The organism is Actimicrobium sp. GrIS 1.19 (assembly GCF_035984655.1).
GTDB lineage: Bacteria > Pseudomonadota > Gammaproteobacteria > Burkholderiales > Burkholderiaceae_D > Actimicrobium.
Genome location: NZ_JAXCHT010000021.1, coordinates 1 through 57,671 on the forward strand (window position 1 = coordinate 1; position 57,671 = coordinate 57,671).

General features: G+C 61.3%; 48 protein-coding genes and 1 tRNA gene (1 of these 49 running past the window's edge). 33 read left to right on the top strand and 16 right to left on the bottom strand.

Translation table 11 applies throughout. The features are described 5' to 3' along the window. Positions 1 to 199: 199 nt before the first annotated feature. The 6 genes from RCH09_RS14465 (at position 200) to RCH09_RS14490 (ending at position 5,741) form a co-directional block, all read left to right on the top strand. The gene (locus RCH09_RS14465; protein ID WP_326941825.1) at positions 200 to 856 is read left to right on the top strand and encodes a hypothetical protein; all 657 of its coding nucleotides are present in this window, start codon (positions 200 to 202) and stop codon (positions 854 to 856) included. Positions 857 to 901: 45 nt separating this feature from the next. After that, positions 902 to 2,890, top strand: a complete 1,989-nt coding sequence (locus tag RCH09_RS14470) for an alkaline phosphatase (RefSeq protein ID WP_326941826.1) — start codon at positions 902 to 904, stop codon at positions 2,888 to 2,890. An 83-nt stretch (positions 2,891 to 2,973) separates the two neighbouring features. Beyond that, complete coding sequence (locus RCH09_RS14475) at positions 2,974 to 3,612, top strand: FxDxF family PEP-CTERM protein (RefSeq protein WP_326941827.1); 639 nt, start codon at positions 2,974 to 2,976, stop codon at positions 3,610 to 3,612. A gap of 69 nt (positions 3,613 to 3,681) precedes the next feature. Then, positions 3,682 to 3,990 carry a hypothetical protein gene (locus RCH09_RS14480; RefSeq protein WP_326941828.1) on the top strand — a complete coding sequence of 103 codons (309 nt, stop codon included), beginning with the start codon at positions 3,682 to 3,684 and terminating at the stop codon, positions 3,988 to 3,990. A gap of 325 nt (positions 3,991 to 4,315) precedes the next feature. Then, positions 4,316 to 4,546 (top strand): hypothetical protein, encoded by a 231-nt coding sequence (locus tag RCH09_RS14485; protein ID WP_326941829.1) that lies wholly within the window; start codon positions 4,316 to 4,318, stop codon positions 4,544 to 4,546. Between the two features lie 10 nt (positions 4,547 to 4,556). Next, positions 4,557 to 5,741 (top strand): acyltransferase family protein, encoded by a 1,185-nt coding sequence (locus tag RCH09_RS14490; RefSeq protein ID WP_326941830.1) that lies wholly within the window; start codon positions 4,557 to 4,559, stop codon positions 5,739 to 5,741. 60 nt (positions 5,742 to 5,801) lie between these two features. Here RCH09_RS14490 and ybeY read toward each other — a convergent pair whose 3' ends face one another. The 9 genes from ybeY to RCH09_RS14535 all read right to left on the bottom strand — a co-directional run bounded on the left by ybeY (position 5,802) and on the right by RCH09_RS14535 (position 13,081). Beyond that, the gene (gene ybeY, locus RCH09_RS14495; protein WP_326941831.1) at positions 5,802 to 6,260 is read right to left on the bottom strand and encodes an rRNA maturation RNase YbeY; all 459 of its coding nucleotides are present in this window, start codon (positions 6,258 to 6,260) and stop codon (positions 5,802 to 5,804) included. Next, positions 6,244 to 7,347, bottom strand: coding sequence for a PhoH family protein (locus RCH09_RS14500; protein ID WP_326941832.1), 1,104 nt, complete (start codon positions 7,345 to 7,347; stop codon positions 6,244 to 6,246). The genes ybeY and RCH09_RS14500 overlap by 17 nt, the downstream gene beginning before the upstream one ends. Then, entirely contained in the window at positions 7,344 to 8,699 is a 1,356-nt protein-coding gene (gene miaB, locus RCH09_RS14505; RefSeq protein WP_326941833.1) for a tRNA (N6-isopentenyl adenosine(37)-C2)-methylthiotransferase MiaB, read from the bottom strand. The genes RCH09_RS14500 and miaB overlap by 4 nt, the downstream gene beginning before the upstream one ends. Positions 8,700 to 8,729: 30 nt before the next feature. Further along, positions 8,730 to 9,047, bottom strand: coding sequence for a hypothetical protein (locus RCH09_RS14510; protein ID WP_326941834.1), 318 nt, complete (start codon positions 9,045 to 9,047; stop codon positions 8,730 to 8,732). A gap of 199 nt (positions 9,048 to 9,246) precedes the next feature. Further along, positions 9,247 to 10,497 (bottom strand): tetratricopeptide repeat protein, encoded by a 1,251-nt coding sequence (locus tag RCH09_RS14515; protein WP_326941835.1) that lies wholly within the window; start codon positions 10,495 to 10,497, stop codon positions 9,247 to 9,249. Positions 10,498 to 10,576: 79 nt separating this feature from the next. Next, entirely contained in the window at positions 10,577 to 11,002 is a 426-nt protein-coding gene (locus RCH09_RS14520; RefSeq protein ID WP_326941836.1) for an ExbD/TolR family protein, read from the bottom strand. 22 nt (positions 11,003 to 11,024) lie between these two features. Further along, positions 11,025 to 11,456: an ExbD/TolR family protein gene (locus tag RCH09_RS14525; protein ID WP_326941837.1), complete on the bottom strand. Its 432-nt coding sequence runs from the start codon at positions 11,454 to 11,456 to the stop codon at positions 11,025 to 11,027. A gap of 2 nt (positions 11,457 to 11,458) precedes the next feature. Next, positions 11,459 to 12,361, bottom strand: coding sequence for a MotA/TolQ/ExbB proton channel family protein (locus tag RCH09_RS14530; protein WP_326941838.1), 903 nt, complete (start codon positions 12,359 to 12,361; stop codon positions 11,459 to 11,461). A 60-nt stretch (positions 12,362 to 12,421) separates the two neighbouring features. After that, positions 12,422 to 13,081 carry an energy transducer TonB gene (locus tag RCH09_RS14535; RefSeq protein ID WP_326941839.1) on the bottom strand — a complete coding sequence of 220 codons (660 nt, stop codon included), beginning with the start codon at positions 13,079 to 13,081 and terminating at the stop codon, positions 12,422 to 12,424. A 255-nt stretch (positions 13,082 to 13,336) separates the two neighbouring features. Between RCH09_RS14535 and RCH09_RS14540 the strand changes: the two genes are divergently transcribed. Then, the gene (locus RCH09_RS14540) at positions 13,337 to 13,579 is read left to right on the top strand and encodes a hypothetical protein (RefSeq protein WP_326941840.1); all 243 of its coding nucleotides are present in this window, start codon (positions 13,337 to 13,339) and stop codon (positions 13,577 to 13,579) included. A 43-nt stretch (positions 13,580 to 13,622) separates the two neighbouring features. Here RCH09_RS14540 and RCH09_RS14545 read toward each other — a convergent pair whose 3' ends face one another. Next, positions 13,623 to 16,382 carry a TonB-dependent receptor gene (locus tag RCH09_RS14545; protein WP_326941841.1) on the bottom strand — a complete coding sequence of 920 codons (2,760 nt, stop codon included), beginning with the start codon at positions 16,380 to 16,382 and terminating at the stop codon, positions 13,623 to 13,625. 611 nt (positions 16,383 to 16,993) lie between these two features. On the opposite strand from RCH09_RS14545, the gene RCH09_RS14550 reads away from it, so the two are divergent. From RCH09_RS14550 to RCH09_RS14590, 9 genes are all read left to right on the top strand, one after another. Continuing rightward, on the top strand, positions 16,994 to 18,763 hold the full coding sequence (locus tag RCH09_RS14550; protein WP_326941842.1) for an ABC transporter substrate-binding protein: 1,770 nt from the start codon (positions 16,994 to 16,996) through the stop codon (positions 18,761 to 18,763). Positions 18,764 to 18,773: 10 nt separating this feature from the next. Beyond that, positions 18,774 to 20,552 (top strand): ABC transporter substrate-binding protein, encoded by a 1,779-nt coding sequence (locus RCH09_RS14555; RefSeq protein WP_326941843.1) that lies wholly within the window; start codon positions 18,774 to 18,776, stop codon positions 20,550 to 20,552. Positions 20,553 to 20,601: 49 nt separating this feature from the next. Further along, complete coding sequence (locus RCH09_RS14560) at positions 20,602 to 22,392, top strand: ABC transporter substrate-binding protein (protein WP_326941844.1); 1,791 nt, start codon at positions 20,602 to 20,604, stop codon at positions 22,390 to 22,392. Between the two features lie 15 nt (positions 22,393 to 22,407). After that, positions 22,408 to 23,346, top strand: a complete 939-nt coding sequence (locus RCH09_RS14565) for an ABC transporter permease (RefSeq protein ID WP_326941845.1) — start codon at positions 22,408 to 22,410, stop codon at positions 23,344 to 23,346. Positions 23,347 to 23,356: 10 nt separating this feature from the next. Next, a complete protein-coding gene (locus RCH09_RS14570; protein ID WP_326941846.1) occupies positions 23,357 to 24,475 on the top strand; it encodes an ABC transporter permease in 1,119 nt (372 codons plus the stop codon). 9 nt (positions 24,476 to 24,484) lie between these two features. After that, entirely contained in the window at positions 24,485 to 26,182 is a 1,698-nt protein-coding gene (locus tag RCH09_RS14575) for an ABC transporter ATP-binding protein (protein ID WP_326941847.1), read from the top strand. A 403-nt stretch (positions 26,183 to 26,585) separates the two neighbouring features. Continuing rightward, positions 26,586 to 27,035 (top strand): hypothetical protein, encoded by a 450-nt coding sequence (locus RCH09_RS14580; protein ID WP_326941848.1) that lies wholly within the window; start codon positions 26,586 to 26,588, stop codon positions 27,033 to 27,035. 128 nt (positions 27,036 to 27,163) lie between these two features. Continuing rightward, positions 27,164 to 28,606 carry a TldD/PmbA family protein gene (locus tag RCH09_RS14585; protein WP_326941849.1) on the top strand — a complete coding sequence of 481 codons (1,443 nt, stop codon included), beginning with the start codon at positions 27,164 to 27,166 and terminating at the stop codon, positions 28,604 to 28,606. Beyond that, complete coding sequence (locus tag RCH09_RS14590) at positions 28,606 to 29,928, top strand: TldD/PmbA family protein (protein WP_326941850.1); 1,323 nt, start codon at positions 28,606 to 28,608, stop codon at positions 29,926 to 29,928. Before RCH09_RS14585 ends, RCH09_RS14590 begins: the two co-directional genes overlap by 1 nt. Here the strand turns inward: RCH09_RS14590 and queG are convergent. Then, a complete protein-coding gene (queG, locus tag RCH09_RS14595; protein WP_326941851.1) occupies positions 29,912 to 31,003 on the bottom strand; it encodes a tRNA epoxyqueuosine(34) reductase QueG in 1,092 nt (363 codons plus the stop codon). The genes RCH09_RS14590 and queG overlap by 17 nt on opposite strands. Before the next feature lie 101 nt (positions 31,004 to 31,104). On the opposite strand from queG, the gene RCH09_RS14600 reads away from it, so the two are divergent. From RCH09_RS14600 to RCH09_RS14625, 6 genes are all read left to right on the top strand, one after another. After that, entirely contained in the window at positions 31,105 to 32,508 is a 1,404-nt protein-coding gene (locus RCH09_RS14600) for a sigma-54 interaction domain-containing protein (RefSeq protein WP_326941852.1), read from the top strand. A gap of 462 nt (positions 32,509 to 32,970) precedes the next feature. Further along, positions 32,971 to 35,058: a 3-hydroxybutyrate oligomer hydrolase family protein gene (locus RCH09_RS14605; RefSeq protein WP_442785041.1), complete on the top strand. Its 2,088-nt coding sequence runs from the start codon at positions 32,971 to 32,973 to the stop codon at positions 35,056 to 35,058. A gap of 116 nt (positions 35,059 to 35,174) precedes the next feature. Then, complete coding sequence (gene tsaE / locus RCH09_RS14610; protein WP_326941854.1) at positions 35,175 to 35,660, top strand: tRNA (adenosine(37)-N6)-threonylcarbamoyltransferase complex ATPase subunit type 1 TsaE; 486 nt, start codon at positions 35,175 to 35,177, stop codon at positions 35,658 to 35,660. Next, complete coding sequence (locus tag RCH09_RS14615) at positions 35,624 to 36,925, top strand: N-acetylmuramoyl-L-alanine amidase (protein WP_326941855.1); 1,302 nt, start codon at positions 35,624 to 35,626, stop codon at positions 36,923 to 36,925. The genes tsaE and RCH09_RS14615 overlap by 37 nt, the downstream gene beginning before the upstream one ends. 19 nt (positions 36,926 to 36,944) lie before the next feature. Continuing rightward, positions 36,945 to 37,712 carry a transporter gene (locus tag RCH09_RS14620; protein ID WP_326941856.1) on the top strand — a complete coding sequence of 256 codons (768 nt, stop codon included), beginning with the start codon at positions 36,945 to 36,947 and terminating at the stop codon, positions 37,710 to 37,712. 170 nt (positions 37,713 to 37,882) lie between these two features. Beyond that, on the top strand, positions 37,883 to 39,613 hold the full coding sequence (locus tag RCH09_RS14625) for a methyl-accepting chemotaxis protein (protein WP_326941857.1): 1,731 nt from the start codon (positions 37,883 to 37,885) through the stop codon (positions 39,611 to 39,613). 236 nt (positions 39,614 to 39,849) lie between these two features. Here the strand turns inward: RCH09_RS14625 and RCH09_RS14630 are convergent, their stop codons facing one another. Next, entirely contained in the window at positions 39,850 to 40,506 is a 657-nt protein-coding gene (locus tag RCH09_RS14630) for a VTT domain-containing protein (protein ID WP_326941858.1), read from the bottom strand. A 146-nt stretch (positions 40,507 to 40,652) separates the two neighbouring features. On the opposite strand from RCH09_RS14630, the gene mutL reads away from it, so the two are divergent. The 3 genes from mutL to RCH09_RS14645 all read left to right on the top strand — a co-directional run bounded on the left by mutL (position 40,653) and on the right by RCH09_RS14645 (position 43,515). Further along, on the top strand, positions 40,653 to 42,431 hold the full coding sequence (gene mutL, locus RCH09_RS14635) for a DNA mismatch repair endonuclease MutL (protein WP_326941859.1): 1,779 nt from the start codon (positions 40,653 to 40,655) through the stop codon (positions 42,429 to 42,431). Between the two features lie 19 nt (positions 42,432 to 42,450). Then, complete coding sequence (miaA, locus tag RCH09_RS14640) at positions 42,451 to 43,368, top strand: tRNA (adenosine(37)-N6)-dimethylallyltransferase MiaA (protein WP_326941898.1); 918 nt, start codon at positions 42,451 to 42,453, stop codon at positions 43,366 to 43,368. Positions 43,369 to 43,438: 70 nt separating this feature from the next. After that, positions 43,439 to 43,515, top strand: a tRNA-Met gene (locus RCH09_RS14645). A gap of 196 nt (positions 43,516 to 43,711) precedes the next feature. Here RCH09_RS14645 and RCH09_RS14650 read toward each other — a convergent pair. Together RCH09_RS14650 and RCH09_RS14655 are read right to left on the bottom strand one after the other, a co-directional pair. Further along, positions 43,712 to 46,081: an ABC transporter permease gene (locus RCH09_RS14650; RefSeq protein ID WP_326941860.1), complete on the bottom strand. Its 2,370-nt coding sequence runs from the start codon at positions 46,079 to 46,081 to the stop codon at positions 43,712 to 43,714. After that, complete coding sequence (locus RCH09_RS14655; RefSeq protein WP_326941861.1) at positions 46,074 to 46,832, bottom strand: ABC transporter ATP-binding protein; 759 nt, start codon at positions 46,830 to 46,832, stop codon at positions 46,074 to 46,076. Before RCH09_RS14655 ends, RCH09_RS14650 begins: the two co-directional genes overlap by 8 nt. Positions 46,833 to 46,989: 157 nt before the next feature. On the opposite strand from RCH09_RS14655, the gene RCH09_RS14660 reads away from it, so the two are divergent. Genes RCH09_RS14660 through RCH09_RS14670 form a run of 3 tightly spaced genes read left to right on the top strand, consistent with a single transcriptional unit; the run spans position 46,990 to position 49,365 of the window. Beyond that, a complete protein-coding gene (locus RCH09_RS14660; protein ID WP_326941862.1) occupies positions 46,990 to 47,559 on the top strand; it encodes a hypothetical protein in 570 nt (189 codons plus the stop codon). 5 nt (positions 47,560 to 47,564) lie between these two features. Beyond that, positions 47,565 to 48,623 (top strand): sensor histidine kinase, encoded by a 1,059-nt coding sequence (locus RCH09_RS14665; RefSeq protein ID WP_326941863.1) that lies wholly within the window; start codon positions 47,565 to 47,567, stop codon positions 48,621 to 48,623. Beyond that, positions 48,613 to 49,365 (top strand): LytR/AlgR family response regulator transcription factor, encoded by a 753-nt coding sequence (locus RCH09_RS14670; protein ID WP_326941864.1) that lies wholly within the window; start codon positions 48,613 to 48,615, stop codon positions 49,363 to 49,365. The genes RCH09_RS14665 and RCH09_RS14670 overlap by 11 nt, the downstream gene beginning before the upstream one ends. A 258-nt stretch (positions 49,366 to 49,623) precedes the next feature. Here RCH09_RS14670 and RCH09_RS14675 read toward each other — a convergent pair whose 3' ends face one another. Continuing rightward, positions 49,624 to 50,358, bottom strand: coding sequence for a DUF4399 domain-containing protein (locus tag RCH09_RS14675; RefSeq protein ID WP_326941865.1), 735 nt, complete (start codon positions 50,356 to 50,358; stop codon positions 49,624 to 49,626). A gap of 33 nt (positions 50,359 to 50,391) precedes the next feature. On the opposite strand from RCH09_RS14675, the gene RCH09_RS14680 reads away from it, so the two are divergent. From RCH09_RS14680 to RCH09_RS14700, 5 genes are all read left to right on the top strand, one after another. Continuing rightward, on the top strand, positions 50,392 to 50,610 hold the full coding sequence (locus tag RCH09_RS14680) for a hypothetical protein (protein WP_326941866.1): 219 nt from the start codon (positions 50,392 to 50,394) through the stop codon (positions 50,608 to 50,610). Between the two features lie 6 nt (positions 50,611 to 50,616). Further along, on the top strand, positions 50,617 to 51,048 hold the full coding sequence (locus RCH09_RS14685) for a CzcE family metal-binding protein (protein ID WP_326941867.1): 432 nt from the start codon (positions 50,617 to 50,619) through the stop codon (positions 51,046 to 51,048). A gap of 73 nt (positions 51,049 to 51,121) precedes the next feature. Then, a complete protein-coding gene (locus RCH09_RS14690) occupies positions 51,122 to 51,826 on the top strand; it encodes an SOS response-associated peptidase family protein (RefSeq protein WP_326941868.1) in 705 nt (234 codons plus the stop codon). 275 nt (positions 51,827 to 52,101) lie between these two features. Then, a complete protein-coding gene (locus RCH09_RS14695) occupies positions 52,102 to 54,963 on the top strand; it encodes a DUF6531 domain-containing protein (protein ID WP_326941869.1) in 2,862 nt (953 codons plus the stop codon). A 233-nt stretch (positions 54,964 to 55,196) separates the two neighbouring features. Further along, positions 55,197 to 55,607: a hypothetical protein gene (locus RCH09_RS14700; protein ID WP_326941870.1), complete on the top strand. Its 411-nt coding sequence runs from the start codon at positions 55,197 to 55,199 to the stop codon at positions 55,605 to 55,607. 283 nt (positions 55,608 to 55,890) lie between these two features. Here the strand turns inward: RCH09_RS14700 and RCH09_RS14705 are convergent, their stop codons facing one another. Further along, positions 55,891 to 57,671 carry the 3' portion of an efflux RND transporter permease subunit gene (locus tag RCH09_RS14705; RefSeq protein WP_326941871.1) on the bottom strand. The gene runs 1,336 nt beyond the window's last position, so only the last 1,781 of its 3,117 coding nucleotides appear in the window; its start codon lies beyond the right edge, outside the window; its stop codon occupies positions 55,891 to 55,893.

The following is a 57,671-nucleotide window of genomic DNA, read 5'->3' on the forward strand; positions in this document are numbered from 1 at the left end:
GACCACAGGAAAAATCGCAAACGTTCGACGTAACGCGAACAAAAATCCCGCGCTACGCCGTCAAACAAGCGGAATTCGATTTGTTCCGCGTTTCCTTAGCATAATTGAACTTAAATGATCCGCGACAGTCCGCCTTCGATCCCGCACGGGGTTGGCAGGAACGCGGGTCATTCAACTTTTTCAGGAGTGCGCTGTGGTCATGTCGTCAAATTTTCACCGTAAATCCTGCGCTGCCGTGTTGTTGGCGTGCGGGCTGTGCAGTTCAGCACTGGTGCTGGCCAAGGATGATACGGCGCTGGTCGCGCATCCGGTCGATGTGCGCCCGGCGCCAGCGGCCGTGGCCGTGCGTGGCGATCTGGCGGCATTGCCGACCGATGTGGCCGAGCTGAAATTCCGTGAATTCTTCAAGATGCCGATCGGGCCACGCGGCCTCGATGCCTCCGACAAGCTGATTGCGCTGGCCGACAAGCGCGTACGCATTGTTGGCTACATGGCCCGTGCCGAAACGCCGGTGGCCGGCATGTTCATCCTCACGCCACTGCCGGTGTCGCTGGGTGACGAAGATGAAAGCCTGTCCGACGATCTGCCTGCCAGTTCGGTCTTCGTCCATCTGAATCCGAATGCCGAGCAAGCGCCGCTGCCGTATTACCCCGGCCTGTTGCAACTGACCGGCACCTTGCGTCTGGGACCGTTCGAGGAGGCCGATGGCCATGTCTCGACGGTGCGCCTGGAGCTTGACCCGAATCTGGCTCGCGCCATGACACCACAGCAATTGGCTACCGCAGAAGCACAGCACGCAGCACCCAGGCAATCCCCGAAGCAGGCACCGAAGCAGGAACAGCACGCCAAAAAATAGCCGTATTTAATCAAATAACTATTTCAACTCATCTGGAAGCGTTTCATGAAAACACCATATTTTGCCCCGAACACCCTGCAGCTGTTGATCGCTGTCGCACTCGGCACGGTCGCCTGTGCCAGCGTTGCCGCGCCAACGATTTCGCGCCTGACGCCGCCGAGCAACCCGGCTGTCGTCGGCGCTACGACGCTGGCGCGCTTCCTGCCGGGTCAGCGTTTCGACCTGCAGGCTACCGTGCGTCCTGAAGCCGGCCTGACGATTACTTCCGTCAGCTTCGCCGTCGATGGCGTGATCGTCGCTGCACCAGCGGCCAACAGCAGCATCGTGCCAGCCACTGCCATCACCGCCACCGCACCAGGCGCTGTTGCCGCGTCGCTGCGCGCGTACTCGAATTCGACCATCGGCATGCACACGCTGACCGCGACCGCCACCCAGAGCGATGGCACCAGCACCACCGCCACCGGCAGTTTCGAAGTCATGCCAATCCTGACCAATCAGGGCCGCGTTGCCAAGAACGTCATCGTCCTGCTGGGCGACGGCATGGGCGCCGCCCACCGCACCGCCGCCCGCATCATGGTCAAGGGCTATGCCCAGGGCATGGCGCAAGGCAAGCTGGCCATGGATACCTTCCCGTTCACCGGCATGGTCATGACCTCGTCACTGAACTCGATCGTCACCGATTCCGCACCTGGCATGGCCAACTACGTCACCGGCAACAAGGCGCAGAACAACCAGGAAGGCGTGTTCCCGGATGACACCACCGACGCCTTCGACAATCCACGCGTCGAATACCTGTCGGAGTACCTGCACCGCACCAAAGGCAAAAGCCTCGGTATCGTGACCACGGCTGACGTGTTCGATGCCACACCAGCGGCCAACGCCGTGCACACCTCCAATCGCGGCAACGGCACCGGCATCGTCGACCAGTATCTTGACGACCGCAACCTGACCGGTCTGACCGTGTTGATGGGCGGCGGACGAAAGTGGTTCCTGGCCAAGAATTCGGCCGCTGCACCAGCCAATAGCATCAACACCGGCAACGGTTCAGTGCGCTCGACGTCGACCGACTACGTGCTGCCATCCGACCTGGTCGCCGGCTGGGGCGCTGCTCCCGGCGCCATCGACATCAATCGCGACCTGATCACCGACTTCCAGACCGCTGGCTTTGCCTACGCTGCCGACAAGACGTCGATGGATGCCGCCGGCGTGCCCGACAAGCTGCTCGGTCTGTTCAGCTACTCGAACATGAACGTGGCCTTCGACAAGATCGGCAAGCGTCGCGGTACCTCGACGATCGTCGACGACTATGGCTTCCCTGACCAGCCAATGCTCGACGAAATGGCCGACAAGGCCATCAAGGTGCTCAACAAGAACAACACCAACGGCTTCTATCTGATGATTGAAGGCGCCTCGATCGACAAGCAATCGCATCTGATGGATGCCGATCGCTTCATCGAAGAAACCATCGAGTTCGACCGTGCCGTCAAGGTTGCGCAAGACTTCGCTACCGCCAACCCTGACACGCTGGTCATCGTCACGGCTGACCATGAGTGCGCAGGCGTGGGCATCATCGGCGCCTATACCGGCAGCGGTTTCCCGAGCAAAGCCAACGTCGCCACCTACGACGCTGCTGCGTTCCCGAAATACACGATCCTGCCAGATGGTTATCCACAAACCACCGATGTGCCAGGCAAGATGCTGATCGGTTACGCCGGTAACGCAGACCGCTTCGAAACATGGAAAGCCAGCGCCCAGCCGGCGCAGGACTCGCAGCAATCGTTCATCGGTCAGGCGCCATTGAGCACCTACCCGGTCACCACGTTCGCTGCCAATGGTTCGGCGTTGGCCAACACCCGTAACGCCAGCACCGGTTATCTGGTTACCGGCCAGGTGCCGGGCGACCAGGGCGTGCATACCGCCACCGATATCCCGCTGTCGGCATTCGGTCGCGGTTCGATCCTGTTCTCGGGCGTGATGGATAACACCGACGTGTTCTTCAAGATCGGCCAGGCAGTGTTCGGCGGCTCAAAATAAATCAGCGCCGGCCCGCGCCCCGATTCGGGAGCGCGGGCCTTGCCGGGTTCGCCCGCACGCATTCATCCAAAAGGAATAGCACCATGTTCAAGCACTCAGTATTGAAGCGCACCATGCTGGCAGCGGTCATCGCCGTCAGCGGTTTTGCTGCCTCGGCTGCGCACGCCGATTACAGCTTTGATTTTTCGCAGGCCAACAGCCTGACCAAGTATGCCGACGTCAGCTTCGGCAGCGCCAATCTGGAAGATATCCTCGACGCCAACTTCGACAAGATCGGTCAGCACTGGGTGGTCGATCCAGCCTATCCTGCCTTTCTCAGCGATATGTCCCTCAATGGCTACAACGGGACCGCAGCTGCTGGCGTGACCGGTTTGAATGCGCTGGATGCGCCGATCCTGATGCACTTCAATGCGCCCGTGTCGATCTACTCGTTCCTGCTTAAGCAAGACAACAGTGCGTACGGTTTCCCAGGCCCGACGAACCTGACGTTCCTGAATGCGAATGGCGAGCAAATCGGTTCCAGCGTGGATTACATCCAGAACGCTGTCACGTCGATTTCGGCCGGTCCGCTCAGCCAGCAAATCAGTGGCGTGGTGCTTTCCAGCGGCAAGTTCTACACCAGCCGCAACGTCATCACTGCCGTTCCTGAGCCGGAAACCTACGCCATGCCGCTGGCCGGTCTGGCTTTGCTCGGTGTTGCCGCGCGTCGCCGCAAGTCGTAATTGGCAGTTTCAGAGCCGGCGGGCGGTGCCTGCCGGCTTTCCCGGTAATACATTGAATTCCTCGACACCATGCGTTTGTCCCGTTTAGTTCTTGCAACGGCTCTGTTGGCGGGCGGCCTGTCGTCCATGCCATGCGGCGCCGACGCCGAAATCCGCTCCTGGATCGACGCCAACGGCACCCCGGTATTCAGCAATCTGGCATCCGGTTCGAGCGCAACCGGACGCCCGCACCAGGCGTCGGCAGCGCCATTCGCCGAAACTGCCGGGCAGCCATCCGGTGCCCAGGCGCCGGTCGCGCAGGTGGGCATCGAGCCGGAATCCGGCAGCGCCGACAAGGAACTGCCGCCGGTCGAACACGACGCACTGCTGGACCACTGACGATTCCCCGCGGCCCGGCTCGCCATCCACCTGTCGTATTGTTACGCCACAGTTTGCGGGCGGCGCTGATTCAATCCTGCTACCCACTGCCATTTGCACTGCGCGTCGTTTGCGCGTGACCGTGGTCAACACGCATGGCGCTTGATGATGGATCTGGGGAAATGCGTATTTTTTCCGCAACTTGCTTGCGCCGTATCGTCGCTGATCGACTGTAAATCCTTCGTTTTACTGATAGCTTTTGTATTCAATGGACAGCTGAATTTTTGTTGTGTAAATTGACACACTTTTCGCGATCGGGATGATTGTTTGGCACAGGCGATCCCGCATGATTTTTATCAATATCTGCCGTGGGCCTGGCGTGACATCATCGCCATGCGCGACGGCAGGCATCGCGGCGGCGTATCTGGCCAACCCACGGATCTCGCGGCAATGCGCACAATCGATCCAGGTGCCGTACTTCCGCACCGGTATTACCTGGCTGTCGCAGCTGTCCGCCCGCCACCGAATGCAGAACGTGACCCGGCCTGGGTCCGACGAATCAGGCAAGAAGAAATGAAGGAATCGTAATGGCAAGTCTTGAGCAGACCCTGAACCGCTATCGTGGCATTGGCCCTGGGTTCGATTTTTTGCGCGTCTTTCTGGCCGTATGCATCGTCTTTGTGCATGCCATCCAGTTGACCGGGTACCGCGAAGCATTGATGGAAACGCCGGGCTGGTTCCTCACCTACGCACTGGTGCCGATGTTCTTTGCGCTCAGCGGCTTCCTGATTACCGCCAGTGCAATTCGCCTGTCGCTGAAGAATTTCCTGTTGAACCGCGGACTCAGGATTGTCCCGGCACTGGCAGTCGACGTGGTGATTTGCGCGCTGGTGATCGGACCGCTGCTGACGACCTACTCTCTGGGCGACTACTTTTCCGGCGCAAGCTTTCGGGTTTACTTTCTCAACGTGTTTGGCTGGATTCACTATTCCTTGCCCGGTGTATTTACCAATAACCATTCCGACCAGGTCAATGGTGCGCTCTGGACCGTGCCCTACGAAATCATGTGCTACGTCTTTGCGGCGATATTCATCGTCGCCAATTGGCTCCGCAGCAAATTCAAGGTGCTCGCGCTGACCACGGTTTTCCTGCTGGTTGGCGGATTCATCCACCCGTTCGGGCTGTTTGCCATGCTGCCCGAGACGTTGCAGGGCGCGGCCGACTTTCTGCTGGTCAGCAAGGAATCGCAAATCCTTGAGGCATTCCTGCTTGGCATCGTCGCGTATCAGTGGCGCGCCAGTATCCAATACAGCAAGACTGCATTCTGGGGCTGCGTTGCGCTGTGTATTCTGGCGGCATTGTTCCCGCGCGTCGCATCATGGAATATCTCCCGTCTCGTGCTGCTGCCGGCGCTGACCTACATGACGGTGTTCATTGGCCTGTCGGCCATTCCCATTCCATCGTATTTCAAAAAGGGCGATTATTCCTACGGCATTTATCTGTATCACGATCCGTTAATGCAAAGCGTGATCGCGCTGTTCCCGGCCATTGCGATGGGTAGTTATGCCGGGACCGCATTCACGTTCTTGTGCGGCTTGAGCATGGTGTTGCTGATGTCGAATTTGTCCTGGCATTTCGTCGAAAAACCGATCCTTGCCATGCGCAAGCGGTTTTCGTTCGTTGCGAAAGTCCGGGACCTGGGAGATGGTGCGACCAGGGCGGACACCGGCGCCAGTCTGCCGGAGGATGTGACGGCGGCGCCGGAACGTTGAGCTCAGCGGGCCTTGTGCGTTGCAGGGCAGGGTTGCATCGCGCAACGCTGCGTTTTCCTGCTATTGCTCCAGAAAGGGATTGGCAAACCCGAGGCGCGCCAGTACCTCGATCTCAAGCGCTTCCATTTCGTCGGCCTCGGCATCGGATTCGTGATCGTAGCCTTGTGCGTGCATCACGCCGTGGACCACCAGATGGGCGGCATGTTCGACCAGTGTCTTGTTTTGCGCCAGCGCTTCGGCCTGCAACACGTCGGTGCACAGGATCAGGTCGGCACGGGTGACTTCCTCGGCCTCATCTTCGCTGTACGCAAAGGTCAGCACATTGGTTGCGTAATCCTTGTCGCGGAATTCGCGATTGAGCTGGCGGCCTTCTTCAGCATCAACCAGCCTGATCGTCAACTCCGCCGGCGCGAACAGCGCCGCCTGGACCCAGCGTCGCAGCAGCGGCCGCGTAACCTGTTCGGCCAGTCGCGCATCGGCGAATTGCACGGTCAGCGAGAGCTTATTTTTTTGTGGCATTGCGACTCGCTGCGCTCTTGACCGGCTTGATCGCCGCCGGCGTGCCGACCGCCTCATAGGCATCGACAATCCGCGCTACCAGTGGATGACGCACCACGTCGACGCTGCTAAAGCGCGTGAAGGCAATGCCGCGCACGGCATCGAGCACGTCGATGGCATCGACCAGGCCACTCTTCTGGGTGCGCTGCAAGTCGATCTGCGTGACGTCGCCGGTGATCACGGCCTTGCTGCCGAAACCGATCCGGGTCAGAAACATTTTCATTTGTTCCGGCGTGGTGTTCTGCGCTTCGTCGAGGATGACGAAGGCGTGATTCAGCGTGCGGCCGCGCATGTATGCCAGCGGAGCAATTTCGATGGCCTGCTTTTCGAACATCTTCTGGGTGCGATCAAAACCGAGCAAGTCGTACAGGGCGTCGTATAACGGACGCAGATACGGGTCGACTTTCTGTGCCAGATCGCCGGGCAGGAAGCCGAGCCGTTCGCCGGCTTCGACCGCCGGGCGGGTCAGGACGATGCGCTTGACCGCATCGCGTTCCAGCGCATCGACTGCGCAGGCGACCGCCAGATAGGTCTTGCCAGTGCCGGCTGGGCCAATCCCAAAGGTGATGTCGTGGTCAAGAATCGCCTTGAGGTAGTCGAGCTGATGCGGGGTGCGGCCACGCAGATCGTGGCGACGCGTTTTCAGCACCGGACCTTCGATGTGCGACAGGTCGAATTCTTCCGGGACCGCAGCCGCCACCGTCGCCAGCGCCTTGCGGCGACCCGGCGCGCGCACTGGCTTGAGCGTGGCAGCCGGGGTCGCGGCCCAGGTCATCCCGGCGCGCTGTTCGACCAGTGCCAGCTGGACTTCCTCGATCGAGACGACGTTATCGGCCAGCGCATAGAACTTTTCCAGCAGCGCGGTGGCGCGTTCGGCATTGTTGCCGCCGACGATGAAGCGTTCGCCGCGCCGGAAAATGGTCACGTCCAGCGCCGACGAAATCTGTCGCAGGTTTTCATCCATCGGCCCGCACAGATGCGCCAGCCGGATGTTGTCCAGCGGATCGGGAATGAAGTACATCGGCTCGGCCGGGGTGCGGGTTTTCAAGCGAGTTGCCGATCAGTGATCAGCGCGAGATCGCCGCGCAGCGAGTAGGCGAAGCTTTCCGTGATGGTGACGTCGACCAGTTGGCCGACCAGGCGCGCACCATCGGCGCCACCGTCGAAATTGACGACGCGGTTGTTTTCGCTGCGGCCCTGCATTTCGCTGGGGTCCTTTTTGGACGGGCCTTCGACCAGCACCCGATACGTCTTGCCAACCATCTCGGCGCTGTAGCGCTTGGTGTTGGCATCAATGACGGCCTGCAGGCGCTGCAGGCGGGCCAGCTTGACCGCATGCGGCGTGTCGTCTTCCAGCGTTGCCGCCGGGGTGCCGGGACGCGGGCTGAAGATGAAGCTGAAGCTGTTGTCGTAGCCGATGTCGTCGATCAGTTTCATCATCGCTTCAAAGTCGGCCTCGGTCTCGCCCGGAAAGCCGACGATGAAGTCCGACGAGATCGCGATGTTCGGCCGCACCGCGCGCAGGCGGCGGATGATGGATTTGTACTCGAGCGCCGTGTAGCCGCGTTTCATCGCCATCAGGATGCGGTCCGAGCCGTGTTGCGCCGGCAGGTACAGGTGATCGACCAGCTTCGGCACCTTGGCGTAGGCGTCGATCAGGCGCTGGCTGAATTCCTTCGGATGACTGGTGACGAAGCGGATGCGTTCGATGCCGTCGATTTCGGCGATGTATTCGATCAGCAGCGCAAAGTCGGCGATCTCACCGTCGGCCATTTCACCGCGAAACGCATTGACGTTCTGGCCCAGCAAGGTGACTTCCTTGACGCCTTGGGTCGCCAGACCGGCTACTTCGGCCAGCACGTCGTCAAAGCGGCGCGAGACTTCCTCGCCGCGCGTGTAGGGCACCACGCAGTAACTGCAATATTTGCTGCAACCTTCCATGATCGAGACGAAGGCGGTCGCGCCGTCGACCCGGGCTGGCGGCAGGTGATCGAATTTTTCAATTTCCGGAAAGCTGATGTCGACCTGCGGCTTGCCGCTGCTGCGGCGCTGGTCAATCAATGCCGGCAGCCGGTGCAGCGTCTGCGGGCCGAACACTACATCGACATACGGCGCGCGCTTGATGATCGCAGCGCCTTCCTGCGACGCCACGCAGCCGCCGACGCCGATGACCAGATCCGGCTTGAGCAATTTCAGCTCGCGAATGCGGCCCAGATCGGAAAAGACTTTTTCCTGCGCCTTTTCGCGCACCGAGCAGGTGTTGAGCAGGATTACGTCGGCGTCTTCGGCGGTGTCGGTCTTGATCAGGCCGTGGGCGGCTTCGAGCACGTCGGCCATCTTGTCCGAGTCGTACTCGTTCATTTGGCAACCGAAGGTCTTGATGAATACTTTTTTCTGCATGAGGTCAGTCAGGGCGAATGGATTGGGTAATCAGGATGGCAATTTGACGGCGGCTTCTTCGGGAGTCAGCACCCACACCCGGTCAATCGCGCCTTCGATGTCTTCCGTGTAATTGACCACAAAGGTTGCATCACCCAACGCATTCGGCACCACCGTCAGGTTGTTGACGGTCCAGATCCGTGCGGCCGGCGACAACATGCGGTCCTTGCCGTTGATCTTGATGTTCGGATAGTTGGTGATGGTTAGTTTGGCACGCTTCACATTGGTCGGGAAATGTCGCTCGAAGGCCAGCGCGGGAAGCGTCACGAGAATCAGCAGCAGGCAACTCAGAAATCGAAACAGACGCATGGCGAACTCCGCGTAATGGACGGTCAGGGGTGACGCCCGGTGCCGACGATTGCGGCTACCAACAGAGGGGCCGGGGCAAGCCGCAGTGTACCACCAATGAACACGGCAATTTGGCGCCGGACGATGGCGCCGGCGGCTGCGGCGGGGCAAAAAAAAGCGCACTACCCAGTGCGCTTTTTTGACAACCTGCCAGCCGCTCTCAATTCATTGGCGTATTGGTCTGTACGATCCACAGGCGCGCCAGATCGGCCGGCGCCTCGTTTCCCTTGAGCGATTTGAAGGTCTTGAGCGCCTTGTCTTTCTTGCCCGTGGTCGCATAGGCAATCCCCAGATGCAGCGTGGCTTCGTCCGGACGCTTGAGGCTGCCCTTCTTGATACCCTGTTCCATCAGATCAATACCCTTGTCGGCCTGGCCCATCGCGACCATGGCATACCCCAGCTCGACCAGCGCATTGCCATCGCTACTGGCAGTGGCTTCGGCTTCAGCCGCAGGCAGCCCGGCCTTCTGTTCGGCAGCGCTTTTATTGGCCAGATCGAGCAGGCGCTTCTGGCGCGGTGCTTCGGCGCCAACGCCAAGAATGCCCGCCTTGAAGCCGAGGTCGGCAATGGTCTTGCCTTCAAACGGATAGCCGGCCTGCAGGGCCAACTGCGACATTTCCATGTAATCGTTGGACGTCTTCAACAGTCCGCTCGCCAGGCGCAGGCGATACACATCGAGCACCAGGCGATCCGGGAAACCCTTCTTGCCGGAGGTGCGGTTGACCAGATCAGCCCAGTACTGCTTCTTCGGGTAGTAGCTGACCAGCTTTTCCATGCCGGCCACGTAGCCGCTGTTGTCGTTCTGCTTGAGTGCGCAGTTGACCAGCAGTTGCAGCGATTCTTCGGACGGCTTGCGGCCGGCTTTTTCTTCGTTCTGGATCGATGCCAGCAATTCCTTCTGGGCGCGGGCGAAATCGCCATTGAGGAAGTAGGTCTGGGCCAGCAGTGCGCGCACTTGCGGATCGCTGCCGCCTTCCTTCATGTAGCGTTGAATCCAGTTTTGCGCCTTGCTGTAGTCCTGGGCGCGGTAGTACAGAATCGCCAGCGCCTGCATCAGCTTGACGTTGTCGCCAGCCGGCATGCGGCCCGAATTGATAGCGGCTTCGTACGAACGGGCGGCCGTTTCGTTGTCGCCGGCGCCTTGGGCGGCAGCGCCGCGCATGCGGTCGAGCATCAGCTGTTCTGTCTGATTTTTGGCGCCGATGCGATCGGCGTCACGTACCTTGGCCAGCGCTTCCTTGTAGCGTTGCGCGCGCATCATTTCCTGCGCTTGCTGCAACGGTTTGCCGAGTTCGCCGCGCACTGCTTCCTGCGCATGCGCAACCGACGCGATGCCCAGCAGGGCGGGTGCGGTGTTGAGGCCGACGGCGACCAGCAATGCGCGAAGGCAGACTGTACGAAATGAGGACATGATGAATTCTTTCAAACGGGACAACATGAAAAAACGGCAGAGGAAAGCCTCTGCCGATCGATCAAACGACTATCTTGCTTCAGTTGAGAAACTGCTCATTACCGACCATGCCAATCTTGGTCACGCCAAGGCGCTGCGCCGTTGCCATCACGGTCGCCACCGACTTGTACGGTACCAGCTTGTTCGGCCGTAGATGCATTTCCGGTTGCACCGGCTGCGCTGCAACAGACTGCATCTTGCTTTCCAGCGCCGCACGATCCGGCACGACCACGCCGTCCCACAACACGGTGCCGTCAAAGTCGACATCGACCGTGATGACCACCGGCGAAGTGGTCGGTGGCGGTGGATTGCCAGCCGGCATGTTCAGGTTGATCGCATGGTTCTGAATCGGGATGGTGATGATCAGCATGATGATCAACACCAGCATGACGTCGATCAACGGCGTCATGTTCATCTCGATCATCGGTTCGTCGTCACGGCTGCTTGAGCCAACATTCATACTCATAACATTCCTTTGTCTGGGAGGGTCAGCCGCCGCGTGGCGGTGGCTCGGTGATGAAACCCACCTTCACGATGCCGGCCCGCTGCGCCGTCAGGATCACCTTGCCGATGTATTCGTAGCGCGTGTTCTGATCGCCGCGAATATGCAGTTCGGGTTGTGGCGTCTGCACCGCGACGACTTTCAGGCGTGTCAGCAATGCGGCGGTATCGGCCACAGGCTGCTCGTTCCAGAACATGTCACCGTCCTTGTTGACGGCCAGATTGATGTTCTCTGGCTTGGTCTTGTAAGGCTCGATGACTTCGCTGGGCAGCTTGACCGGAATCGTATGGGTCACGACCGGAATGGTGATCAGGAAAATGATCAGCAGCACCAACATGACGTCGACCAGCGGCGTCGTGTTGATGGTGGAGATCACCTCGTCATCATCTCCGTCGGAAGATCCGAGAGACATTGCCATGGTTAGACCTTGTTGTTTGCCGTCGACATCACACCCGACAACAGCACCGAGTGCAGGTCGCTGCTGAAGGCGCGGACATCTTCCATCGCGCCCTTGTTGCGGCGGACGATGAAGTTGTAACCCAGCACGGCAGGAACGGCGACGCCCAGACCGATGGCGGTCATGATCAGCGCTTCACCAACCGGGCCGGCGACCTTGTCGATCGATGCCTGGCCAGCGATACCGATAGCGGTCAGCGCGTTGTAGATACCCCAGACGGTGCCGAACAGACCAACGAATGGTGCGGTTGAACCAACGGTTGCCAGCAGAGCCAGGCCATCTTGCAGACGACTCTGGACTTTTTCGACAGCGCGCTGGATCGACATCGTCACCCAGGTGTTCAGATCGATATGTTCCAGTAAGGCGCCGTCGTTATGCACGGTGGATTGAATGCCGGTTTCGGCGATGTAGCGGAACGGGCTGCCTTCTTTCAGGGTTGCCACACCGGCTTGCACCGAACCGGCTTTCCAGAATTTCTTGTTGGCGTCAGCGGCCTGGCCACCCAGCTTGATCTGATCGATCAGCTTGATGATGATGATGTACCAGCTGCTCATCGACATGATAACCAGAATCACCAGCGTACCGCGGGCAACGAAGTCGCCGCCTTTCCACAGGGCGTCGAGGCCGTATGGGTTATCGACTTTTTCCTTGGCTGGGGCGATCGAAGCGGTGGCGGTGCCAGCGGTCGAATCGACTGCGGCAGGTGCTGGTGCGGCGGCAGGAGCAGCGGCATCGGCGGCGGGCGCCGCGACTGCTGGCGCCGGATCAGCGGCCAGCGCCGTTTGCGGTGCCAGCAGCACGGCCGAGGTAGCTACGGAAAACAACAGCGCTGCAGCAAAAGCAGACAAACGGGTATTTAAAAACATGCTTCCTCCAATTAAATAACAAAACTACGTCAAGGGTGATACAGCGTCGATGCTGCGTTTCTAGTTTTCTAACTTCCAGACATATTCAGCCGAGAACGTAGACTGTACTGCTTTGCCATCCTGCGTTCCTGCCACGAATTTGCATTTGCTCAAGCCTGCAATCGTAGCGCGGTCCAGATTACGCGAACCACTGGACTTCTTGATTTTGGCATCGATCAATTGTCCAGTCGGACCAATGATGAATTCGACCCGCGTTGTACCAGTTTCCTCAGCAATTTGCGAAGCTCGCGGGTATTCCGGCTTGCAACTGTTGAGATCGGTAATTCCAGCGACAACAACCGGGGGGGCTGCTACTGCTGCCGGTGCCGCCACCACTGGCACGCTTGGTGCGGGCATGACCGGATTGTCAGGTTTGACGTTCGACACTGCGGAAATCGCGTTTACTGGTGGTGGCGTATTGACCATGACTTCAGGCGGCGGAATAAATGGCGGCGGCGGCGCCATCATTTTAGGCGGCGGTGGCGGCGCATCAGGCGGTGTAGGTGGGACCTTCACTTCTTCGATGATCTTGGTTTCGACCGGGATTTGGGCAATGACTTCAACTGCCTTCCGTGCAAGTCCCGAGACCAGCGCATACACGATGAACACATGCAGAAGTATGACTGCCGCGAGGCCACCAAATTTTTTCGCCGGGTTGCGTTCTTGCTGCGAGAAATCCATGCCTTAACTCCTCCATTACAGGGTCTTTTTTCGTAACGAAACCCATTCAAAAACTGGGTCTGTAGGCATCTTAAATTCGGGCCAAGGCAGGATTATACATAGCTTGCTTCTCGTCACAACATAAATTTAAGTTCAAAATAATCAAGGAGATACCTCAAATTTTGAGTGTTGCGTGGCGCACGGACGAGCCATTTTCATTCCCGTTTTTGCGGGTTTCTGAACATTATTTTGTTTTAGGGATGCATCGGCGGCACTATGGCCATGGATGTCATATGCGAGCAAATTTTTGGTATCAATCGTTGTTGGCAAAATCGTTTGCTGACGACGGATTTGCAGCCGCTTTTCCATCTTCATCAAAAAAAATATGCCCCACAAATTGACCAAAGTCGAATCGGAAAACAATTTAAATCAATTCTTGCCAAAAAATACAGGAAAAAAAAGCCGCTGGGGTTACCCGGCGGCCTGACATGCAAGTTACTGCTGATCGTGAAATTGTGACTGCTACCCGATCTTGAATTGGTGTCGCTATTTCTGCTTGCTGTTAGAATTTATAGTTTGCGGTCAGGTAACCCAACGCACTGTGGGCATCATAGTAAGAGGGATCGAAGCCGGTCTGAAAATAGTTTCCCAAGCCAATGATCTGAGGCGGCTTACGATTTAACAAATTTTTCACGCCAGCCCGCAGGGTTAGGTTTTTTACGCCTGTGTAAGAACCCTGCAAATCCCAAGTTGAAAATGCGCCAACTTTCTCGGCTTCTGTACCTGTTGCCGAGTCAGCCCTTGCTGCGTCGCGATAGCCCGACTGGTAATTCTGGGTTATGTCGACCGCAAAGTTGTTGAACTTCCAGTCGAAGTTCAACTGATGCTTCCAGCGGAAAATAATTCCACCTGCCGAAACTGCATTTAATGCATTGCCGTCCTTATCGATTGTTGCAGCGATGCTTGGCTGGATCGTGCCATCCGGTAGCTTTTCATCAAACTTGGTCAGGTACGTACCATTCAGATGCGTACTGAAGGTGCCGTAATCGGCAGTTTTAGCAATCAACCAGCGCAAATCGACGTCAATACCTTGCGTTTTCAGACTACCAGCATTCAGATTAGTGCTTTGGATGTTGGTAATGTTGCCGGCGCTATCACGCGTCACCAAGCCAGTGTAGGCGCTGTTTCCTGCGGCGGCTTGCGCAACGATAAACTGTGGCGCCAGCGTTGTAACAAGATCTTTTACACCGATCCGCCAGTAATCCATTTGGATCGACACGCCTTTGACTGGATCCAGGACGAAGCCAACCGACGATTGCTCTGACTTCTCCGGCTTCAGATTTGGGTTGCCACCGGTGGTGATGTTGAATTGATTGTTCACGCCGGTAACAGGGTCTACGAATTGCGCACTCGTCCCAAAGGTTTGTGGATTGTTCAGTTCTGGCAGTGATGGTTCACGGAATCCTTTGCCATACGAAGCGCGTAACAAAAGTTGCGAAACTGGCTGGAACCGGAAGCTGACTTTTGGATTGGTGCTCGTGACGGTAGGGAATCTGTCTGCACGAACCGCAAGATCGGCTTCAAGATTCTTCAAAATCGGAACATTCAATTCGCCGAACAGTGCCGATGAATTGCGGGATGCCGACAAAGGCAGTGCTTGACCGCCGTAGCCAGAAACGTCACCTGCTTGATAGGCGGCACTTGGATTCAGATTCAAATGCTCATCAACCAGCGCTGCACCAACTGCAAAACGCATGACGCCTGCAGGGATTGTGGCCAAGTCGCCCGAAATACGAGCATTCAGTGCATCGTTTGTGAGCACAGAATTAATGATTTGGCCGTTGTAGTTTGTTGCGTATATTTGTGCAGCAAGGGCAGGGGTTTGATTCTTGACGTATGGATTAAACGCGTCATTTCCGCTCAGTAATCTTACCAACTGTACTTGATTTTGAAATCCCTGCTTGGTTGACTCGGTAACATCACTGGAGTTGTGATTGTATGCGACATCAAAATCATAGCCCTTGAAAGTGCCGCGTGCACCTAACACCAGATGGGACTGATCCGCCACATCCTCACGGATACGCCCGCCACCATCGAAAGCACGATAACTGGTAGTGACAGGTTGTCCGGCGGCAGAGGGCTTTTGGGCCGCGATGAATGCCGCTGGATAAGCGGGGTTGGTCGGATTCAGAATGATTGCCGGGTATACGTTTTGGGTGGCAAATAAAGGATCTGGCGCCAGGAAAGAGACGCTGTATGGCGACGATTGCGCACTGACTTTTGTCAGTTGGTGCGAATGAAAGCCCTCTGCAAACAGTTCCGTGTCTTCGCTCAGCTTAAACCGGAAGTTCGCCGCAACGTTAGTGCGTGTCACTTCAGGAATCAAATCCGCATAGGGTGCAAAGTTAAACCGGCACGTGCCGATATTTGCATCGAATGAGCTTCCATTGAGTGCACAGTTGTTCGGCGACAGTGCATTCCCGATCCCCTTGCCTTGGGAATTCAGTGAATTTGGGACAATTCCGCCGGCGTTCGCAGCCGTGGTCGGATCGAATGTGCGAAGGGCGCCGCTTGGTGTGGCGCTTTGGTCGCGCATACCGTCATTCGTGAATGCATCCTGTGCATAGCTGCGCTGTGATCCCTTTACAGCCGTTTCTTTAGCAACATCGGCGGATAAAGTTAAGTTGTACCGGTCTGCATCATAGTCACCAATACCAAAGAGAATACTGGCTTTGTTGGTTGATCCCCCACCGTCTTTGGTCGCGCTGGTGTAGGCGCCAAGTTCAGTGCCTTGGAAGTTGCGGCGCAGGATAAAGTTGATAACGCCGCCAATTGCATCAGAGCCGTACACGCCCGACGCGCCATCCTTCAAGATCTCGACATGGTCCACTGCAGCGAGCGGGATCGAATTGACGTCAACCGAAGCGCCATCAGTCGCATAGCTTGCAAGACGACGTCCATTGACAAGAATGAGTGTTTTGCTTGAACCAAGTCCGCGCAAGCTCGCCGTCGATTCGCCGTATGTCGTCGTCCCCACACCTTGCGCGGAATTACTTGCGCCTACGGCTGAGATTGCCGTGACCGAGGTGAGCAACTGCTCGACGGAAGTAACTCCAAGTTTTTGGATGTCTTCCCGGGTGACAGTTTGAACCTGTAATGAACCCTCTGATTCAGAGCGCTTGATTGAAGATCCTGTAACCTCAACGCGTTGCATTGCAGCCGCTTCCTGTGCCTGAGCTGTGGTTGCGAGGCCCAAGCCCAACAGCATGCCACTCGCACACATCAAGCGGATAGAACGTGACAAAACGGTTTCCATCATCATTACAAAACTCCTTCGGGGATAAATGTTTTTTAGAGTCAATTTTCATTCGCCTGGTCTGCACCGGCTCGACAAACAATTTCTTTTGGAAATTGGTTTTGTGGAACACATGGAACCATCCAACCGCAGGGGGTGTCAACACGCGGGCATGGTAATTCGGGCAATAAAACAACAGTGAATTAATGGTTGGGATGGATGCGTTAAGGCTGGTGAAGATGTTGCCCGGCAGCGTCAAACGGTCCGGTTGTATGGTCAATTGGAATACCAGCTAAATTTTATAAATCGATCGCCGAATTCGCTTGATGATCGCTTTCCGTGGTCGCAACGAGAGTTACGGCGGGTTGCTGCCGAAACCCGGTTTGTGCTGCGCAGCAACATGAAAATAAATTTTCGGCTCGCGTCAAGCGACCGGACATGCGTTATGGTTACGCCCTTTTACGGGTTGATCAATCAAATTGATCCGTCATGACCCAGCCATTAGCCGGGTCGACCAGAGATGGCACCGACGTCGTTGACTCCGGCCCCCAGCGCAGGCCTGCTGGTACGGCGCGAAGCAACGACGTTTGCTTACCGATGTGGTGGGTGTGACGGCAGCGTATGAGGGATGTCGACGAATGTGGAATCTAATCAGGCAAGGCGGCTTCGCCCTGTTGCTGGCTGCGGGCCCGGTGCATGCCGTGAGTCCGGCCGATCCGGCCAAGGTGATCCGGACAGCATTTTCGGACGCCGATGATGGCTTCGACATGGTGCGCACGCAGAATTACTACTCCGGCTTCATCGCCGAGACGATCTTCGAGACGCTGCTGACCTACGATTACCTCGCCAGCCCGGCCAAGCTGGTGCCGCGGACGACGACCGCCATGCCGGAGATCAGCGACGGCGGCAAGACGTATACCTTCCACCTTATTCCAGGCATCCACTTCACCGATGATCCTGCCTTCAAGGGCAAGCCGCGCGAGCTGGTGGCGCAGGATTACGCGTACTCCTTCAAGCGCCTGCTCGATCCGGTCAACCGTTCGCCATCGGCTGGGTTTCTGGATGGCAAGATCGTTGGCATGAACGAAGCAGTGGCCGCCGCCAAAAAATCCGGCAAGTTTGACTACGACGCGCCGCTTGCGGGCTTGCAAACGCCGGATCGGTACACCTTGCAGGTGCATCTGACCGCGCCGGATTACAACTTCCTGTATGTGGTCGCGTATGGCGCACTGGCAGGCACCGCGCGTGAAGTGATCGAGTCGTATGGCCTGCAAAGCGGGCGGCATCCGGTCGGCACCGGCGCCTACATGCTGGACCAGTACGTGCCGCGCAGCAAGGTCACGCTGGTCGCCAATCCGGTCTATCGCGGCAGCACCTGGAATTTCCAGCCCTCGGCCGATCCGATGGATCAGCAACTGGTGCGCGACATGCAGGGCAAGAAGATGCCGCAGGTCGGCCGCATCGAAATCAGCGTGATCGAGGAAGAGCAGGCGCGCTGGCTGGCGTTTCAGGACAAGCAGATCGATATCGACTGGATTCCGCAGCTGGCCGCGCGCACCGCGCTCGATGGCGACAAGCTCAAGCCGGAATTCGCTGCACAGAATATCCGGCTGCAACGGTTTACGGAGCCGGCCATCAGCTTTACGTTCTTTAATATGCAGGACCCGGTGGTGGGCGGCTACGGCATCGAAAAGGTTGCCTTGCGGCGCGCCATCGCGATGATCTACAACTTCCACGATGACATCACCCTGTTGCGTCAGGGTCAGGCCAGCCGCGCCGAGATGCTGATTCCGCCGGGTGTGGTCGGCTACGACCCGGCCTATCGCAGCAGCATTGCGTATGACCCGGTGCTGGCCAACAAGCTGCTCGACCGCTTCGGTTACAAGCGCGGTGCCGATGGCTATCGGACCCTGCCGGATGGCCAGCCGATTGTCATCAGGATCAACCGGGAAGCGTCGGTGATCTACCAGGAGACGGCTGAGCTGTGGAAACGCGGCTTTGACCAGATCGGGTTGCGCGCCGAATTCCCGGTCAGCAATTTTGCCGACAACATGAAAGCCGCCACGGCCTGCAGCCTGATGATGTGGCAAAGCGCCTGGAATGTGGATTACCCGGATGGCGAGAATTTCCTGCAATTGCTGTACGGTCCGAACTCGCAGCAGGGCAATCTCGGTTGTTACCAGTCGCCGGCCTTCGACGCCCTGTACAAACAGGCCATCGCGCTGCCGCCCGGCCCGGAGCGACTGAAGCTGTATGCGCAAATGAACCGCCAAATGGAAGCCGACACGGCCTGGGTACTGCAGGTGCTGCGTATTCGCAACTGGGTCACGCGGCCGTGGGTGCTCGGCTTCAAGAAGCACCCGGTGCTGCACGCCGGCTGGGAATATATCGACGTGATCAAGCATTGAGCCGCGCCGCATGACTCTGCATCCCCATTTTCGCCATCTGTGCGCCGCTTTGCTGCTGGCGGCATCGTCCTCGTCGGCGCTGGCTGCGGCCGACCCGGCCAAGGTGCTGCATCTGGCGTTCGAAGCGCCGGACGACGGCTTCGACATGGTCAAGACCAACAACAGCCTGTATTCGACCTGGGTGGGCGAGGCAATCTTCGACACCATGCTGACCTATGACTACCTGGCGCGTCCGGCGAAACTCGCGCCGAACAGCCTCGACGGCATGCCGGAGGTCAGCGATGGCGGCAAGACCTACCTGTTCCATCTGAAAAAAGGCATCCGCTTCACCTCCGACCCGGCCTTCAAGGGCGTGCCGCGCGAGCTGGTCGCGGCCGACTATGCGTACACCATCAAGCGCATCCTCGATCCCAAAAACCGCTCGCCGCAAGCCAGTTCGTACGAGGGCAAGATCATCGGCCTGGATGCGCTGGTCGCCGCCGCCAAGAAAACCGGCAAGTTCGATTACGACGCGCCGATCGCCGGCGTCGAGACGCCCGACCGCTACACGCTGCGGGTACGCCTGAATGCGCCGGACCAAACCTTTCAGTACCTGATGGCGCATCCGACCGCCGGTGCGGTGGCGCGCGAAGTCATCGAGATGTATGCCGCCAATACCAACACCCATCCGGTCGGCACCGGTCCGTACCAGCTGGTGCAATACGTCCCGCGCAGCAAGATCATCCTGCAGGCCAATCCGGACTATCGCGGCTTCGTCTGGAATTTCAAATCGTCCGGCGAGCCCGGCGATGCCGAGCTGATTCGCCAGATGCAGGGCAAGACCATGCCGCAGGTGGGGCGTGTCGAGATCAGCATCATCGAAGAGGAGCAATCGCGCTGGCTGGCCTTCGCCGGCAACCAGCTCGACTTCGACCTGTTGACCGAAAACGTGGTGCCACGCGTGCTCGACATCGACAAGCTCAAGCCGGAATACGCCAACCAGGGCATCCGCCTGTATCGCTACATCGCGCCCGAAATCACCGAAACCCTGTTCAGTTTCAAGAGCCCGGTGGTCGGCGGCATGACCAATGACAAGATCGCGCTGCGCCGCGCGATTGCGATGAGCTACAGCTACGACGAGGAAATCGTCAAGGCGCGCTTCGGCCAGGCCGTCAAGGCGCAAGCGCCGGTGCCCCCGGGCGTAGCCGGTTTTGATCCGTCTTATCGCAGCAGTTTGTCGTATGATCCGGCGCTGGCGAACAAATTGCTGGATCACTTTGGCTATCGGCGCGGGCCGGACGGCTTTCGGACCTTCCCGGACGGCCAACCGCTGGTGCTGCAAGTGAATTCGTCGCCGTCATCGCGCGACAAGCTGCTGATGGAGCTCTGGAAGCGCGCGCTGGACGGCATCGGCCTGCATGCCGAGTTCCCGGTCAGCAGCTTTGCCGACAATCTGAAAGCCGCCAGCAATTGCGAGCTGATGATGTTCGGGCTGGGCGGTTCGGCCGGCATTCCGGATGGCAGCGATTTCCTGGAAAGCTATTACGGGCCGAATGGCGGACAGGGCAATCGCAGCTGCTATGCGTCGAAGGCGTTTGACACCGCCTTCGAGCAGGCCCGCCAGATGCCCGACGGGCCGCAGCGCAAACAGTTGTATACGGCCATGTTCCGCCAGCTGGAAGCCGATTCGGCCACCGTGCTCGGGCTCTGGCGCGTGCGCAACTGGCTGGTCCGGCCGTGGGTGCAGGGCTTCAAGAAGCATCCGATCATGCGCGAAAACTGGCAGTACCTGGATATTGAAAAACACTGATCGATTGGCTATCGATTTTGGCAATGGCATTTTGCAAGGAACCACCACCATGAAATCACTCTGGCTTCGCGGCCTGATCCTGGCTGCCGTCATCGGCATCTTGCCCGCTGCGCACGGCGCGACCAACCCGGCCGACCCGACCAAGGTGCTGCGTTATGTGTTCCCCGCTGCGGAAACCGGTTTCGACCCGGCGATCGGGCGCGACCTGTATTCGGCGCATGTGGTGCAAGCCGTGTTCGAGACGCTGTACACCTATGACTATCTGGCGCGTCCGGCCAAACTGCGGCCACTGACCGCCGACGGCATGCCGGAAGTCACCGATGAAGGCAAGACCTACACGATCCATTTGAAGAAGGGCATTTACTTCTTTCCGGATGCCGCCTTCAATGGCAAGAAGCGCGAACTGACGATGAACGATTACGTGTATTCGTATCGCCGTTTGTTTGATCCGAAACTGGCCTCGCCGCATACCTGGCTGTTCGAAGGCAAGGTGGTCGGCCTCGATGCGCTCGCCGCCGACGCCAAGAAGACCGGCAAGTTTGATTACGACAGCAAGATCGCCGGTTTCGAAGTGCTGGATCCGTACACGCTGCGCATTCATCTGACCCAGCCCGATTTCAACCTCGGCATGATCCTCGCGCATGAGCCGACCTCGGCGATGGCGCGCGAAGTGGTCGAGAAATACCAGGACACGGGCGGCCAGGTGATGGCCAATCCGGTCGGCACCGGCGCCTATCATCTGACCGAATGGGTGCGTGCCTCGCGCATGGTGCTCGAAGCCAATCCGGATTACCGGCCCTTCACCTGGGATTTTGAAGCCGGCACCGATCCGGAAGACAAGGCCATTGTCGCCAGGCTCAAGGGCAAGATGTTCCCGCAGATCGGCCGCATCGAGATCGCCGTGATGATCGAAGACCAGTCGCGTCTGCTGGCATTCCAGAACGATGAAGTCGACCTGTTCGAATTACAGGGCCCGCTGGCGCCGCAGCTCCTCAGCGGCGGCAAGCTCAAGCCCGAGTTCGCGAAAAAGGGCATCCAGCTCTCGCGCATCGTCGATCCGGAATCGAGCTACTACTATTGGAACATGCAGGACCCGGTGCTGGGCGGCTTTGAAAAGCACAAGATCGCGCTGCGCCGTGCCATCGCCATGGCGCACAACGTCGATGAAGAAATCCGGCTGGTCTGGAACGGCGAAGCCATCGCGCTGGAGTACCCGATCCCGCCCGGCATCGTCGGCCATGATCCGAAATACAAGAGTTCGATCCAGTTCGATCTGCCTGCGGCCAATGCACTGCTTGACAAGTTCGGCTACAAGCGCGGCAAGGATGGCTTCCGCAATCTGCCCGATGGCAAACCGTTCACGATCAAGTATTCGGCCCGCAACGACAACAACGGCCAGCAGCAATCCGAGATGTGGAAGAAGACCTACAACTCGATCGGTGTGCGCATGGATGGCGACATCCGTCCGTTCCCGGATCTGCTGAAAGCCGAAAAGAGCTGCCAGCTGCAAACCCGCACCTCGCCGTGGATCGCTGACTATCCCGATGGCGACAATTTCATGCAGCTGTACTACGGCCCCAACACCGGCCAGAACAACAATGGCTGCGCCAAGATTCCCGCCTACGACGAGCTCTACCGCGCTTCGCAAAAGCTGCCGGCCGGGCCGGAACGCGACCTGATTTATCACAAGATGACCCGCATCATGGAAATCTACTCGGCCCAGCGGATGGGGTATGCCCGCTATCGCAACATGGTCTCGCAGCCACGCGTGATCGGTTTCAAGAAGCATCCGATCCTGCACGCGGAATGGATGTATTTCGACATCGAAAAACGCAAATAACCCTGAAAGAAAATCATGACTTCCTACATATTGCGGCGTCTCTGGCAAATGCTGCCGACCATGCTCGGGGTGATCCTGCTGGTGTTCATCCTGTTCAACTGGGTCGGCGGTGACCCGGCTTATATCCTGGCTGGAAAAATGTCGAACAAGGAGCAGATCGCCAACATCCGCACCCAGCTCGGCATCGACCAGCCGATCTGGGTGCAGCTGTGGATTTTCATCAAGCAGATTGTCACGTTCGATTTCGGCAGCAGCTGGAGCACCGGTGAATCGGTCTCGCACGTGATCACCTCGCGCCTCGGGCCGTCGCTGACCGTGCTGATTCCGCTGACGATCCTGGAAACCCTGATCGCCGTCGGCCTCGCCCTGGCGATTGCCTTCGTACGCGGTTCGGTGCTGGACCGCTCGGTGATGGTGGCCTGCACCATCGGCATGTCGGTCAGCATTCTGGTCTACATCATCGTGTTCCAGTACTTCTTTGCCTACAAGCTGAGCCTGTTCCCGGTGCAGGGCTGGGGCGACAGTTTTTTCGAGAACCTGTTCAAGTATTCGCTGCTGCCGATCATCATCGGCCTGGCCGTCAGCGTCGCGCCGAGCCTGCGGCTGTTCCGCACCTTCGTGCTTGATGAAGTCAACCAGGATTACGTGCGCACCGCGCGCGCCAAGGGTGTCTCGGAGCGTCGCATCCTGTGGGTGCACGTGTTGCGCAACGCCGCCATCCCGATCATCACCAACGTCATGTCGAACCTGCCGGCGCTGCTGATCGGCGCGTTCCTGATCGAGCGTTTCTTCTCGATCCCGGGGATTGGCCGCGAAGTGATTCTGGCCGTCGAGCGCAGCGATTTCCCGGTGATCAAGGCGATCACCGTGTATGTCGCCGCCGCCACCATGATCTTCAATCTGTTGACCGACCTGATGTACCAGGCCGTCGATCCACGCGTTCAGCTGAAGTAGGAAGCACTCGATGACACATACTGAAAAACAGGTTTCGCCCGGACTCTGGGCACTGGCATGGCGCCGGCTGCGTGCCGACCATACCGCCATGTTCGCACTGGCCGTGGTGGTCGCCTATCTGGTCGCGCTGGTGCTGTCGGCCAGCGGCTTGCTGGCCTCCGACTGGGATGCTGAAGTCGGCGTCAACTACGCGCCGCCGACCTTTGTCGGCGCGCAAACGGCAGCCGAACGCGGTGGCTCGCCAGCCGCGGCGGAAAGCGAAGCGCTGCCGCCCGAAAACCCGCTCGATCCCCTGAAGGACATCATCCGTGAACTGCGCGCCAGTGCCGGCGCCCAGCAACCGGTGATCGTCAACGACTACGGCATTCCCGACCCGATCGGCAAGGAACTGGCCGAAGTGCGCGCCGAACTGGCCAAGGGCGGCGCCGCCAAGGCCGCGCTGGTGCGCCGCGAGACGCTGCCGTTCGGTGGCGACAAGTGGGGCCACGACATCATCAAGAAAACCATCAAGGGCGCCGAAACGTCGATCGTGGTCGGCATCGTTGCGGCCTTCCTGGCGACCTTTCTGGGCACCGTCTTCGGCGCTGTCTCCGGCTATTTCGGCGGCAAGGTCGATGATTTCTTCAACTGGTTCTACAGCATCTTCACCTCGGTGCCGTACCTGTTGCTGATCCTTGCCGTGGCCGCAGTGCTGCAGCAAAAAGGCGTGCTGACCATCGTGCTGATCCTCGGCCTGACCGGCTGGACCGGCACCTATCGCCTGATCCGCGCCGAATACCTCAAGCACAAGAACCGCGAATACGTCTGGGCCGCCGATGCGATTGGCGCCTCGCACATGCGCAAGATGTTCACGCATATTTTCCCCAACGTCAGTCACGTGGCGCTGGTGCAGATCTCGATCCTGGTGGTCGGTTTCATCAAGTCGGAAGTGATCCTGAGTTTCCTCGGGTTCGGCGTGCCGGTCGGCACCGTGTCATGGGGCAGCATGCTCAATGAAGCGCAAAACGAACTCATCCTTGGCAAGTGGTGGCAGCTGGTGGCAGCCAGTGTGGCGATGGCGGTGCTGGTGACGGCGTTCTCGCTGTTTACCGACGCGCTGCGCGACGCCCTTGATCCGAAGCTCAAATAGGAAACTGCGATGACACCGAATTCGACCCCCTTGCTGTCCGTCAGCAATCTGCGCGTCAGTTTTCTGACCGACAAAACCCACAGCGTCGAGGCTGTCAAAGGCATCTCGTTCGACATCCCGCGCAATGCCACCATCGCCCTGGTCGGTGAGTCCGGCAGCGGCAAATCGGTCAGCTCGCTGGCCGTGATGGGCTTGCTGTCGGCCGACAACTCCATCGTCGACCCGAACAGCAAGATCCTGTTCGAAGGCCGCGACCTGCTGGCGCTGTCGATTGCCGAACGGCGCCAGCTGTGCGGCAAGGAAATCTCGATGATTTTCCAGGAGCCGATGACCTCGCTCAATCCGGTCTTCACGGTCGGCTTCCAGATTGGCGAAGTGCTCAAGCTGCACATGAACATGGACAGCAAGCAGGCGCGCGCACGCACGCTGGCGCTGCTGGAAGAGGTCGGCATCCCGACCCCGGAAACCCGCATCGATGCGTATCCGAGCCAATTGTCCGGCGGCCAGCAGCAGCGCGTGATGATCGCCATGGCGATCGCCTGCGAACCGAAACTGCTGATCGCGGACGAACCGACCACCGCGCTCGATGTGACGATCCAGAAGCAGATCATCGACCTGATCGACGCGCTGCGTAAAAAGCGCCAGATGTCGGTGCTGTTCATCACCCATGACCTGGCGCTGGTGGGCGAGATCGCCGACGCCGTGATCGTCATGCGCAACGGCGAGATCCGCGAAAAAGGCGAGATTCACCAGATCTTCAACGCGCCGAAAGACCCGTACACCAAGGCGCTGCTGCGTTGCCGTCCATCGCTGGATGCGCGGCCGATGCGCCTGCCGGTGATCGCCGATTATCTGGAAGGCGATGGCGAGCCGGCCGGCCTGACCGAGCAACGCACCCGCGGCCTGACCGGCAGCGAAGAGATCGTGCTCGACGTGCGCCATCTCGGAAAAAGTTTTTACAGCCGCGAAGGCCTGTTCGGCAAGAAGGAATTCAAGGCCGTCAGTGACGTCTCGTTCAAACTCGCGCGCGGCAAGACGCTCGGCGTGGTGGGCGAATCCGGCTCCGGCAAGACCACCGTCGGCCTGACGCTGCTGCGCCTGCACCAAGCCACCTCGGGCCAGGCGCTGTTCGAAGGCAAGGACATCCTTGCCATGTCGAACAAGGAGTTCATGGCCTACAAGCGGCGCATCCAGATCATCTTCCAGAATCCGTACGCCTCGCTCAATCCGCGCTTCACGGTCGGCCAGATTCTGCTGGAGCCATTGCGCATCCACAACATCGGCACCGGCGACAAGGACCGCTCCGACATGGCCTATGCGCTGCTGAAAAAAGTCGGCTTGCCCGAAGCGGCGTTCCACCGCTACCCGCACGAATTCTCCGGCGGCCAGCGACAACGCATCGCCATCGCGCGCTGCCTGACCATGAAGCCGGAAGTGCTGGTGTGCGACGAATCGGTATCGGCGCTGGACGTCTCGGTACAGGCCCAGGTACTGAATCTGCTGCAGGACCTGCAGGAAGAATTCGGCATGAGCTACATCTTCATTTCGCACGATCTGGCCGTCGTCAAATACATCGCCGATCAGGTGATGGTGATGAACAAGGGCAGCGTGGTCGAACTGGCCAATTCCGATGAGCTGTATCGCAATCCGCAGCATGCCTATACGCGCACGTTGCTGAGTGCGATTCCGAAGGGGTTGCGGGACTGACGTGCCGGTTGCTGCCGGTGCGGTATGCGACCGCTTCAACGACTGCGCGGAGCTTTTGCAGTGGTTCAATTTAAGGCACGCCGAGTTATCGGGGTCGGAGTTTTTTTTCGCAGCGGGTCATCGCGAAAATTACTCTGACCCCGATAACGGACCATGGAATTCGTGCGGTTGATTGCCGAGCTCAGCACTCCGTAGCCCGCAACCGGGGTCAGAGTAATTTTCGCGAAAAAGCGTCGCGAAAAAAAACTCCGACCCCGGTTGCTGCCGGTGCGGTGTGCGACCGTTGCAACGACAGCGCGGAGTTTTTGCGGTTGTTCAAGTTAAGGCAAGCCGAGTTATCGGGGTCAGAGTTTTTTTTCGCAACGGGTCATCGCGAAAATTACTCTGACCCCGATAACGGACCATGGAATACGTGCGGTTGATTGCCGCGCGCTACACTTCCGTACATACCGGTTGGCGTCTTGCGAGAAAATGTTCGGTGTGGCTTCCGGCGCTTTGCCGACCTGATAACGTATCGGAGAAAACAGTGCGACTCTTTCCCGACAGGGTACGTCTTCTTGCGACGATGATTTGCCTTGCCGGCCCTGTTGCTGCGGGCGCGACCAATCCTGCGCCGGATGTCGACATCATGGATGCGCTCGGTAATAACTGCAAACCCCGCGACATGACGAAGATTGATCAGGTCCGAAAACAGGTGAAATCCAACGTCACCAGCTTTCTGGTCTTCTATCGATCGCCGCATTCAAGACGCCACCAGCAGTTTGAATACTTTCCGTCCGATCCAAAATATATTGCAGTCGTAAAAAAAGGGATCGCGTTGTGCGACCCCGGTGAAAAGGAAACGGCTGGCTGAGTTGTTGTCCGACACCTCAGTCGCTTACGACAGGTGTTGGTGTTGACGAAAATCGTCGCGAAAAATTGCCCTTGTCTCCTGCTGATGTACCCTGCAACCGTTCCCAAAAACCTCCCTCGAAAGTCACCATGTTCGACACCCTGCGCACCCAATTCCGCTCCCTCGCCCCGGCCGTTGATTTTTGCGCGCTGCGCATCGTCGACGAATCCAGCGAACAGATCATGGTGCGGCAAAACCTGCTGCAGCCGTTGACGACGTCCATCGATCGCGGCGCGATGGTCACGATCATGCATCGCGGCGGGTATGGCTATGCCGCCACCAGTGATCTGACGGTGGCCGGGCTGAAAGACGCGATTGCGCGCGCGCAGGCCTGGGCCGTCGCCAGCGCCGGACGGTCGGTGATTGATTATTCGACGATTGCCATGCCGCGTCCGACCGGGCGCTATGCCAGTCCGGTGCGCGCCAATGCGCCGGAGGCGTCGCGCAAGGACTTGATTGCGCTGCTGATGCGGGAATCGGCAGCCTGCCAGATTGATGCGCGCATCGTGGACTGGAGTGCCTCGATCGGCACCATGAGCACGCGCCAGTTGTACCTGACCGCCGACGGCGGCGATCTCGAACAACAGTTCAGTTTCGTGATTCCGAATCTGTCGGTGACCGCCAATCAGGGCGCCGATACGCAAACCCGCACGCTGGGCGGGCAGTACAACGGCTACTGTCGCCAGGGCGGGCTGGAGGTGCTCAACGATGCCGGATTCTACGGCTCGGGCGCACGCATCGCCGCGCAGGCGATCGAACTGCTCAATGCGCCCAACTGCCCGACCGGCAGCATGGATCTGTTGCTGATGCCGGGCCAGATGATGCTGCAGATTCACGAGTCGATCGGCCATCCGCTGGAGCTCGATCGCATCCTCGGCGATGAGCGCAATTTCGCCGGCACCAGCTTTGTCACGCTCGACATGTTTGGCCACTTCCAGTACGGCTCGCCGCTGCTCAATGTGACGCATGACCCGAGCCGCGGCGAGCAGTTTGCCAGCTACGGCTGGGACGATGACGGCCAGCCGGCCGAGAAGGCCTATGTGATCCGCGCCGGGGTGCTGGAGCGGCCGCTGGGCGGCGCGATCTCGCAGGCGCGGGCCGGTGTCGAGGGCGTCGCCAATGCGCGCGCCTGCAGCTGGAACCGCGCCCCGATCGACCGCATGGCGAACCTGAATATCGAACCCGGCAGCAGCTCGCTCGAAGCCATGATCGGTTCGGTGGAGCGCGGGGTGCTGATGGACACCAATGTGTCGTGGTCGATCGATGACTCGCGCAACAAATTCCAGTTCGGCTGCGAAAGCGGTCGCCTGATCGAAGATGGCCAGCTCAAGGGCGTGGTCAAGAATCCGAACTACCGCGGCATTTCGGAATCGTTCTGGCGGTCGCTGAAGGCGGTCGGCGATGCCTCGACCGTCGATGTCATGGGTACGCCGTTTTGCGGCAAGGGCGAACCGTCGCAGGTGATCCGGGTCGGCCATGCGTCGCCAGCCTGCCTGTTTGCCAATGTCGATGTATTTGGAGGGCAGGACTGATGCAACGCTACTTTGAACAACTCGCCGCCCATGTCGGCAGCCGCATCCAGTCGGATGAGCAATTCAAGTGCTGGTTCTCGGCCGAGGCGACCGACTTCGTGCGCTTCAATCGCAGCGCGCTGCGCCAGTCCGGTCACGTGCGGCAGGCGTTCCTGTCGCTGCATCTGATCGCGGGGCGCCGCCACTGCTCGGCCAGCACGGCGCTGACCGGCGATCTGGAAGCCGACCGGCCGACGCTGGATCGCCTCATCGCCAGCCTGCGCAGGCAGCTGCCGGATCTGCCGGACGACCCGCACCTGCTCATCGCCAGTGAAGTAAACGCGACCGAACAGGCCGTGCCGTCGCAATTGCCGCCCACCGCCGCGATCGTCGATCAGGTGCTGCGCGCCAGCGCCGGTGTCGATCTGGTCGGCATCCTCGCCAGCGGCCCGGTGTATCGCGGCTTTGCCAATTCGTTCGGGCAGCGCAACTGGTTCGAGGCGGCCACCTTCAATCTGGACTGGAGCCTGTACCAGAGCCGCGACAAGGCAGTCAAATCCTCCTACGCCGGCACGGCATGGGACGAGGCCGCCTTTGCCGAGCGCATGAACAGCGCGATCGCGCAGCTGGAAATCCTCAAGCGCACCCCGGTGACGGTCAAGCCGGGCGCGTACCGGGCCTATCTGACACCGACGGCGATGAGTGAACTGATCGGCATGTTCAACTGGGAGGGCCTGTCCGAAAAGTCGCTGCGCACCAAGCAGAGTTCGCTGCGGCGCATGCGCGACGAAGGCGTGCGCCTGCATCCGTCGATCAATCTGACCGAAGACAGCGCCGGCGGTTTTGCGCCGGGCTTCCAGGGCGATGGCTTCATCAAGCCACCGCGCCTGCACTTGCTGGAGCAGGGTGCACTGACCGGCAGCATGATCTCGCCACGCAGCGCGATGGAATACGGCCTGACCACCAACGGCGCCGGCGCGGCCGAAACCATGGCGGCCATCGAGCTGGCGGCGGGCAGCCTGCCGATGGCACAGGCGCTGGCCGAGCTCGACACCGGGATCTACATCAGCAACCTGTGGTACCTGAATTTCTCGGACCGGGCCAATTGCCGCATCACCGGCATGACGCGCTTTGCCACCTTCTGGGTCGAGCACGGCGAGATCGTCGCACCGCTGAATGTGATGCGCTTCGACGATTCGCTGTTCCGCCTGCTGGGCGACAACCTGCTGGCACTGACCGCCGAGCGCGAGCTGCTGTTGAGCAGCGATTCCTGGGGCGAGCGCGCCACCGGCAGCGCGTTGCTGCCAGGCGCACTGGTGCGGGATTTCAACTTCGTTCTGTAGCCTCGGCCAGCGCCCACAGCACATGCTCGCGCACCAGCGCGGACGGGTGATCGATGCGCGTTTGCAATGCCGCGACCAGCGCCTCCGACGGCGCTGCCCGCAGCGCGTTGCCAAGTCCGACCGCGACATTGCGCAGCCAGCGCTCGTGACCGATGCGGCGGATCGGACTGCCGGCCATGATCTGGTCGAACTGCGCTTCGGTCCAGCCGAACAGCGTCACCAGATCGGCGCTGCCGAGGCCGTGACGCGCGTCGAAGTCCGGCAACACGGCACGCTGGGCAAACTTGTTCCACGGACAAACCGTCTGGCAGTCGTCGCAGCCATAAATGCGGTTGCCGATCAGGGCGCGCAGCTCCAGCGGAATGCTGCCCTTGAGTTCGATGGTCAGATACGAAATGCAGCGCCGCGCATCCAGCCGGTATGGGCCGAGGATGGCCTGGGTCGGGCAGATGTCGATGCAGGCTGTGCATGCGCCGCAGTGGGTACTCACCGGGGCGTCGACCGGCAGCGGCAGATCGATGAACAGTTCGCCCAGGAAGAACATCGAACCGGCTTCGCGACTGAGCAGCAGCGTGTGTTTGCCGCGCCAGCCCAGCCCGGCGCGGTTGCCCAGTTCCACCTCCATTACCGGGGCTGAATCGGTAAACACGCGGTAACCGAACTCACCGATTTCGGCGGCGATGCGGTCGGCCAGCTGCTGCAGGCGTGCCCGCAGCACCTTGTGGTAATCGCGGCCGCGCGCATACACCGAGATCACCGCTGCGGCCGGATCGGCCAGGCGCGCCGTTTCGCGCGCGCGCCAGTCGGTGGCGGTGTCACGTGGCAAATAATCCATCCGCGCGGAAATGACGCGCAGGGTCCCCGGTACCAATTCGTTCGGCCGCGCGCGTTTCAGGCCATGTGCTGCCATATAATCCATTTGACCGTGATGGCCGGCGTCGAGCCATGCCTGCAAGCCGGATTCGGCATGCTGCAAATCGACATCGGTGATGCGCAGTTCGGCAAAGCCGAGCTCGCGGCCCCATGCCTTGATGGTGGTGCACAGCGCAAGCAGGTCGACGGTCGGAACACTCATTGGGCACGCAAGAAGAAAAACAGACGGCCATTCTACGAGATGCTGCGCCTGCAACGGCACGCCGCACCCAGTGGCCGAATAAAAATAACAAGGAGCCGGGCATGGGATTGACTGCAGAGCTGATGCGCGATTCGGACAGCCTCAAGGAATGGTCGATGCGTACTCTTTTCAAGCGCCTCGACGCGCTGTTCGAGGGCGCCATTGCGATCGACCGGCATGGCAATATCGTCTGGGTCAATGACAAATACCTGCGCATGCTGGGCAACCTGAACGCGCAGGAAGTGCTTGGCCAGGCCATCGAGACGATCATTCCGCACAGCCTGCTGCGCCAGGTGCTCACCAACGGCGAGCCGATCCTGCTCGACCTGATGGGCTTTGGCAATCAAACCTTTGTAGTCACGCGCATGCCGATTACCGACGCCGAGGGCGAGGTGATCGGCGCCGTCGGTTTCTGCCTGTACGACATGCACCACTGCCTGAAACCGCTGGTCAGCAAATTCGACAAGCTGCAACAGGAACTGGCCGAGACCCAGCGGCGCCTGGTCGATCACCGCACCACGCGCTACACCTTCGACAGTTATATCGGCAGCAGTCCGGCCTGCGCCGAGGTCAAGCAGCGTTCGCAGCGCGCCGCCCAGCTCGATACCACCGTGCTGTTGCTGGGCGAGACCGGCACTGGCAAGGAGTTGCTGGCGCAGGCGATTCACGCCAGCTCCGATCGTGCCGGCAAGCCCTTCATCGCGATCAACGCAGCGGCGATTCCGGAGAATCTGCTGGAGTCGGAATTTTTTGGCGCGGCGCCCGGCGCCTACACCGGCGCCGACAAGCGCGGCCGCGACGGCAAATTCAAGCTGGCCGATGGCGGCACCCTGTTTCTCGACGAGATCGGCGACATGCCGCTGCAGATCCAGGCGAAATTGCTGCGCGTGTTGCAGGAACAGGAAATCGAACCGCTCGGCGCGAACCGCGTCATCCGGGTCGATGTGCGCGTGATCGCCGCCACCAGCATCGACCTGAAGAGCCACGTCGCCAATGGACGCTTCCGCTCGGACCTGTATTACCGCCTCAATGTGCTGTCGATCACGCTGCCGCCGCTGCGCGAGCGGCTGGCCGATCTGGGCGCGCTGTGTGACAGCATGCTGTCGCAGATCGTCGAACGCACCGGCATGCCACGCCGCGAGATGGCGCCAGCGGCATTGCAGCGCTTGTGCCAGTACGATTGGCCGGGCAACGTGCGCGAGCTGCGCAACACGCTCGAAATGGCAGTGCTGTTCAGCGACAGCAAAACCCTTGGCGCGGACGACTTCGCGACCATTCTGCCGGCCGTCGCCGCGCCCGACGCGTTGGACGGCTGGCGCTCGCTGGCCGAGACGGTTGCCGCCGCAGAACGCGCGGCCATCGCCGCCGCCTTGCATGCGGCGGGCGGCAAGAAAACCCGCGCGGCGCAATTGCTGGGCATCTCGCGCGCAACCCTCTACGAAAAAATCGCGGCATTGCACCTCTGAGGCTGCCCGGTTTCCCGGAAAGTCGTCCGGATTTCCGGACGGACTGAGCGCTCCCGCAACGCCTCGGAATTACCCGATGCAATGCTCGCCAGTGTCTGGCTTTCCGGACGGGCAACCCGCTGCGCGGCGGCAACGACGCGGCGTCGATGGCCGCGACGCCCGGCAATCTGCGCGTCGGCAGGGGACGGCATGGAACGTGCTAACAGTCCCGCAGTTGCGCCGGCGTCACTGCACCCCGGCAGCAACTCCCGCTCCCGGATCACCGCGGCGCGCGGACAAAATAAAAACGAAAGAGACCATGCCCCAATCCGCTTCCAGCCCTGCTGCCCGGCGCGTGCCGATGCAGCGCAAACGTTCTGCCTGTAATTCGCCCTGCTGACCACCAGGTGCGCTGTAATGCGTCGAAGTCCGGCTGCTTGCACCCGGGCGGACGCACATAAAAAAACTGTATGGAGGATGACAATGACTACATCAATACGCATCACGCTGGCGGCGTTGCTCGCCACTGCCCTGGTTTCCTGCGGCGGCTCGCGCACCGAGGACAAGAACCTCAAGCCGGTCTACCTGGGCGCCATCACCAGCACCACCTATGACGGCAGCAGCGACGATCTGCTGACCGCCGGGCTGGGCAAGACCGGCCTCGGCGCCAGCGTCGCGCCAACCATCGCCGCGCCGTTGAGCCCCACCGCCGCCGAGTTGCGCAAGCTGGCGATCTATACCAATTACCGCGCCCTGATCGATCCGTCGGCAGCAGGTGGCTACGGCACCCTGTATGGTCCCAATGTCGATATCAACGGTGTGGCCGGAACCAGTGAAGGCACCATCGCCGGCACCGAATATCTGGCGTATGCCGACGATGGCACCGGCAGCCAGAACGTGACGATGATGGTGCAGGTGCCGACCTCGTTCAATCCGGCCAGCCCGTGCATCGTCACGGCTGCCTCCAGCGGCTCGCGCGGTGTCTACGGCGCGATCGCCACGGCCGGCGAGTGGGGCCTGAAGCACGGTTGTGCCGTGGCGTACACTGACAAGGGCAGCGGCAATGGCATCGACGACCTGCAAAACAATACGGTCAGTTTGCAGAACGGTGTGCGCAGCGACGCCGCCGCGGCGGGCAAGAATTCCCATTTCACGGCAGCGTTGAGCGACGCCGAACGCGCTACCTTCAATGCCGCCACACCGAACCGCTTTGCCGTCAAGCACGCGCATTCACAGCAGAATCCGGAAAAGGATTGGGGCAAATTCACCTTGCAGGCGGTCGAGTTCGCCTACTTTGTGCTGAACGAAAAGTATGGCGATCTGGCGGCGGATAACAGTACCCATCTGCGCAAGCTGAAACCATCGAACACCATCACCATCGCCTCCAGCGTGTCCAATGGCGCGGGCGCGGCGCTGGCGGCGGCGGAGCAGGATTCGACCGGCCTCATCTCCGGCGTGGCAGTGGCGGAACCGAACGTACAGCTGGCCGCCGATACCAAATTGAGCGTCAAGCGTGGCGCCACCACGCTGGTCGGCACCGGCAAACCGTTGTATGACTACTTCACGCTGGCCAATCTGCTGCAACCGTGCGCCGCGCTGGTCTCGCCCACCACCAACGCGTTCAATACCGTGAGCCCGGCCGTCGCCACCAACCGCTGTGCCGCGCTCGCCGCTGCCGGCCTGGTGACCGGCGCCAGCACCGCCGAGTATGCCGCCAGCGCCATGGCCAACCTGATCGCCGCCGGCTGGCAGCCCGAGAGCGCGTTCCTGCAGGCCTCGCACTATTCCTTCGCCACGCTGCCGGTGGCGCTGACCTACGCCAATTCCTATGGCCGCTTCAGTGTGCGTGACAACCTGTGCGGTTTCAGCTTCGGCGCAACCGCTGCCGGCACCGGCTTGCCGACGGCGGCATCGGCCAGCGCGGTGGCCAGCTCGTTTGGCACCGGCAATGGCGTCCCGCCAACGGTCGGCATCAACATCATCAACAACAACAGTGCCAACGGCCCGGTGCTCGATGCCCTGACGGTCAACAATGCAGCGGTGTTCGATTACAACGCCACCGGCGCGCTTTGCCTGCGTGAACTGGCCATCGGCAGCAGCGCCAATGCGCAGAAGGTCCAGCTCGGCATCAAGGAGGTTCTGCGCAACGGCAATCTGCATGGCAAGCCGACGGTGATCGTGCATGGCCGCTCGGACACGCTGATCCCGGTGGCTTTCAGCTCGCGGCCGTACTTCGGTGTCAACAAGATGATCGAAGGCGGCGTCAGCAAGCTCGCCTACATCGAAGTCACCAATGCGCAGCATTTCGACTCCTTCCTCGGCTTCCCTGGCTACAGCGACAAGCTGGTGCCGCTGCATCGCTATTTCATCCAGGCCATGGACCTCGTGTATGCGAATCTGAAAACCGGTGCGGCACTGCCCGAGAGCCAGGTGGTGCGCACCGTGCCGCGTGGCTTGAATGGCGCAGCGGTCAATCCGATCACGATTGCCAATGTGCCGCCGATCAAAGCCACGGCAGACGCAGCCGACCGGATCACGTTTGCCAATAATGTCGTCACCGTGGCTGACTGAGCAGCCCTGACAGCCCGGTGCGGGGAGCGTGGCCTATAATTCATCGGGCCGCGCTGTCCTGCGGCGCGCCCTTGCCGCAGCGTTGCCGCACACCAGACCGAAAGCCGTTCCAGCCCATGCAGCACATCGCCATCCAACTCAAAGACGAAGCCGGCACCATTGCACTGGGCGCGGCACTGGCGCGCGTGCTGACGCCGGGACTGACGCTGTACCTGCACGGCGATCTGGGCGCCGGCAAGACCGCACTGACGCGGGCGCTGCTGCATGCGGCCGGCTATGCCGGGCATGTCAAGAGTCCGACCTACACGCTGGTGGAGCCGTACACGATTGCACTGCATGACCACATGGTCGAGGTCATGCATTTCGACCTGTACCGGATGCTCAGCGCCGACGATTTCCTCGATGCCGGGTTTCGCGAGTATTTCAACAGCGACAACATCTGCATCGTCGAGTGGCCCGAGAAAGCCGACGGGGTGTTGCCGCCGGCCGACCTCGACGTCTTTCTGACACTTGCAGGCGACGGTCGTAAGGTAGAATTGGTCGCGCATTCCGACCAGGGTTTTCAATGTCTCGACCAGCTCCACTTCGCGCCAAACATGTAAGTCTTTCCCGCCGCCGCACGATCCTCAAGGCTGGCGGCACGCTGCTTCTGTCGGTGTTTTCCGCCATTCCGGCCCGCGCTGCCCAGATTCTGGCGGTGCGCGTCTGGCCGGCCGAGGATTACACCCGCGTCACGCTGGAAAACGATACCAATCTCAAGACCACCCATTTCGTCGTCAAGGACCCTGATCGGCTGGTGGTCGATGTCGAGGGCATCGAACTCAATCCGGCCCTCAAGGGCCTGGTGGCCAAGATCCAGTCGAACGATCCGTACATCAAGCAGGTGCGGGTCGGCCAGAACCGGCCGGGCGTGGTGCGGCTGGTGTTCGATCTCAAGGAAGAGGTCGCGCCGCAGGTGTTCACGCTCGCACCGGTGGGCGATTATCAGCATCGGCTGGTGTTCGATCTGTATCCGGTCAATGCACCGGACCCGATCGCCGCACTGATCGAAAAAGGCGAATGGTCGCGCGACCGCAAGTTTGATCCGGTGCCGCTTCCTCCGCAGGCCGAAACCCGAACCGATACCAGGCCGCGCGAAGAAAAGCTGCCGCCGCTGACGCGTCTGCTGACCATCGCACTCGATCCCGGCCACGGCGGCGAAGATCCGGGCGCGGTAGGTCGTGGCGGCAGCCGTGAAAAAGACGTGGTGCTGTCGATCGCCAAGCGGCTCAAGGCAAAGATCGAAGAGCAACCCAACATGCGCGTCATGCTCACGCGCGACGCCGACTATTTCGTGCCGCTGCATGTGCGCGTCCAGAAGGCACGCAAGGTGCAGGCCGACCTGTTCGTCTCGATTCATGCCGATGCCTTCATCGAAACCACGGCGCGCGGCTCCTCGGTGTTTGCGCTGTCGGAAAAAGGCGCGTCATCGACTGCCGCACGCTGGCTGGCGAGCAAGGAAAATTCGGCCGACCTGATCGGTGGCGTGAACATCAAGAACCAGGACCGGCAACTCGCCAGCGTCCTGCTCGACCTGTCCACCACCGCGCAAATCAACGACAGCATGAAGCTGGCCAAGGCGGTGCTGGGCGAGATCGGCGGCATCAACCGCCTGCACAAGGGCGCCGTCGAGCAGGCCGGTTTTGCCGTGCTCAAGGCGCCCGACATTCCCAGCATCCTGATCGAGACCGCCTTCATTTCCAATCCCGAAGAAGAAGCCAAGCTGACGGACGACGCCTATCAGGACCAGATGGCCGACGCGGTGCTCAAAGGCATCCGTAAATATTTCGCAAAGAATCCGCCGCTGGCCAAAAACCGGATGACGTAACAATCAGGGGAGCAACATCATGCACGTAATCCGCTCGGCTGCCTTGTGCAGCGCGCTGCTGTTGGCATCCTCCGCGGCATCCGCCGCCGGCGACGATGCACCGATTACCCCGTATCGCCCGACCGTCTCGAATTCCGCACAGCTGCCCAGTGCCGGCCAGCTGGAACTCGAACTGGGTCTGCTGGCCTCGCGCGACAGCAGTCGTCGCAACAGCCTGCCGTATCTGCTGAAACTGGCCTTCAACGAACAGTGGGGCGTGCTGGTCGGTGGCGAGGCGCTGGTCTCGCAGCGCAATGACAGCGGCGCCACCGAACGCGGCATCGGCAATACCTCGCTGATTCTCAAGCGCGCATTTCTGGTCAGCGAGGGCACTGCGTTCGGACTGGAGCTCGGTGCGAGCCTGCCCACCGCACGCGATGTCATCGGCGGCGGCAAGACCGACGCCACGCTCAACGGCATTCTCAGCCAGGATCTGGGCGCCGTGCACATGGATGCGAACCTGAACTTCACCCGCGTCGGTGCGATTGATCCCGGTGCCGGTCGGGTGCAGACCGGTCTGTCGGCGGCTTTTTCCACTGCACTGGCCGAGCGCTGGAACGTCTCGGCCGAGCTGTCGGGAACGCGCCGTCCCGACGTGGCGTCGACCACGCAGGCGCTGGTTGCACTGGCGTACAGCCCGTCGAAACGCATGACGATTGACGTCGGTGTCAGCAAGGGTTTGCGCTCCGGGGCCAACGACTGGGCTGCCTTTACCGGGCTGGTCGTGCCGATCGCGCAACTGTGGTAACTTCCGGTTTTTTTCATGCGCTTACTGCGTAAAAAAACAATTTTTTTCATGGCAGTTAAGGCATCGCTATTTGCTGACTGCGACGATAGACTCCACCAACGCAGCGTGTAGCGGATCAATGACGGTATTGCTCCCGCGCGCGCGATTTTTTAAACACTCGGGGAGCGTCAATGTCATTGGCCAACATGAAAGTCAGTACCAAACTCGCTTACGGTTTTGGATTGTTGCTGATGCTGATGGTGATCATCGCGGGCATCGGCCTGTCGCGCATGAGTCAAATCAACGGCCGCGTCAATGAAATCGTCAACGAAAACAATGCGCAGACTTCGCTGGTGCTGGCCATGCGTGTCACGGTGCTGGACCGGATGATCGCGGTGCGCAACCTGATCCTGTTGACCGACGCGACCGAGATGGCGCCCGAAACCGAGCGCATCAAGGTGCAGGCTGAAAAATACGCCCAGGCCGAAGACAAGCTCAACAAGATGCTTGCCGCATCCGCAGCGACAAGCGCGGAAGAGAAATCGCTGGTGGTGAAGATACGGGACCTGAACATGGCGGGCCTGCCGCTGATTGCCAAAGCGACAGCATTGGGGCTGGAGAACAAGAATGAGGAAGCCACTGCGGTACTGTTGAAGGAACTGCGTCCGGTGCAACGCCAATGGCTGGCAGCGCTGGGTGAGTTGATCGCACTGGAAGAAAAACAGAATCTCGATACCGCCGCCACCGCTGCGCAGGAATACGCTGGCGGCCGCACGCTGATGCTGTTGTTCGGTGTCGTTGCGGTGCTGGCCGGGATTGCCGCGTCAGTGCTGATTACCCGGTCATTGACAAAGCAACTTGGCGGCGAGCCGGGTTACGCGGTCGAAGTTGCCGGCAGGATTGCCGCCGGAGATCTTGCGTCCGACGTTGCGGTACGTACTGGCGACACCACCAGCATGCTGTATGCGATGGCGCGCATGCGCGATAACCTGGCCGACATTGTGCGGCAGGTGCGCAGCGGCACGGACACCATCGCCACCGCATCGAGCCAGATCGCCAGCGGCAATCTGGACCTGTCGTCGCGTACCGAAGAGCAGGCCAGTTCGCTCGAGGAAACCGCGTCGTCGATGGAAGAGCTGACCTCGACCGTCAAGCAAAATGCCGACAACGCGCGGCAAGGCAACGGGCTGGCGATTTCGGCCTCGGATGTGGCCGTCAAGGGCGGTGCGGTGGTGGCTGAAGTGGTCGAGATGATGGGCTCGATCAATGCCTCGTCACGCAAGATTGTCGACATCATCGGCGTCATCGACGGCATTGCCTTCCAGACCAATATTCTGGCGCTGAACGCGGCGGTCGAAGCGGCCCGCGCCGGCGAGCAGGGCCGTGGTTTTGCGGTGGTTGCCTCGGAAGTGCGCAACCTCGCGCAGCGTTCCGCCGCCGCCGCCAAGGAGATCAAGACCCTCATCGGCGACTCGGTCGAGAAGGTCGATGCCGGCTCCAGGCTGGTCGATCAGGCCGGCGCGACGATGTCCGAGATTGTCAACAGCGTCAAGCACGTGACCGACATCATGGGCGAAATCATGTCGGCCAGCCAGGAACAGACCGCCGGGATCGAACAGATCAACCAGGCCATCGCGCAAATGGATGAAGTCACGCAGCAGAACGCTGCACTGGTCGAGCAGGCTGCCGCTGCCGCGCAGAGCATGCAGGATCAGGCCGGCACGCTGTCAGGTGTGGTCAGCGTGTTTCAGGTGCCCGGCGGCGCGGTCAATGCGCCGGCGTCAAAGCCAGCCAGAACGGCGGCCCGCTCTGTCGCGGTCACACCGGCGCGCCGGCAGGCTGTGGCGCCGGCGCTGACCAGCAAGGCCCCGCGCAAGGTGGCCGCTGCCACCGGCAGCAACGATGATTGGGAAGAATTCTAAGGGCCGGCACGGAACGAGGAGTGCGTTCAGGCGGGCTGTCGGTGCTGGGCGCGTCGTGCATGCCGCGTGCGGTGGTCCGGGCCGCCGGGGTGTTGTCGACATACCCCTGGTTGAACTCAAGCACCGTGCGCCAAGACGCCCGTCGCAGCGTTGATCTGATCAAGCGCAACGGTACGGCCGTCATCTTGTAGCGTAACGATCAGGGCGGCAGGGGCGGTTCGACACCGCACCAGCGCTCAGGCGTTTTTTGCCCGACCGTTCACGCGCCGGTAAAACTTCCACGCGCCACCGAGCACCACCGGCACCACGGCGGCGGCCACGCCGATCATCACGATCGCGCTCAGGTGATCGCGAATGATCGGGATGTTCCCGAAAAAATAACCCGCCACGGTCAGGCCGACCACCCAGGCCAGCGCGCCAGTCACATTGAACAACTGAAAACGTGCAAACGACATCGCCGACACCCCCGCCACGAACGGCGCAAAAGTGCGCACGATCGGCACGAAGCGCGACAGCACGATGGTTTTTCCGCCATGCTTTTCGTAGAACGTGTGGGTGCGCTGCAGTGCGGCCTGGTCGAGCCAGCGGTAGTTATGGGTATAGACCTTCTGGCCGATCTTGCGGCCGATCAGGTAGTTGAGCGTGTTGCCGGTAATGGCAGCCGCGACCAGCAAGGCCATCAGCACCGGCAGGCTCATCTGTCCGTCAGCGCAGAAGGCGCCGGCGATGAACAGCAAGGTGTCGCCCGGCAGGAACGGCAACACGACCAGACCGGTTTCACAAAATACGATGGCAAACAGCACCGCATAGACCAGCGAACCATATTGTGTGATGAAAGTGCCAAGGTATTTATCGACGTGCATGATCAGGTCGATGAATTGCATGAAGTCCATAGGTTTCCTGGTGATTTTGCGGCGCAGAGGCAGTTGCGGCGTGATCATACACTACCGTGTTTTGCGCCCGAACTGGCCCTGCCCGGAAAAAATGCCGGGGCTGATGCGCAGCGCAGCGTGACGCAGCCGACCGGTATAATCGCGCCATGAATGCACCTCTCGCCGTACCCCGCGCCATCGCTGCGCTCAACGACCAGCTGATCTCGCAGATTGCCGCGGGCGAGGTGGTCGAACGCCCCTCGGCAGTGGTCAAGGAGCTGCTCGAAAACGCACTCGATGCCGGCGCCACGCAGATCACCATCCGGCTGGAGCAGGGCGGTATCAAGCGCATTGCCATCGTCGACAACGGCCATGGCATTCCGGTCGAGCAGATCAGCCTGGCACTGGCGCGGCACGCGACCTCCAAGATTGCCTCGCTCAACGATCTGGAGCATGTGGCGACGCTCGGCTTTCGCGGTGAAGCGCTGGCATCGATCGCGTCGGTGGCCCAACTGACACTGACCACCCGCACCGCGACGGCTGCGCATGCGTGGGAAATGAGCCACGTCCACAGCGCGCCGGTGCCGGCCTCCGGCGGCGTCGGCACCACCATCGATGTGCAGGATCTATATTTCAATACGCCGGCGCGCCGCAAGTTCCTCAAGTCCGATCAGACCGAATTCGGTCACTGCGCCGAAGTGGTCCGCCGCATCGCGCTGTCGCGCCCCGACGTGACGTTTTCCTTGACGCACAACGGCAAGACGGTCGACCACTGGACGCTGACCGACATCGCCAAACGCAGCGCGCAAATCCTCGGCAGCGATTTTGGCGCAGCGCGGTTGCCGCTCGACGAAGCCGCCGGACCGTTGCGTTTGCATGGATTCGCCGGCTTGCCGACGGCTTCGCGCGGGCGTGCCGACGCGCAGTATTTTTACGTCAACGGCCGCTTTGTGCGCGACAAACTGCTGACCCACGCAGTGCGCGCCGCCTATCAGGATGTGCTGCACGGCGACCGCTATCCATCGTACGTGCTGGCGCTCGATCTCGACCCGGCGCTGGTCGATGTGAACGTGCACCCGTCCAAGATCGAAGTGCGGTTTCGCGACGGCCGCGCCGTGCATCAATTCGTGTTCCATGCTGTCACCCGCGCGCTGGCGCAGACCTCCGCCACCGCCGATGGCATGACGCCGCCACCGCAGGCCGCCGGCGCCTTGCCGTGGCAACGGCCGCAACAGCAAGGCGCCTTCGGCAGCCAGTTCTCGGGTGTGGCGCAAAGCACCGCGCAATACGGTGCGCTGTTCGGCGACAGCAACGATGCGTTCGAACAGGTCGCCACCACGCCGACGGCGATGCACACGGCGGAGTTCCCGCTTGGCTTCGCGCTGGCGCAGCTGCAGGGCATTTACATCCTGGCCCAGAACCTGGCCGGACTGGTGCTGGTCGACATGCACGCCGCGCACGAACGCATCCTGTACGAGCAGTTCAAGACCGCGCTGGACGACGACACGCTGGCGGTGCAGCCGCTGCTGATCCCAGTGACGTTTCACGCCGACGCCGTTGAAGTCGGCACCGCCAGCGATCATCAGGCCACGCTGATTGCACTCGGGTTCGACATTGCCGCGCTGTCGCCGACCACGCTGGCGGTGCGCGCGGTGCCGGCCTTGCTCAAGAACGCCGATGCGCAATCGCTGGCACGCGACGTGTTGCGCGACGTGCGCGAATTCGGCGGCTCGCGGGTGCTGCTGGAACGCCGCAACGAACTGCTCGGCACGCTGGCCTGTCACACCGCCGTGCGCGCCAACCGCATCCTCAGCCTGCCTGAAATGAATGCCTTGCTGCGCCAGATGGAAACCACCGAACGCGCCGACCAGTGCAATCACGGCCGGCCGACCTGGGTGCAACTGGCGCTGGCCGATCTTGACCGGTTGTTCCTGCGTGGCCAATAAACCGCTGGCCATTGCCATCATGGGCCCGACCGCGTCGGGCAAGACCGCCGCCGCGCTGGCCATTGCCCGCGTCATTCCGTCAGAGATCATTTCGGTCGATTCGGCGCTGGTCTACCGCGGCATGGACATCGGCACCGCCAAGCCGACCGCGGCCGAACGCGCCGTCGCACCGCATCACCTGATCGACATCCTCGATCCGGCCGAGGCCTATTCGGCCATGCAGTTTCGCATCGCGACGCTGGCGCTGGTCGAACAGATCGTTGCGCGCGGCAAACTGCCGCTGCTGGTCGGCGGCACCATGCTGTATTTCAAGGCGCTGCGCGATGGTCTCGACGTGCTGCCCGAAGCCGACGCGACGGTGCGCGCCGAACTCGACGCCGAAGCCGCACGGATTGGTTCACCCGGCATGCATGCCAAACTGGCACTGGTCGATCCCGCCAGCGCGGCAAGGCTGGAGCCGAACGACAGCCAGCGCATCCAGCGCGCGCTGGAGATTTTCCGTCTGACCGGGGTGCCGATGTCCGACCTGCTGGCCCAAGCCGCGCCGGTATCGTTGCCATTTACGCTACTCCCGGTCGGTCTCGAACCGTCCGACCGCAGCGTGCTGCATCAGCGCATCGCCAGTCGCTTCGACGCCATGCTGGACCGCGCCGGCCCCAACCTGATCGACGAAGTGATCGGCCTGCGCGCCCGCAGCGACCTGCATCCGGGCCTGCCGTCGATGCGCTGCGTCGGCTACCGGCAAACCTGGGAATACCTCGACGGCCAGATCGACCTCCCCACGCTGCGCGACAAGGGCCTCGCCGCCACCCGCCAGCTTGCCAAGCGCCAACTGACCTGGCTGCGCGCCATCCCGGACCGCCACGTCATCGACTGCCTCGATCCCGCCGCGAGCCAGCTGGTGCTGGCGCACATCGAACGCGCACTGGGCGGGTGAGCGACGCGCAAATCGGCGCGAATTGCGGCTTGACAGAAAAACCCAAGTTACCCATACTCTCGGGCTGTTTGGTGATATAGCTCAGTTGGTTAGAGCACAGCACTCATAATGCTGGGGTCGGTGGTTCAAATCCACCTATCACCACCAAGAATTGGCATCGAGAAGTACCCAGAAATACAAAAACCCGCAGCTCTCGCTATGAGACCTGCGGGTTTTTTGTGCGCTGACACGTCAGGACGTCCGTTGACGCCGCGCGCTGCCTGCGCCTGGCGAACGACCGGTACCGCGGGTATCGTCCTTGATCGGCAGCCATTGCATCGTGAGCGGGCGTGCGAAGAACCCGTTACTCATACTGCAAGGCCCGCGCCACCGGCATCCGCATGGCTTGCCATGCCGGCCACATGCATGCGAGCACGGACACGCCGGTGACCAGTGCAAACCAGCGCAAGACGCCGCCGGGTTCTGGCGTGAGCGCCGTGGGAACCGCGAACATGACGCGCCCGAAAGCCTGGCCAAGCACCACGCTGACCGGCACTGAAAGCGGCAACGCCAACAGCCAGCCGAGCAGCGCCATGACCATGCCTTCCAGCTGGACCATCCCGAGGATAGTGCTGCTGCGTGCGCCGATGGCGCGCAGCACGCCGATCTCGCGCTGGCGCTCCAGCACTGCCACGCTCATCGTCGTGGCCAGGCCGATGCCACCGACCACGATCATCACCCAACCCATCACGCCAAGAAAACTCACGACCATCTGCAGGTGATCTTCGACACCCTGGCGGGCATCGCTCTGCAGGCGAGCCGCGCGGACCTCCGCGCCCCGGCTTGCGAGCGCGGTGCGCAAGCGCCGGATCAGCTCGCGCTGGCCATCAGTGCTGCGGTCGCGCGCCTGTACAAGGAGCAGCGACGCCAGTGTGTCGCCCTGCCAGTCGGCGCGCGCGGTTTGTGCGGTATAGGCAATCGCATCGGGCCCACTGTCGACGATGCCGATCAGCTGAAACGAGGCCGGGCGGCCCTCGACCTGCAGTTGCACAGGCTGGCCAAGCTGCAAGCCTGGATTGCTTTTCAATAGTGCGCTGCCGATCACGATGCCGTCGACTTCGCCGTCGCGCAACCAACGGCCGTCGCGCAGCATGGGGACCAGCACGCGGCTGCGGACTGGCACGGCCAGCACATCGAAGGCATTCCCCGCGGTGCCGTCGTCGTGTGCCAGTGCGGCGGTGGCGCGTCCCCAGGCTTCCGCAACGGCCACGCCCGGGACCGCGACGGCGGCAGCCACCAGATCGCGCGCCGGCATGGGCGTGGTCATTCGCAAATTCACGTCATAGCGTTGGGCGTCGAACAGCCGATCCACGGAATGCTTGACCGCCACGCTCAGGTTGCCGGCGCCAACGAAGGTCGCCCCCGCCGCGGCCAGCGCCAGCAAACTCAACCAGCAGCGCGAGCGTTGCCGAAACGCGTTATGCAACGACAGCAATTGCGGCCGGGCCAAGGGCAGACCTTGCAGCCAGCGACGCGTGCGATTGCCCGAGGTGCTGGCAGGCAGGCCGGTGTGACGCAAGATGTCGGCCACCGGCTGCCGACAGGCGGTTGCAACCGGCCACGCTGCGGCCAGCACTGGCAAGGCAATGCCGACGGCGACCTGCACCAGCAGCGCCCAGACCGGGATGGCACATTGGTCCAGCGGAAAATTCAACATCTCCGCCTGAAAGTCGCCATACAGGCGTCCCAGCCAGGCGGCCAACGGCAATGCCACGCTGACGGCCAGCACGCCAAGGCCCGCTGCGAACAACAGGAATTGCGCCGCCAGTTGCCCCTCGCTGGCACCCAGCGCCTTCATCACGCCCAGTTCCCGGCGTCGGCCGGCGAGCATGGCGGAAATCAGGTTGACCATCAGGCTGGCGCACACCATCAGGGTCAGTACACCAAAAGCGCCCTGGACAATGGTCAGCGACTCCATCTGTGCGGCATGGATGTGCTGGCCCGGCATGGGTACATCAATGCGACCGACGCGCCGGCCTTGCGCCTCTGCCAGCGTCTTGACACGCCACGCCAGCTGGCGCACCGTGGCCTGGCTGGGGGCCGGATCGGTGACGGTGAACTGCAATTCGTCGAACGTTGGCGGGGTGCCCAGGCTGCGCAAGGTCGCCAGGCTGACGTAGCCGTAGACGACGTGCTCCATCCAGCCGGGGGCGACCGACACGTCGCGCACCAGTCCGCCCACTTTTAGCGCTATCGGCGCCGTGCCGGGGACGGCAAGCAGCACATCCTGTCCCACCGCGGCGCCGGAATAGCCCAGCGAGGAGCGCTCGATGATCACCTCGCCCGGCGCCGGCGGCCATGCGCCCTCGACGTTCTGCAGGCGCCCGATATCGGGCCGCGTGACATCGTCGACTGCATGCAGCACGACGCTCTTGCGCTCGCCGACCGTCTGCAGTGTCGCGCTCAGCGTGCGCCGCAACCGTACGGCGCGGATGCCCGGCATCTGTTGCACACGGGCGACGAAGGCAGCATCCAACGGAACCACTTGTAGTGTCGCCGCTACCGGATGGCTCGCGCCATAGACGGTCTGCGTTGCCGTGCGTACCAGGGCCCAGGCGTCGAGCACCGCACCGGCGCCGATCAGGCCCAGCGCGACAGCCACCACGACCAGCAAGGTACGGGCGCGGTGACGCCGGGCGTCGCGCACGACCATGCGCCAGCGGGTATCAAACATGGCGTCCCTCGGCATCCGCCATGCGGCCGTCCACCAGCGTGATCGTGCGGTGGGCGCGGCGCAGCACGGCGGGGTCGTGCGTCACCATGACCAGGGTCTGGCCGTCGGCCACCAGCTCAAGCAGCAGATCCAGCAATGCCGCTGTGTTGCGCGTGTCGAGATTGCCGGTCGGTTCGTCGGCCAGCAGCAAGGTGGGGGCATTGGCCAGGGCGCGTGCCACGGCGACGCGCTGCTGCTGTCCGCCGGACATGAACGATGGCAGCTTGTCGGCCTGTGCCGCTATCCCGAGACGTGCCAGCAGGGCCATCGCGCGGCTGCGCCGCTCGCGCCCAGGCCAGCGCGCCGCGAGATCCATCGGGAGCATCACATTCTCGAGCGCGGACAGGGACGGCATCAGCTGGAAGAACTGGAACACGATGCCGACAGCTACGCCGCGCCAATGCGCCAGGTCGCGCTCCGGCAGCGCATGGACGGCCTGGCCATCGACCCAGATTTCGCCCGTGCTTGGCCGGTCCAGCCCGCCGAGGAGATTGAGCACGGTGGATTTTCCACTGCCGGACTGGCCGCAGATGGCGACGAACTCGCCACGCTGGACCTGCAGGTCGAAGCCTTCCAGCGCAGTGCAGATTGCGCCAGCGCCGGCGTAGGTCTTGCCTACCCCGCAAAGGCGTACCAGCGGGGCTGCCGCAGCGGAGTGCACCGGCAGGGCCGCAGCGCCAGGCGTGGCGACGTAGGGGGCGGACAAATTCATGAGCAGTTTCCCGGATCGATGGATGGTGCGGGAAAGCATAGACGGAGCAGCATCGGCAGCGCTGACCGTTCACCCCCCTGGTTGGGCGATTGGGCGAATATCGCCGTTTGCGTGCAGGGGCCATGCTAGGCTCTGGCCATCTTTTCCGGGAGCTGCCATGAACCTGTCCGTCCACCGTCTGCTTGTCCTTGCGTGCTGGGTTATCGCTCCAGTGGGCGCTTCTGCGGCCAGCGTCGCTGCTGCGCCAGAGGCGCGCCAATTCGACTTCATGGTCGGCCAATGGCAGGTCAGTGGCGAACTCAAGGTGAGCGGCGCGATGGCGCTGTTTCATGGAAATCCCAAGCTGGCTGGTGGCTGGAAGGCATGGCGCGCGGCCGATGGCCAGGGCATCGAGGATGAATTGACGCTGACCGATGCCTCAGGTACGGTTCTCTCGGCCGTGCATTTCACACGCAAATTTTCACCCGACGAGAATTGCTGGAAGGTGACGGGCCGCGATACCTATAAGGGCGCGTTGCCGACGCCCGCGACCGCCCGTTGGCAGGGAGACGAAATACTCATGACAAGCAGCGGCACCACACCAGAAGGAAAACATTATCGGAACCGTACCCATTATCTTGCCATCACGCCGGTCAGTTTCCGGATGGTGCAGGACCGATCCTATGACGAGGGTAAAAGCTGGGACACCGGCACCATGACCCTCGATGTTCGTCGTACCGGTAACTAGGGACCATGCTCGACCGGGCAATTCCTCCCCGCAGCGGGTTATGGCTGCAATTCTGGTTGCTGCTCGTCATCGGCTGGCTGCCGATGTGGATCCTGTTCACGCTCATGATCACGAGTGTGCACGCCATGCCCCTGGCGGCAAGCGCCTGGATGGCACTGCGCATGATCGGCAGCGCCGCCATACTCGGCATGGGCGTGCAGGCGATCGCCCGGCGCCATCCCTGGCCGGCCCCGTTCCGCCCGTCCTTCCTGATGTGGCACGTTCTGGCCGCGGCGCTCTATGCCGGATTCTGGGTCGCTGCCTACAGCCTGATTGAAAGCGTGCTGCGATGGCGCCTGGCCTACGTGACCGGTCCTGGCCTCGGCCGGTTTGCGCTCACCGGCGTCTGGTTGTACCTGACCATCGCGGCGGTTGCCTACGCGCAGCAGGCGGCACGGCGCGGCGCTCTCATTCAGGCCGCGGCGGCACGCGCGCAACTGGCTGCGCTGCATGCGCAATTGCACCCGCACTTCCTGTTCAATGCATTGCACACCGTCGTGCAATTGATACCGCTGGACCCGGTCAGGGCCGCGCTGGCTGCGGAGGCGCTTGCCGACCTGCTGCGGGCAGCGCTGGATGAACGGAGTGATCAGGTCTCGCTGGCCGCCGAATGGCGCTTTGTGCAACGCTATCTGGCGATCGAACAGCTGCGCTTCGGCGAACGCCTGCAGATTGCGGCGACCCTGCCGGAGTCGACGCTGGCGTTGCGTCTGCCGTCGTTCGCGCTGCAAACCCTGGTGGAAAATGCCGTGCGTCATGGCGCAGCGCCCAAGCTGGGCAACACGCAACTGCGCATCACGGCCAGTGCCAGTCACCAGAACCTGAAACTGGTGGTCAGCGACGATGGCGTCGGCGCCGAACCCGCCACCGTCCGGGCTAGTAGTGGCACGGGCTTGCGCCGCTTGCGTGAGCGGCTGGCCTGCCTGTACGGAAGCAGCGCCGGGCTTGACGTCGATGCGTCACCGCACGGCTTCACGGCAACGCTGTGTCTGCCGCTCGTCGCGGGGAGCAGCGATGACGACTGAACCTGCACTGGTACGTGTGCTGGTCGCCGACGACGAGCCTTTGGCGCGCGCCGGGCTACGCCATCTGCTGCAAGAGATCGACTGGATCGAGTGCGTCGGCGAGGCGGCCGACGGACCGGCAGTCATCGTCGCCGTCCGCGATCTGCAGCCGGACGTGGTGCTGCTCGACATTCAGATGCCCGGTTGTTCCGGCATCGACCTGCTGCATCAGCTCCCGCCCCCCGTCCCACGCATCGTGTTTTGCACCGCGCACGCAGAACACGCTGCGACCGCTTTCGAACTGGGCGCCCTCGACTATCTCCTGAAACCCTTCGGTGCGACACGACTGGCGGCGGCCTTCGCCAGAATCCGGGCGTCGCTTGGCGAGCCGCTACCGCCCGCGCTTGACCGCTATGGAGAAATGCTGGCCAATGCCCCGATGCGGCGTCTGTTCGTGCGCAGCGGGCGCAGCATCCTGCCGCTTTCGGTCGACGAGGTGCATCGGTTCGAAGCGGTTGGCGACTACGTCACGGCGCACACGTCCGGTGGCGAGCACCTGCTGCATCTGGCACTGAACCGGCTGGAAGCGCGCCTCGATCCCCAGCAGTTTGCCCGCATCCACCGCACCCACATCGTCAACCTGGACCATGTGACGCGCTTCCGGCGCGAACTCGATGGCCGGCTCACTGCGGTGCTGCGCAATGGCGCTGAACTGCCGGTGAGCAAAAGCAAGGCGCAGGTGTTGCGCGAACTGGCGACGTAGTTGCGGAATGGCCCGTATTGCCGGCCGGGTATAGCGAGTCTCGCGATGAGGAAATGCGCAACGTCACCGCTGAGATGGTGCGTGCGGCACAGCGGGCGCGTCGCATTGCCGCTCAAACACAAACTGAATTTGTTGTCATACGGGACGGTAAGTTAATCCGGGAAATTCCAAAGGACCGACGACACCCGTAGACATCGCAATTTTTCAAGCGGACTAGGCGAGGATCTGTCCGAAAAAACTGCAATGTCCCTGTTGCCGCTATTTGATCACCTCAATCGAAATCACCTTGCTCTTGATGTAATACGGAACGTGCTTGTCATCGGCGAACAGCAATTGCAGGGTATGCGTACCCGGCGGGAGGCCGAGCACGGTTTCGGTTTCGCCCTTGCCAAAATGCTTGTAATGCTGCTCGACCGTGGCGTCCGCTTTGTCGAACGGAATCGGCGCCTTGATATCGACCGGCAGGGGTTTGTCGATCAGGATATGGTGATGGCCGGTGCCCTCGATCTTGCCGGCACTGACGGGGGAGATGCCCATCCCGGACACTGCAAACGAAACCCGAAATGGCGACTTGACCTTGTCGCCGTTCTTGATGTTTGTGAAGTAAGCGTGCTTGTCGGCGATCGGGAAAGGCCGGGTGCGATCCAGCGCGCTTACTTCGCTGATAATGTTGTCCGTGTCCATTGGGCTGACTGCAGCCTTTGCATCCGGATCGGTTGCCGCCATGGCCGATAGCGACAGTAAAGTTGCAGCGCCCAGCAGCGTGATCCGGGCCAATCGTGGTTTGGAAATACGGAAATCAGTCAGCATGTCATTATCTTTTGGTGTTTGGATGTTTGTGCTTTTCAGCAATTCGATAGTACCTGAAAACCTACCCGGTACCGGTGGCGGGCAACCCGTGCAGCGCAAAAGGCTGGTGCGACTCTCCAGCGCAACCCAGTCTCGGCCCACGCTGTAATAAACGGTAAGAATGGACCCCTCAAATGGGTCCATTTTCTATAGTGAGGAAACTCAAGGGAGTCCCTCATGAAACTGTCCTCTCTGCTGGTCGCCGGCGTCGCTGCAACACTACTCGGCGGATGCGCCGTGTATGGCCCACCACCGCCCGCTTACGGCTACGGTGGTGGCGGTTATTACGGACCGCATCCGGTCTACGTGCAACCGGCCCCGGTCTATATCGAACCGCCCGTGACCATTGGATTCGGATTCTGGGGGCGGCGCGGTTGGGGCGGCCATCACCATTGAGTCAACATGGCGTTGATCACGACGTCAGGATTGTTGTTGCGCGTCGATCAATACCCGGGAGGAGCGATTGCCATGAAAACCATGATTGTCACCAGTTTGCTGTTTGCCATTGCCTGCGCCGGCTGCGCCACGACGGGCCGTGAACAGCCGTTGTCATTGCTCGGTGATCCTGCACCCGAGACCGCCGCCAGCAAGGTCATCCTTCTCACACCGGCGACAAAACACGTCAACGTCATTGGCGGCGAGACGGTCCGGTTCGTCGCTGCCGACAAATCCTTTGCCTGGAATTTCAGCGGGTCGGAGGAGGTGTCGAGCTTTGATCTGGCCCGCGTCGCACCGCCCGGCATGCTCGACCATTCGGTGATTGCCTATGTCTCGCCCAACCCGCTCTATCTCGGCGGCGGCAGGCGTGGCGGTCACGGCGGCCATTATCATTGACGGGGTGCGATCCCTGCATTTCGCGGCGCGCGCACAATGAGGCGGCAATCAGCGCGCAACTACCGGAGCCACCATGTGCGGACGCATCGACCAAAGCCAGCCCATCGAGCATTACCTGCAGCAACGCGCCTGGCCGGGACTGGTCAATGCCAGCGCGGCCGAGCCCAAATTCAATGTGGCACCCGGCACCTTTCGGCCGCTGCTGCACCGCGTCGACGATCACTATCAGGTCGATGACCTGCACTGGGGCTACCAGGCCGCGTGGGCCAGCGGCAAGATTCCGGTAGCGATCAACGCGCGCCTGGAAAAAATCGGCGGCAAGTACTGGCATCCCTTGCTCAAGTCCGGGCGCGCGATCGTGCCGGCTGACGGCTGGTACGAATGGACCGGCGACAAGGGCGTGAAGCAGCCCTGGCACATTCATCGCAGCGACCACGCACCACTCTTCATGGCGGCGCTGGCCAGCTTCGCACCTGCCGGCGACAACAAGGCCAGCGCCGGATTCACGATCGTCACGGCCGATGCACTGGGCGGCATGGTGGATGTGCATGATCGCCGGCCGGTGGTGTTTTCCGCCGCAGATGCCGCGTTATGGCTGGACCCCGACTTACCGGCGGAGGCCGCCGAGATGCTGGCGCGCGAACAGGCGCTCGGTCCCGAGACGTTTGCCTGGCATGCGGTCAGCAAGGCGGTCGGCAATGTGCGGAATCAGGGCGCGGCGTTGGTCGCGCCGCTGGCGGAGGCCGCGCCGGTGCGCGATGCGGCGCACCGTAATTAGCTTTGCACGGAGCTTTTGCTGATCCCAAAGTTCAGGCGAACCGAGTTATCGGGGTCAGAGTTTTTTTTCGCAACGGGGCATCGCGAAAATTACTCTGACCCCGATGACGGACCATGGAATACAGACGGTTGATTACCGAAACGTAAGCTCCACGCAACAACTTCCCGCAATAAATCCCGCCTCACCGACACCTGCCCGCGCGCGCCACCAACCGGTTTGCGCCGCGTAACCGGCTGTCACAAAATCAGTGTTCCGTCCACTCGCTGCCCGTTCCGATGTCCGTCCGCGCCATCCTCCGCACGTTCGTTTTTTTCCTTTTCACCCTCGCACTGACCGGCCCGGCCAATGCCGCCGATGGCGTCGTCGCCCCCGGCCAGGGCACCGGCGGCAACGTCTGCAAGAGCAATGGCGCCGGCAACACCGAGGGCAGCTGCTCCGGCGCCGGCAACCCCATCAACCTCATCACCGGCAACAAGTACCAGCGCGAAGTCGACATGCCCGCCTTGCCCGGCGTGCTGGGTCTGGAAATCGTTCGTCACTACAACAGCATTTTTGCGCAGCCCGGCGTGCCCAATGGCCTGCTCGGACGCGGCTGGCGGCTGTCGTATGAAGTCGACCTGTACGTCGTCGGCGACACCATCGAGATCCTGGAGGCCGACGGCCACCGCCTCATCTTCAACCGCGACCCGCTGAACCGCTCGCTGTGCAGCACACCCGACCCGGCCAACGGCAGCGTCGCCGTGCAGGAAACGGCCAAGGGCGACATCTATGTGTGGACCCGTGGCGACGGCCAGACCTGGCGCTTCAACGCGGCCCGGAAGCTGACCCAGATTCGTGCCCTGACCGGCGAGTCGGTCAACCTGCAGTACGACAGCGACGGCCTGCTGGTGCAGGTGACCGACCCGCAACGACGGCGTTTGTCCCTGCAAACGCTGGATCGCCAGACCGCCAGGCAACGCACCCGTTTCTCCGGCGTGCAAAGCATCATCAGCCCGGTCGGACGGTTTAACTACGAATACGGCAGCAGCTTGCCCAAGGGCGCGACGCTGGCGCCGGAGTTGGTGCTCGCCAACCTCGTCAAGGTCAGTCCGCCGAATTCGACCAACGCCCGGCTGTACCACTACGAAGACCCGCAACACCCCATGCTGATGACCGGCATCAGCAGCACCGACGCCGGCAAGACCTACCGCCTATCGACCTTCGGCTATCAGGAAGACGGCCGCGCCATCCTCAGCACCCACGCCAACAACGTCGAGCGTGTCACGCTCAGTTACCCCGAACGCGGCACCACGATATTGGCCAACAGCCTCGGTCAAACCACGGTCTACCGCCACGGCGACATCGGCGGCGAATACCGGATCGTGGAAGCGCGCGGCCCCGGCTGTCGCCTGTGCGATTCCGCCAATGTGCGCTACGGCTACGACAAGCTCGGGCGCACAATCGACGTCACGCGCCTCGATGCCAACGGCACCCCAATCCAAAGCACCCGCACCACACGAGATTACGTAGGCCGACCGCTCACCGTCGGCACCATCGCCTACAGCAACGGCCATCCCGGCCCGTTGCTGATCCAGCGCCGCTACGAGTACGGCCCCGGTTACACCGGCTCGCCAACCCTGATCGCGCGCCCCAGCGTGATCCCCGGCAAGGAAGCCATCACCCGCATCACCTACAACGAAGCCAATCAGCCGCTGACCGTGACCGAATCCGGCTGGGCGCCGGCAACCGATGGCCCGCCGACGCGCATCGAGCGCACCACCACCTATCGTTACGCCGAACTGCACCGCAAGAGCGTACTCACGCAAATTGACGGTCCGCTGGCGAACGGCCCGAGCAACAGCCCGGCGGATTCAGACATCACGCGCTATCAGTGGGACGAAGGTGGCAACTTCATCCAGCGCATTACCTACCCGATGAACCGCGTGGCCAGTTTCGAGTACGACAAAAACGACATCAATGCCAGTTCGCGGCTGATCAAGAGCACCAGTCCGGAGGGCATCGTCACCGAACTTGGCTATGACGGGCAGGGCGCTTTGGTGCAAATGCGTCGGGCTGGTGCGCAAACGGTGTATCGCCATGATGCGGCCGGCCGCACCAACGAAGTCGTCGACCCAACCGGCCAGCACCTGTGGTTCGGTTACACGCCGTCCGGACGGATCGGCTGGATCGCCGACCAGCAAAGCAACCGCATCGCGCTTGAACACGACACCGAAGGTCAACTGATGCGCTCCAGGTTGCTCAACCCGGATGGCAGCGTGTCGCAACAAGGAGCCGCCTACCCGCATCCGGACCAGACGGGATCCGGTGGCGGGCGTGACGTGGTGCTGGCCGATGTGCGGCGCTTGATCGAGGCCGCGCAAACGTCCGATTCGATCAACCTCGCGCGGCCGGACACGGCCGGCTCCGCGTATGCCGCGGTGCAGGCGGCGCTGACCTCCGTCGATGCAGATCCGGATCGACCGGCACAGGATTCGACCAGCGCCGCAGTCAACGCGCACGGTGCCGTGACACGGTATCTGACGGATGATTTCGGCCAACTGGTGCAAACCCAAAGTCCGACCACCGGCAAAACCGCGTATCGCTACAACGCTGCCGGCCAGATCATGGCAAAGATCAATCAGGACGGCAGCCGCGCCCACTACACCCGCGACGCCGCCGGCCGCGTCATCACCGTGCAGGCATTCGATGCGCGCAACACGCTCGACGAGGATGCATGCATTGTCTGGGGAGCGGCGAACAAGCCGGTGCGTGTCCGTTATCTCGCCGGTGAGGAGCGCTTCGATTATGACGCCGCGGGACGCCTGACCGGCCACACGCAGGACATCGACGGCAAGCGCCTGACGCTGACCTACCAGTACAACAGCCTCGGCCAGTTGATCGCGAAGACACTGCCGGATGGCCAAACCTTGCGCTACCGCTATCGCGGCTCGGTGCATGCCAAGGCGGGTTTGCTGGAATCGATCTGGCTCGATGGATGGAACAGCCCGGTCGGCAACAAGCTCACTGCCGGACTGTTCGACCGGCCAGTCATCGAAGGCATGAACGCGGAGAATGAGCGTTACGCGCAGCGCGGCTTTTCCTTCGGCAATGGACTTAGCAGCCGTGCCGATCATTCGGTTAAACATCATGCGGCGTAGCAGTGAGCGATTGCCCTTGATCGACTTATTGGAGTTCGTGCCAGATACCGATGGCCTTCGAGAAGACCTTGCGGGGAACAGACCCGCCTGAATAGATTGGCTGAATAATCCTGTCACGCTCCAAGCCTGAATACATCGCCACCCATCATCATGCGGCCCAAGCAGATTCATTCATTTGCTCGCGACATGCTTGCCCATGCCGTCCTGTGGCTTTCGCTTTCAGATTGGGCGAAATGAAACTTAGATTTTCTCATCACGATACCGGCTATATTCATCCAGTAATTGGGCGGGTATTTCATTGGAAGCAAGAAGTCGTGGAAGGGGAGGATGCAGAACGTTACCAAAGCTATATTTGCGAAGTTTTGGGCGCGGTTGCGCAACGGCAAATAGGCTGCGATCGCCTCCTCAAGAACATCGAAGACATCGAAAACGGCACCAAAACCGAAATCGAAACTGGCGGTAACGATGTTGCATTGACATTCCGGCCTTCCGGTGTACAGGTAGACATTCTGCCCTTCGAAGACTGGTGCGACCAACCCGAAGGCCATTTCGAACTGCGGCAATGGAAAATCGTACTGGAGGCATGGCGGCGGTTTCTTGGCATGCCCGAGTCGCTGGATTCGGTCGTCGAGGTCACGCTATAAAGCAGCAGCGCAGCGCCCCGATTTCCCCGCCTACGACAACATGAAAGCCAGCATTGCCACATCCTCCTCAAGCATGACCATCATGCTCAAAGCCCAGATCATGATGAGGGTTTGCAGGCGGGGGGGAAACGGATCAAGCGTCATTGCGAGTCAGTACGTTGGTGGGGTCGGGCGGCAACAGCCGAAGCATACCCTGAACGACCAGGCCAACGGCAAAAGCTACCACAAAAGTGCATTGCGGCGCCGCTGTCCGACGTCGCATGGCCCGCCGCGATGTGGTTGCTTATGGTTCCGTTATCAGGGCAGCCGCAACCGGCTGCTCGATGCCATCCGCACCACGGAAAAACCGCTTGGCGCGGCGTCCCCAACTGTCGAGCCAGGTGTACGCCACCGGCACCACCAGCAGGGTCAGCAGCGTCGAGGTAATCACGCCGCCGATCACCGCGCGGCCCATCGGCGCCTGCGATTCGCCGCTGTCGCCCAATCCCAGCGCCATTGGCAGCATGCCGAAGATCATCGCCATCGTGGTCATCAGGATCGGTCGCAGGCGCACCTGCCCGGCGGCCAGGATGGCGTCGTGCTGGTTCAGGCCATTGGCTTGCGAATGGTTGGTGAAGTCGACCAGCAGAATCGCGTTCTTGGTGACCAGGCCCATGAGCATGATGAAGCCGATCACCGAGAACATGTTCAGCGTGCTGCCGGTGACCAGCAGTGCCAGCAGCACGCCAATCAGCGACAGCGGCAGCGACATCATGATCGCGACCGGTTGCAGGAAGCTGCCGAACTGCGAGGCCAGCACCAGATAGATGAAGATCACCGCAATGCTCAGTGCCGCCACCGCCGCGCCGAGCATGTCTTTCATCTGCTCGGCCTGGCCGCCGACATCGAAACGCACGCCGGGTGGCAGCTCGATGGTCTTGATCATGGCCTGCACCTCGTTGTTGACATCGCCGGCCGGCCGTCCTTCGATGTTGCCGTAGATGCCGACGCGGCGTTGCAGCGCCTGGCGCTTGATGACCTGCGGACTGGTCGACGGAATGAATTCCACCACTTGTCGCAGCGGCACCATGATGGCGCGGCCATCCGGCGTGACATTCTTGCTCAGCACCGACAAATCGGCGAGGTCGGTGATGCGTTCGCGACCGGCTTTCGGCAGCTGCACATTGACTTCGTAGTTCTGGCCATCCTGCGCCAGCCAGTAACTGGTGGTGTCGCCGGCGACGAACGGCCGCAGCGCCGCGCCAATCTGTTGCAGCGTCAGACCCAGATCGCTGGCGCGCTCGTGGTCGATCTTGACGATCACCGACGGCGTCGACGCCGCCAGGCTGTTTTCCAGATCGGTCGCGCCCTTGATGCGCGACAGTTTCTGCATCACCTGCTTCGCAACGCCATCGAGCTTCTCGATGTCCTGGCCGAGAATCGCGATGTAGATCGCCTTGTCGAAACCGACCGACAGTTCGACCCCGGCAATCGGCTTGAGGCGTTTGCGAATGGCCGATTCGATCTCTTTCTGGACGCGCCGATGGGTCAGCTTGCGATCGGTCAGCTTCAGGTTGACCTCGGCGGTATTGGCGCCATCCTGGCCGCCGACCGTGGTGATGATGGTGGCGACTTCCGGAAACTCCTTCAGCGCAGCCTCGACCTGATGAATCTTTTCATCGGTGTATTCGAGGCTGGAGCCAACCGCCGTCTTGAACTTCAGCGCAATGAAGCCTTCATCGGTCTCCGGGAACATCTCCGCGCCGATCATCGGCACCAGCATCACGCTGCCGACAAACAGCGCCAGGGCCATCGACAGTGTCAGCTTGCGCCAGCGCAGGGCCCATTCGAGCGCATGGCCGTAGGCCACATGCAGCCGGTCGATGCCATGCTCGATGCGCTCCATCAGCCGGCCCAGCCACGGCACCCAGCGAAAGCGGTTCTGCACCGGATCGCGCCAGACCGACGACAGCATCGGATCGAGCGTGAAGCTGACGAACAGCGACACCAGCACCGCCACCGTGACGGTGATGCCGAACTGCAGGAAGAAGCGACCGATGATGCCTTTCATGAACGCCACCGGGA

Excerpts from the sequence above, each read along its gene's own strand:
- RCH09_RS14465 (WP_326941825.1), top strand. The coding sequence starts at position 200 with ATGTCGTCAAATTTTCACCGTAAATCCTGCGCTGCCGTGTTGTTGGCG.
- RCH09_RS14470 (WP_326941826.1), top strand. The coding sequence starts at position 902 with ATGAAAACACCATATTTTGCCCCGAACACCCTGCAGCTGTTGATCGCT.
- RCH09_RS14475 (WP_326941827.1), top strand. The coding sequence starts at position 2,974 with ATGTTCAAGCACTCAGTATTGAAGCGCACCATGCTGGCAGCGGTCATC.
- RCH09_RS14480 (WP_326941828.1), top strand. The coding sequence starts at position 3,682 with ATGCGTTTGTCCCGTTTAGTTCTTGCAACGGCTCTGTTGGCGGGCGGC.
- RCH09_RS14485 (WP_326941829.1), top strand. The coding sequence starts at position 4,316 with ATGATTTTTATCAATATCTGCCGTGGGCCTGGCGTGACATCATCGCCA.
- RCH09_RS14490 (WP_326941830.1), top strand. The coding sequence starts at position 4,557 with ATGGCAAGTCTTGAGCAGACCCTGAACCGCTATCGTGGCATTGGCCCT.
- ybeY (WP_326941831.1), bottom strand. The coding sequence starts at position 6,260 with ATGCCACAAAAAAATAAGCTCTCGCTGACCGTGCAATTCGCCGATGCG.
- miaB (WP_326941833.1), bottom strand. The coding sequence starts at position 8,699 with ATGCAGAAAAAAGTATTCATCAAGACCTTCGGTTGCCAAATGAACGAG.
- RCH09_RS14510 (WP_326941834.1), bottom strand. The coding sequence starts at position 9,047 with ATGCGTCTGTTTCGATTTCTGAGTTGCCTGCTGCTGATTCTCGTGACG.
- RCH09_RS14515 (WP_326941835.1), bottom strand. The coding sequence starts at position 10,497 with ATGTCCTCATTTCGTACAGTCTGCCTTCGCGCATTGCTGGTCGCCGTC.
- RCH09_RS14520 (WP_326941836.1), bottom strand. The coding sequence starts at position 11,002 with ATGAGTATGAATGTTGGCTCAAGCAGCCGTGACGACGAACCGATGATC.
- RCH09_RS14525 (WP_326941837.1), bottom strand. The coding sequence starts at position 11,456 with ATGGCAATGTCTCTCGGATCTTCCGACGGAGATGATGACGAGGTGATC.
- RCH09_RS14530 (WP_326941838.1), bottom strand. The coding sequence starts at position 12,361 with ATGTTTTTAAATACCCGTTTGTCTGCTTTTGCTGCAGCGCTGTTGTTT.
- RCH09_RS14535 (WP_326941839.1), bottom strand. The coding sequence starts at position 13,081 with ATGGATTTCTCGCAGCAAGAACGCAACCCGGCGAAAAAATTTGGTGGC.
- RCH09_RS14540 (WP_326941840.1), top strand. The coding sequence starts at position 13,337 with ATGGCCATGGATGTCATATGCGAGCAAATTTTTGGTATCAATCGTTGT.
- RCH09_RS14545 (WP_326941841.1), bottom strand. The coding sequence starts at position 16,382 with ATGATGATGGAAACCGTTTTGTCACGTTCTATCCGCTTGATGTGTGCG.
- RCH09_RS14550 (WP_326941842.1), top strand. The coding sequence starts at position 16,994 with ATGTGGAATCTAATCAGGCAAGGCGGCTTCGCCCTGTTGCTGGCTGCG.
- RCH09_RS14555 (WP_326941843.1), top strand. The coding sequence starts at position 18,774 with ATGACTCTGCATCCCCATTTTCGCCATCTGTGCGCCGCTTTGCTGCTG.
- RCH09_RS14560 (WP_326941844.1), top strand. The coding sequence starts at position 20,602 with ATGAAATCACTCTGGCTTCGCGGCCTGATCCTGGCTGCCGTCATCGGC.
- RCH09_RS14565 (WP_326941845.1), top strand. The coding sequence starts at position 22,408 with ATGACTTCCTACATATTGCGGCGTCTCTGGCAAATGCTGCCGACCATG.
- RCH09_RS14570 (WP_326941846.1), top strand. The coding sequence starts at position 23,357 with ATGACACATACTGAAAAACAGGTTTCGCCCGGACTCTGGGCACTGGCA.
- RCH09_RS14575 (WP_326941847.1), top strand. The coding sequence starts at position 24,485 with ATGACACCGAATTCGACCCCCTTGCTGTCCGTCAGCAATCTGCGCGTC.
- RCH09_RS14580 (WP_326941848.1), top strand. The coding sequence starts at position 26,586 with ATGGAATACGTGCGGTTGATTGCCGCGCGCTACACTTCCGTACATACC.
- RCH09_RS14585 (WP_326941849.1), top strand. The coding sequence starts at position 27,164 with ATGTTCGACACCCTGCGCACCCAATTCCGCTCCCTCGCCCCGGCCGTT.
- RCH09_RS14590 (WP_326941850.1), top strand. The coding sequence starts at position 28,606 with ATGCAACGCTACTTTGAACAACTCGCCGCCCATGTCGGCAGCCGCATC.
- queG (WP_326941851.1), bottom strand. The coding sequence starts at position 31,003 with ATGAGTGTTCCGACCGTCGACCTGCTTGCGCTGTGCACCACCATCAAG.
- RCH09_RS14600 (WP_326941852.1), top strand. The coding sequence starts at position 31,105 with ATGGGATTGACTGCAGAGCTGATGCGCGATTCGGACAGCCTCAAGGAA.
- RCH09_RS14605 (WP_442785041.1), top strand. The coding sequence starts at position 32,971 with ATGACTACATCAATACGCATCACGCTGGCGGCGTTGCTCGCCACTGCC.
- tsaE (WP_326941854.1), top strand. The coding sequence starts at position 35,175 with ATGCAGCACATCGCCATCCAACTCAAAGACGAAGCCGGCACCATTGCA.
- RCH09_RS14615 (WP_326941855.1), top strand. The coding sequence starts at position 35,624 with ATGTCTCGACCAGCTCCACTTCGCGCCAAACATGTAAGTCTTTCCCGC.
- RCH09_RS14620 (WP_326941856.1), top strand. The coding sequence starts at position 36,945 with ATGCACGTAATCCGCTCGGCTGCCTTGTGCAGCGCGCTGCTGTTGGCA.
- RCH09_RS14625 (WP_326941857.1), top strand. The coding sequence starts at position 37,883 with ATGTCATTGGCCAACATGAAAGTCAGTACCAAACTCGCTTACGGTTTT.
- RCH09_RS14630 (WP_326941858.1), bottom strand. The coding sequence starts at position 40,506 with ATGGACTTCATGCAATTCATCGACCTGATCATGCACGTCGATAAATAC.
- mutL (WP_326941859.1), top strand. The coding sequence starts at position 40,653 with ATGAATGCACCTCTCGCCGTACCCCGCGCCATCGCTGCGCTCAACGAC.
- miaA (WP_326941898.1), top strand. The coding sequence starts at position 42,451 with ATGGGCCCGACCGCGTCGGGCAAGACCGCCGCCGCGCTGGCCATTGCC.
- RCH09_RS14650 (WP_326941860.1), bottom strand. The coding sequence starts at position 46,081 with ATGTTTGATACCCGCTGGCGCATGGTCGTGCGCGACGCCCGGCGTCAC.
- RCH09_RS14655 (WP_326941861.1), bottom strand. The coding sequence starts at position 46,832 with ATGAATTTGTCCGCCCCCTACGTCGCCACGCCTGGCGCTGCGGCCCTG.
- RCH09_RS14660 (WP_326941862.1), top strand. The coding sequence starts at position 46,990 with ATGAACCTGTCCGTCCACCGTCTGCTTGTCCTTGCGTGCTGGGTTATC.
- RCH09_RS14665 (WP_326941863.1), top strand. The coding sequence starts at position 47,565 with ATGCTCGACCGGGCAATTCCTCCCCGCAGCGGGTTATGGCTGCAATTC.
- RCH09_RS14670 (WP_326941864.1), top strand. The coding sequence starts at position 48,613 with ATGACGACTGAACCTGCACTGGTACGTGTGCTGGTCGCCGACGACGAG.
- RCH09_RS14675 (WP_326941865.1), bottom strand. The coding sequence starts at position 50,358 with ATGGACCCATTTGAGGGGTCCATTCTTACCGTTTATTACAGCGTGGGC.
- RCH09_RS14680 (WP_326941866.1), top strand. The coding sequence starts at position 50,392 with ATGAAACTGTCCTCTCTGCTGGTCGCCGGCGTCGCTGCAACACTACTC.
- RCH09_RS14685 (WP_326941867.1), top strand. The coding sequence starts at position 50,617 with ATGGCGTTGATCACGACGTCAGGATTGTTGTTGCGCGTCGATCAATAC.
- RCH09_RS14690 (WP_326941868.1), top strand. The coding sequence starts at position 51,122 with ATGTGCGGACGCATCGACCAAAGCCAGCCCATCGAGCATTACCTGCAG.
- RCH09_RS14695 (WP_326941869.1), top strand. The coding sequence starts at position 52,102 with ATGTCCGTCCGCGCCATCCTCCGCACGTTCGTTTTTTTCCTTTTCACC.
- RCH09_RS14700 (WP_326941870.1), top strand. The coding sequence starts at position 55,197 with ATGAAACTTAGATTTTCTCATCACGATACCGGCTATATTCATCCAGTA.